The 56,607-nt window shown below is 68.6% G+C and carries 52 protein-coding genes, 2 tRNA genes and 2 rRNA genes (2 of these 56 only partly in view); 29 read left to right on the top strand and 27 right to left on the bottom strand.

Annotated features, from left to right (window positions below; translation table 11 throughout):
* The 5 genes from A3CE_RS0134335 to dnaE all read right to left on the bottom strand — a co-directional run.
* Positions 1-1,764, bottom strand: a 23S ribosomal RNA gene (locus tag A3CE_RS0134335) (it extends 1,363 nt beyond the left edge of the window).
* Between the two features lie 328 nt (positions 1,765-2,092).
* Positions 2,093-3,613: ribosomal RNA gene (locus tag A3CE_RS0134330) — 16S ribosomal RNA — on the bottom strand.
* The 16S and 23S rRNA genes sit together here, the layout of an rRNA operon.
* Before the next feature lie 319 nt (positions 3,614-3,932).
* The gene (locus A3CE_RS52075) at positions 3,933-5,144 is read right to left on the bottom strand and encodes a low temperature requirement protein A (RefSeq protein WP_020644629.1); all 1,212 of its coding nucleotides are present in this window, start codon (positions 5,142-5,144) and stop codon (positions 3,933-3,935) included.
* Between the two features lie 426 nt (positions 5,145-5,570).
* On the bottom strand, positions 5,571-7,046 hold the full coding sequence (locus A3CE_RS0134320) for an MFS transporter (protein WP_026469140.1): 1,476 nt from the start codon (positions 7,044-7,046) through the stop codon (positions 5,571-5,573).
* A 62-nt stretch (positions 7,047-7,108) separates the two neighbouring features.
* Complete coding sequence (gene dnaE / locus A3CE_RS0134315; protein ID WP_020644627.1) at positions 7,109-10,693, bottom strand: DNA polymerase III subunit alpha; 3,585 nt, start codon at positions 10,691-10,693, stop codon at positions 7,109-7,111.
* Between the two features lie 309 nt (positions 10,694-11,002).
* On the opposite strand from dnaE, the gene A3CE_RS0134310 reads away from it, so the two are divergent.
* The 5 genes from A3CE_RS0134310 to A3CE_RS0134290 are packed head-to-tail and all read left to right on the top strand — an operon-like array spanning position 11,003 to position 17,058.
* Complete coding sequence (locus A3CE_RS0134310; RefSeq protein WP_020644626.1) at positions 11,003-11,650, top strand: FadR/GntR family transcriptional regulator; 648 nt, start codon at positions 11,003-11,005, stop codon at positions 11,648-11,650.
* On the top strand, positions 11,647-13,068 hold the full coding sequence (locus A3CE_RS0134305; protein WP_020644625.1) for an amino acid permease: 1,422 nt from the start codon (positions 11,647-11,649) through the stop codon (positions 13,066-13,068). The genes A3CE_RS0134310 and A3CE_RS0134305 overlap by 4 nt, the downstream gene beginning before the upstream one ends.
* Positions 13,065-13,994, top strand: coding sequence for an asparaginase (locus A3CE_RS0134300; protein ID WP_020644624.1), 930 nt, complete (start codon positions 13,065-13,067; stop codon positions 13,992-13,994). Before A3CE_RS0134305 ends, A3CE_RS0134300 begins: the two co-directional genes overlap by 4 nt.
* Positions 13,991-15,382: an aspartate ammonia-lyase gene (aspA, locus tag A3CE_RS0134295; protein ID WP_020644623.1), complete on the top strand. Its 1,392-nt coding sequence runs from the start codon at positions 13,991-13,993 to the stop codon at positions 15,380-15,382. The genes A3CE_RS0134300 and aspA overlap by 4 nt, the downstream gene beginning before the upstream one ends.
* 50 nt (positions 15,383-15,432) lie before the next feature.
* The gene (locus A3CE_RS0134290) at positions 15,433-17,058 is read left to right on the top strand and encodes a CocE/NonD family hydrolase (RefSeq protein WP_020644622.1); all 1,626 of its coding nucleotides are present in this window, start codon (positions 15,433-15,435) and stop codon (positions 17,056-17,058) included.
* A gap of 45 nt (positions 17,059-17,103) precedes the next feature.
* Here A3CE_RS0134290 and A3CE_RS0134285 read toward each other — a convergent pair whose 3' ends face one another.
* Together A3CE_RS0134285 and A3CE_RS0134280 are read right to left on the bottom strand one after the other, a co-directional pair.
* Positions 17,104-17,862: a metallophosphoesterase gene (locus A3CE_RS0134285; RefSeq protein ID WP_020644621.1), complete on the bottom strand. Its 759-nt coding sequence runs from the start codon at positions 17,860-17,862 to the stop codon at positions 17,104-17,106.
* Positions 17,859-18,485: a GntR family transcriptional regulator gene (locus A3CE_RS0134280; RefSeq protein WP_020644620.1), complete on the bottom strand. Its 627-nt coding sequence runs from the start codon at positions 18,483-18,485 to the stop codon at positions 17,859-17,861. Before A3CE_RS0134280 ends, A3CE_RS0134285 begins: the two co-directional genes overlap by 4 nt.
* A 46-nt stretch (positions 18,486-18,531) precedes the next feature.
* Between A3CE_RS0134280 and A3CE_RS0134275 the strand changes: the two genes are divergently transcribed.
* Entirely contained in the window at positions 18,532-19,701 is a 1,170-nt protein-coding gene (locus tag A3CE_RS0134275; RefSeq protein WP_020644619.1) for an aminotransferase class V-fold PLP-dependent enzyme, read from the top strand.
* A 36-nt stretch (positions 19,702-19,737) separates the two neighbouring features.
* On the opposite strand, the gene A3CE_RS0134270 is transcribed toward A3CE_RS0134275, so the two are convergent.
* Positions 19,738-20,682 carry an SDR family NAD(P)-dependent oxidoreductase gene (locus tag A3CE_RS0134270; RefSeq protein ID WP_020644618.1) on the bottom strand — a complete coding sequence of 315 codons (945 nt, stop codon included), beginning with the start codon at positions 20,680-20,682 and terminating at the stop codon, positions 19,738-19,740.
* A gap of 40 nt (positions 20,683-20,722) precedes the next feature.
* On the bottom strand, positions 20,723-21,859 hold the full coding sequence (locus A3CE_RS0134265) for an acyl-CoA dehydrogenase family protein (protein WP_020644617.1): 1,137 nt from the start codon (positions 21,857-21,859) through the stop codon (positions 20,723-20,725).
* 61 nt (positions 21,860-21,920) lie between these two features.
* Here A3CE_RS0134265 and A3CE_RS0134260 point away from each other — a divergent pair, with 61 nt between their 5' ends.
* A complete protein-coding gene (locus tag A3CE_RS0134260; RefSeq protein ID WP_020644616.1) occupies positions 21,921-22,349 on the top strand; it encodes a cupin domain-containing protein in 429 nt (142 codons plus the stop codon).
* Here A3CE_RS0134260 and A3CE_RS0134255 read toward each other — a convergent pair.
* A complete protein-coding gene (locus tag A3CE_RS0134255) occupies positions 22,346-22,810 on the bottom strand; it encodes a MarR family winged helix-turn-helix transcriptional regulator (protein WP_020644615.1) in 465 nt (154 codons plus the stop codon). The two genes, A3CE_RS0134260 and A3CE_RS0134255, sit on opposite strands and share 4 nt — an antisense overlap.
* Before the next feature lie 125 nt (positions 22,811-22,935).
* Here A3CE_RS0134255 and A3CE_RS0134250 point away from each other — a divergent pair, with 125 nt between their 5' ends.
* A complete protein-coding gene (locus A3CE_RS0134250; protein WP_020644614.1) occupies positions 22,936-23,430 on the top strand; it encodes a carboxymuconolactone decarboxylase family protein in 495 nt (164 codons plus the stop codon).
* 6 nt (positions 23,431-23,436) lie between these two features.
* Here the strand turns inward: A3CE_RS0134250 and A3CE_RS0134245 are convergent, their stop codons facing one another.
* On the bottom strand, positions 23,437-24,018 hold the full coding sequence (locus A3CE_RS0134245; RefSeq protein WP_020644613.1) for a short chain dehydrogenase: 582 nt from the start codon (positions 24,016-24,018) through the stop codon (positions 23,437-23,439).
* A gap of 111 nt (positions 24,019-24,129) precedes the next feature.
* Here A3CE_RS0134245 and A3CE_RS0134240 point away from each other — a divergent pair, with 111 nt between their 5' ends.
* The 5 genes from A3CE_RS0134240 (at position 24,130) to A3CE_RS56845 (ending at position 28,057) form a co-directional block, all read left to right on the top strand.
* Positions 24,130-25,575 carry an MFS transporter gene (locus A3CE_RS0134240; RefSeq protein ID WP_020644612.1) on the top strand — a complete coding sequence of 482 codons (1,446 nt, stop codon included), beginning with the start codon at positions 24,130-24,132 and terminating at the stop codon, positions 25,573-25,575.
* A 134-nt stretch (positions 25,576-25,709) separates the two neighbouring features.
* The gene (locus A3CE_RS59965; protein ID WP_425387572.1) at positions 25,710-26,654 is read left to right on the top strand and encodes an Imm1 family immunity protein; all 945 of its coding nucleotides are present in this window, start codon (positions 25,710-25,712) and stop codon (positions 26,652-26,654) included.
* A gap of 189 nt (positions 26,655-26,843) precedes the next feature.
* Positions 26,844-27,293, top strand: coding sequence for a hypothetical protein (locus A3CE_RS0134225; protein WP_020644610.1), 450 nt, complete (start codon positions 26,844-26,846; stop codon positions 27,291-27,293).
* A gap of 58 nt (positions 27,294-27,351) precedes the next feature.
* Complete coding sequence (locus tag A3CE_RS56850) at positions 27,352-27,738, top strand: hypothetical protein (RefSeq protein ID WP_125592038.1); 387 nt, start codon at positions 27,352-27,354, stop codon at positions 27,736-27,738.
* 55 nt (positions 27,739-27,793) lie between these two features.
* Complete coding sequence (locus A3CE_RS56845; protein WP_125592040.1) at positions 27,794-28,057, top strand: hypothetical protein; 264 nt, start codon at positions 27,794-27,796, stop codon at positions 28,055-28,057.
* A 560-nt stretch (positions 28,058-28,617) separates the two neighbouring features.
* Here the strand turns inward: A3CE_RS56845 and A3CE_RS58100 are convergent.
* The 5 genes from A3CE_RS58100 to A3CE_RS58850 form a co-directional block, all read right to left on the bottom strand.
* Complete coding sequence (locus A3CE_RS58100; protein WP_051183806.1) at positions 28,618-29,115, bottom strand: restriction endonuclease; 498 nt, start codon at positions 29,113-29,115, stop codon at positions 28,618-28,620.
* 28 nt (positions 29,116-29,143) lie between these two features.
* Positions 29,144-29,539 carry a hypothetical protein gene (locus tag A3CE_RS58095; protein ID WP_211231865.1) on the bottom strand — a complete coding sequence of 132 codons (396 nt, stop codon included), beginning with the start codon at positions 29,537-29,539 and terminating at the stop codon, positions 29,144-29,146.
* 86 nt (positions 29,540-29,625) lie between these two features.
* Positions 29,626-29,991, bottom strand: a complete 366-nt coding sequence (locus A3CE_RS56840; protein WP_125592042.1) for a DUF2510 domain-containing protein — start codon at positions 29,989-29,991, stop codon at positions 29,626-29,628.
* A 167-nt stretch (positions 29,992-30,158) separates the two neighbouring features.
* Positions 30,159-30,713, bottom strand: a complete 555-nt coding sequence (locus tag A3CE_RS0134215; protein WP_020644609.1) for a GNAT family N-acetyltransferase — start codon at positions 30,711-30,713, stop codon at positions 30,159-30,161.
* Entirely contained in the window at positions 30,710-31,975 is a 1,266-nt protein-coding gene (locus A3CE_RS58850) for a helix-turn-helix domain-containing protein (RefSeq protein ID WP_020644608.1), read from the bottom strand. Before A3CE_RS58850 ends, A3CE_RS0134215 begins: the two co-directional genes overlap by 4 nt.
* A gap of 272 nt (positions 31,976-32,247) precedes the next feature.
* Here A3CE_RS58850 and A3CE_RS52055 point away from each other — a divergent pair, with 272 nt between their 5' ends.
* The 5 genes from A3CE_RS52055 to A3CE_RS52050 all read left to right on the top strand — a co-directional run bounded on the left by A3CE_RS52055 (position 32,248) and on the right by A3CE_RS52050 (position 35,071).
* Complete coding sequence (locus A3CE_RS52055) at positions 32,248-32,667, top strand: hypothetical protein (RefSeq protein ID WP_020644607.1); 420 nt, start codon at positions 32,248-32,250, stop codon at positions 32,665-32,667.
* Positions 32,664-33,017, top strand: coding sequence for an ArsR/SmtB family transcription factor (locus A3CE_RS0134200; RefSeq protein WP_020644606.1), 354 nt, complete (start codon positions 32,664-32,666; stop codon positions 33,015-33,017). The genes A3CE_RS52055 and A3CE_RS0134200 overlap by 4 nt, the downstream gene beginning before the upstream one ends.
* The gene (locus tag A3CE_RS0134195; protein WP_020644605.1) at positions 33,014-33,430 is read left to right on the top strand and encodes a hypothetical protein; all 417 of its coding nucleotides are present in this window, start codon (positions 33,014-33,016) and stop codon (positions 33,428-33,430) included. The genes A3CE_RS0134200 and A3CE_RS0134195 overlap by 4 nt, the downstream gene beginning before the upstream one ends.
* 499 nt (positions 33,431-33,929) lie before the next feature.
* Positions 33,930-34,682: a DddA-like double-stranded DNA deaminase toxin gene (locus A3CE_RS0134190; protein WP_020644604.1), complete on the top strand. Its 753-nt coding sequence runs from the start codon at positions 33,930-33,932 to the stop codon at positions 34,680-34,682.
* Positions 34,676-35,071, top strand: coding sequence for an Imm1 family immunity protein (locus tag A3CE_RS52050; RefSeq protein ID WP_020644603.1), 396 nt, complete (start codon positions 34,676-34,678; stop codon positions 35,069-35,071). Before A3CE_RS0134190 ends, A3CE_RS52050 begins: the two co-directional genes overlap by 7 nt.
* A gap of 216 nt (positions 35,072-35,287) precedes the next feature.
* Here A3CE_RS52050 and A3CE_RS0134180 read toward each other — a convergent pair.
* Positions 35,288-35,361 (bottom strand) — tRNA-Ser (locus A3CE_RS0134180).
* A 262-nt stretch (positions 35,362-35,623) separates the two neighbouring features.
* Here A3CE_RS0134180 and A3CE_RS55520 point away from each other — a divergent pair.
* On the top strand, positions 35,624-36,754 hold the full coding sequence (locus A3CE_RS55520; protein ID WP_084642157.1) for a recombinase zinc beta ribbon domain-containing protein: 1,131 nt from the start codon (positions 35,624-35,626) through the stop codon (positions 36,752-36,754).
* On the opposite strand, the gene A3CE_RS0134170 is transcribed toward A3CE_RS55520, so the two are convergent.
* From A3CE_RS0134170 to A3CE_RS0134160, 3 genes are all read right to left on the bottom strand, one after another.
* Positions 36,711-36,785, bottom strand: a tRNA-Val gene (locus tag A3CE_RS0134170). The genes A3CE_RS55520 and A3CE_RS0134170 overlap by 44 nt on opposite strands.
* Before the next feature lie 47 nt (positions 36,786-36,832).
* Positions 36,833-37,294, bottom strand: coding sequence for a peroxiredoxin (locus tag A3CE_RS0134165; protein ID WP_020644602.1), 462 nt, complete (start codon positions 37,292-37,294; stop codon positions 36,833-36,835).
* A gap of 68 nt (positions 37,295-37,362) precedes the next feature.
* On the bottom strand, positions 37,363-37,794 hold the full coding sequence (locus tag A3CE_RS0134160) for a DUF3052 domain-containing protein (protein ID WP_020644601.1): 432 nt from the start codon (positions 37,792-37,794) through the stop codon (positions 37,363-37,365).
* Positions 37,795-38,211: 417 nt separating this feature from the next.
* Here A3CE_RS0134160 and aceE point away from each other — a divergent pair, with 417 nt between their 5' ends.
* Positions 38,212-41,007: a pyruvate dehydrogenase (acetyl-transferring), homodimeric type gene (aceE, locus tag A3CE_RS0134155; protein ID WP_020644600.1), complete on the top strand. Its 2,796-nt coding sequence runs from the start codon at positions 38,212-38,214 to the stop codon at positions 41,005-41,007.
* Between the two features lie 88 nt (positions 41,008-41,095).
* Positions 41,096-42,307 (top strand): alpha-hydroxy acid oxidase, encoded by a 1,212-nt coding sequence (locus tag A3CE_RS0134150; protein ID WP_026469137.1) that lies wholly within the window; start codon positions 41,096-41,098, stop codon positions 42,305-42,307.
* Positions 42,308-42,324: 17 nt separating this feature from the next.
* Here A3CE_RS0134150 and A3CE_RS0134145 read toward each other — a convergent pair whose 3' ends face one another.
* From A3CE_RS0134145 to A3CE_RS0134130, 4 genes are all read right to left on the bottom strand, one after another.
* Entirely contained in the window at positions 42,325-42,960 is a 636-nt protein-coding gene (locus tag A3CE_RS0134145; RefSeq protein WP_020644598.1) for a nicotinamide mononucleotide transporter family protein, read from the bottom strand.
* Between the two features lie 140 nt (positions 42,961-43,100).
* Entirely contained in the window at positions 43,101-43,871 is a 771-nt protein-coding gene (locus A3CE_RS0134140; protein WP_020644597.1) for a mechanosensitive ion channel family protein, read from the bottom strand.
* A 218-nt stretch (positions 43,872-44,089) separates the two neighbouring features.
* The gene (locus A3CE_RS0134135; protein WP_026469136.1) at positions 44,090-45,283 is read right to left on the bottom strand and encodes an ABC transporter permease; all 1,194 of its coding nucleotides are present in this window, start codon (positions 45,281-45,283) and stop codon (positions 44,090-44,092) included.
* Positions 45,284-45,306: 23 nt separating this feature from the next.
* The gene (locus tag A3CE_RS0134130; RefSeq protein ID WP_020644595.1) at positions 45,307-46,212 is read right to left on the bottom strand and encodes an ABC transporter ATP-binding protein; all 906 of its coding nucleotides are present in this window, start codon (positions 46,210-46,212) and stop codon (positions 45,307-45,309) included.
* A gap of 117 nt (positions 46,213-46,329) precedes the next feature.
* Here A3CE_RS0134130 and A3CE_RS0134125 point away from each other — a divergent pair, with 117 nt between their 5' ends.
* The 7 genes from A3CE_RS0134125 to A3CE_RS0134095 all read left to right on the top strand — a co-directional run bounded on the left by A3CE_RS0134125 (position 46,330) and on the right by A3CE_RS0134095 (position 52,236).
* On the top strand, positions 46,330-47,544 hold the full coding sequence (locus A3CE_RS0134125) for a PucR family transcriptional regulator (protein ID WP_020644594.1): 1,215 nt from the start codon (positions 46,330-46,332) through the stop codon (positions 47,542-47,544).
* A gap of 81 nt (positions 47,545-47,625) precedes the next feature.
* Positions 47,626-48,066, top strand: coding sequence for a VOC family protein (locus tag A3CE_RS0134120; protein WP_020644593.1), 441 nt, complete (start codon positions 47,626-47,628; stop codon positions 48,064-48,066).
* Between the two features lie 31 nt (positions 48,067-48,097).
* On the top strand, positions 48,098-48,601 hold the full coding sequence (locus A3CE_RS52045; RefSeq protein ID WP_020644592.1) for a nitroreductase family deazaflavin-dependent oxidoreductase: 504 nt from the start codon (positions 48,098-48,100) through the stop codon (positions 48,599-48,601).
* Between the two features lie 134 nt (positions 48,602-48,735).
* A complete protein-coding gene (locus A3CE_RS0134110) occupies positions 48,736-49,659 on the top strand; it encodes an ACP S-malonyltransferase (protein ID WP_185839832.1) in 924 nt (307 codons plus the stop codon).
* The gene (locus A3CE_RS0134105; protein WP_020644590.1) at positions 49,656-50,639 is read left to right on the top strand and encodes a beta-ketoacyl-ACP synthase III; all 984 of its coding nucleotides are present in this window, start codon (positions 49,656-49,658) and stop codon (positions 50,637-50,639) included. The genes A3CE_RS0134110 and A3CE_RS0134105 overlap by 4 nt, the downstream gene beginning before the upstream one ends.
* A gap of 75 nt (positions 50,640-50,714) precedes the next feature.
* Positions 50,715-50,960 (top strand): acyl carrier protein, encoded by a 246-nt coding sequence (locus A3CE_RS0134100; protein WP_004559006.1) that lies wholly within the window; start codon positions 50,715-50,717, stop codon positions 50,958-50,960.
* A 28-nt stretch (positions 50,961-50,988) separates the two neighbouring features.
* Complete coding sequence (locus tag A3CE_RS0134095; protein ID WP_020644589.1) at positions 50,989-52,236, top strand: beta-ketoacyl-[acyl-carrier-protein] synthase family protein; 1,248 nt, start codon at positions 50,989-50,991, stop codon at positions 52,234-52,236.
* 41 nt (positions 52,237-52,277) lie between these two features.
* Here the strand turns inward: A3CE_RS0134095 and A3CE_RS0134090 are convergent, their stop codons facing one another.
* Positions 52,278-52,871 (bottom strand): hypothetical protein, encoded by a 594-nt coding sequence (locus A3CE_RS0134090; RefSeq protein ID WP_026469135.1) that lies wholly within the window; start codon positions 52,869-52,871, stop codon positions 52,278-52,280.
* 31 nt (positions 52,872-52,902) lie between these two features.
* Positions 52,903-53,406 (bottom strand): DUF3145 domain-containing protein, encoded by a 504-nt coding sequence (locus A3CE_RS0134085; protein ID WP_026469134.1) that lies wholly within the window; start codon positions 53,404-53,406, stop codon positions 52,903-52,905.
* A gap of 273 nt (positions 53,407-53,679) precedes the next feature.
* On the opposite strand from A3CE_RS0134085, the gene A3CE_RS0134080 reads away from it, so the two are divergent.
* Positions 53,680-55,530 (top strand): hypothetical protein, encoded by a 1,851-nt coding sequence (locus A3CE_RS0134080; RefSeq protein ID WP_020644586.1) that lies wholly within the window; start codon positions 53,680-53,682, stop codon positions 55,528-55,530.
* A gap of 1 nt (position 55,531) precedes the next feature.
* Here the strand turns inward: A3CE_RS0134080 and A3CE_RS0134075 are convergent, their stop codons facing one another.
* Positions 55,532-56,607, bottom strand: partial view of a dihydrolipoyl dehydrogenase family protein gene (locus A3CE_RS0134075; protein ID WP_043791233.1) — the 3' portion only. The gene runs 319 nt beyond the window's last position; the window shows 1,076 of its 1,395 coding nt (coding positions 320-1,395); its start codon lies off the right edge, out of view — the gene reads right to left on this strand; the stop codon is at positions 55,532-55,534.

The following is a 56,607-nucleotide window of genomic DNA, read 5'->3' as shown; positions in this document are numbered from 1 at the left end:
CCTCAAACGGCTACGCATCACGTCTCAGCCTCATGAAACACGGATTTGCCTATGTTCCGGCCTACACGCTTACACCAGGACAACCATCGCCTGGCGGAGCTACCTTCCTGCGTCACCCCATCGCTTGACTACTACGAAATCAGATCCCACGCTCCACACACAAACCTCCATCCGAAGACTTCAGCTCATGGCTTTGGGTGGTTAGTATCAAACGCCTCGTCATGGGCGCACATGCTCGGGTACGGGAATATCAACCCGTTGTCCATCGACTACGCCTGTCGGCCTCGCCTTAGGTCCCGACTTACCCTGGGCGGATTAGCCTGGCCCAGGAACCCTTGGTCATCCGGCGGCAGAGTTTCTCACTCTGCATTCGCTACTCATGCCTGCATTCTCACTCCCACACCCTCCACGACTGGCTTCCGCCGCCGCTTCCCCGGATGCAGGACGCTCCCCTACCCATCCACACCACTAGACAAGGACTTCAAGAGTCCAAGCCGATGTATTGCATGAATGACACAGCTTCGGCGGTGTGCTTAAGCCCCGCTACATTGTCGGCGCAGGACCACTTGACCAGTGAGCTATTACGCACTCTTTCAAGGGTGGCTGCTTCTAAGCCAACCTCCTGGTTGTCTGGGCAATCCCACATCCTTTCCCACTGAGCACACACTTAGGGGCCTTAGCTGGTGTTCTGGGCTGTTTCCCTCTCGACGACGAAGCTTATCCCCCGCCGTCTCACTGCCGTACTCTAACACCACGGTATTCGGAGTTTGGTTGATTTCGGTAACCCGGTAAGGCCCCTAGACCATCCAGTAGCTCTACCCCCGTGGAGAAACATACGACGCTGCACCTAAATGCATTTCGGGGAGAACCAGCTATCACGGAGTTTGATTGGCCTTTCACCCCTACCCACAGCTCATCCCCTCAGTTTTCAACCTAAGTGGGTTCGGGCCTCCACGACGTCTTACCGTCGCTTCACCCTGGCCATGGGTAGATCACTCCGCTTCGGGTCTAGACCACGCGACTACAGACGCCCTATTCAGACTCGCTTTCGCTACGGCTACCCCACACGGGTTAACCTCGCCACGCAGCACTAACTCGCAGGCTCATTCTTCAAAAGGCACGCCATCACCCAACAAAGCAGGCTCTGACGGCTTGTAGGCACACGGTTTCAGGTACTCTTTCACTCCCCTCCCGGGGTACTTTTCATCTTTCCCTCACGGTACTAGTCCGCTATCGGTCTTCAGGAAGTATTTAGGCTTACCGGGTGGTCCCGGCAGATTCACAGCAAATTCCACGAGCTCGCTGCTACTCGGGAACACCACCAAGGTCCTTGAAACTGGTTTTCGCGTACGGGGCTCTCACCCACTCCGGCCCGCCATCCCAAGCGGTTCCACTAACCAGCACAACAACCCGAAGAGATGTCAGTCTCCTCAAGGCGGGTCCCACAACACCGACCACACAACCCCTGACAGGTATCACATGCAATCGGTTTAGCCTCTTCCGCTTTCGCTCGCCACTACTCACGGAATCACGGTTGTTTTCTCTTCCTGCGGGTACTGAGATGTTTCACTTCCCCGCGTTCCCTCCACACACCCTATATATTCAGGTGCGGGTAACACCACATCACTGGTGCTGGGTTTCCCCATTCGGAAATCCTCGGATCACAGCTCGGTTGACAGCTCCCCGAGGCTTATCGCAGCCTCCTACGTCCTTCATCGGCTCCTGAAGCCAAGACATCCACCATGTGCCCTTAACAACTTGACCACAAAGATGCTCGCATCCACTCTACAGTTCTCAAACACCACACCAGAAACAAACTACGTTTCAGGGCTGTGTAAGCCCTGAGGCGTGTTGCCTCAGGACCCAACAGTGTGCACAGCGAACAACCCACCACCCAGCTCCACGACCGGGGTTCCACGCGAAGCAAGCTCCGCAGTACTAGCCGGCGGTATCACAACCGCGGTGAGCCATAACCAGTAGTTCCACGATTCCTTGAGCAACCGGAACAAGCACACATTCGGCACTTGAGTCCCAGCCACCCCACCAGGTTGATCCGGGTATCCCGGCCTGATGGATGTGTTGTGCTCCTTAGAAAGGAGGTGATCCAGCCGCACCTTCCGGTACGGCTACCTTGTTACGACTTCGTCCCAATCGCCAGTCCCACCTTCGACCACTCCCTCCCCTTACGAGGTTGGGCCATGGGCTTCGGGTGTTACCGACTTTCATGACGTGACGGGCGGTGTGTACAAGGCCCGGGAACGTATTCACCGCAGCGTTGCTGATCTGCGATTACTAGCGACTCCGACTTCACGCAGTCGAGTTGCAGACTGCGATCCGAACTGAGACCGGCTTTAAGGGATTCGCTCCACCTCGCGGTATCGCAGCCCTCTGTACCAGCCATTGTAGCATGTGTGAAGCCCTGGACATAAGGGGCATGATGACTTGACGTCATCCCCACCTTCCTCCGAGTTGACCCCGGCAGTCTCCCACGAGTCCCCGCCATAACGCGCTGGCAACGTAGGATAAGGGTTGCGCTCGTTGCGGGACTTAACCCAACATCTCACGACACGAGCTGACGACAGCCATGCACCACCTGTACACCAACCACAAGGGAAGCCCCATCTCTGAGGATGTCTGGCGCATGTCAAGCCCAGGTAAGGTTCTTCGCGTTGCATCGAATTAATCCACATGCTCCGCCGCTTGTGCGGGCCCCCGTCAATTCCTTTGAGTTTTAGCCTTGCGGCCGTACTCCCCAGGCGGGGTGCTTAATGCGTTAGCTACGGCACGGACAACGTGGATGTCGCCCACACCTAGCACCCACCGTTTACAGCGTGGACTACCAGGGTATCTAATCCTGTTCGCTCCCCACGCTTTCGCTCCTCAGCGTCAGTATCGGCCCAGAGACCCGCCTTCGCCACCGGTGTTCCTCCTGATATCTGCGCATTTCACCGCTACACCAGGAATTCCAGTCTCCCCTACCGAACTCAAGTCTGCCCGTATCGACCGCACGCTCCACGTTAAGCGTGGAGATTTCACGGCCGACGCGACAAACCGCCTACGAGCTCTTTACGCCCAATAAATCCGGACAACGCTCGCACCCTACGTATTACCGCGGCTGCTGGCACGTAGTTAGCCGGTGCTTCTTATCCAGGTACCGTCACTTGCGCTTCGTCCCTGGCGAAAGAGGTTTACAACCCGAAGGCCGTCATCCCTCACGCGGCGTCGCTGCATCAGGCTTTCGCCCATTGTGCAATATTCCCCACTGCTGCCTCCCGTAGGAGTCTGGGCCGTGTCTCAGTCCCAGTGTGGCCGGTCACCCTCTCAGGCCGGCTACCCGTCGTCGCCTTGGTAGGCCACTACCCCACCAACAAGCTGATAGGCCGCGGGTTCATCCTGCACCGCCAGAACTTTCAACAACCCCCCATGCGAGAAGTTGTGATATCCGGTATTAGACCCCGTTTCCAAGGCTTATCCCAGAGTGCAGGGCAGATTACCCACGTGTTACTCACCCGTTCGCCACTCATCACCACCCGAAAGCGGATCAGCGTTCGACTTGCATGTGTTAAGCACGCCGCCAGCGTTCGTCCTGAGCCAGGATCAAACTCTCCAACAATGAACAGTTTAATCGAGGCAAATTAATGCTCTCAAAGGAACCTCATACGAGGTTTCAAAACATAAGCTCTACTGGCTTAGTTCACTAGCACACTGTTGAGTTCTCAAGCAACACACTTCGGACCGCCGCGCCGCAAAGCGCCTTGGTCTTCGGCTATTGTTTCAAGCTTTGTTCCAGGGATACCACCCTGGTTCGGGATCACCCACTCTACCACGAGATCGTGGGAGCTTGGTTCGTGTTCCCGGCGGCCACCCGGTTTCCCTGGCGACTTGGAGAACTTTACATGCCCCCGAAACCCCCTTGCACAGGGGGGTACCTTTTATCGCGCCAGGCCCCTGACCTGCACCGATCCCCCGGCTGGCGCCCCGTGGGTCGCGACCACCGTCAGTGCGACGAGCGCCGCCGCGAGCCCGGCGGCGACGTGGATCGGCGCCGGCGTGAACGACGCGGTTACGACGAGCACCGCGGTCACCGGGAAGCCGATGGCGATCGGGCGGCATTCGTTGGTCGGGCCGATGTGCAGCAGCCACACGCTCAGCAGGAAGACCGCGACCGGGACCGTGGTCGCCAGCGCCGCGGCGACACCGCCGATGCCGTGGAGCGTGCCCGTGTCGTACCCGACCGCCATCTCGAGCCCCGCGCCGACGGCCGCCGCGGACGCGAAGATCAGGTAGTGGCCGTAGCCCCAGCTCATCGACGTGAACATGCTCGGGCGGCGGACGAGCCGCGCGTGGCCCGGCTGGTCGAAGTACAGCCACCACATGGCGAACACGAGCACCAGGCCGGCCGCCGCGAGGCCGACGAGGCTCCCGACGTGCTCCCCGCCGGACACGCCCTCCTTGATCGCGTTGGTCGCGCTCAGGATCGTCTCGCCGAGCACGATCAGCGTGAACAGGCCGTACCGCTCGGCGATGTGGTGCGGGTGCCACGTCGTCCGCGCGCTGCGCTCGGCGACCACCGGCACCGCGAGCTCGCAGAGCACCACGGCCACGAACGTCACGACGGCGGTCGACGCCGGCAGGAACAGCCGGGCGATCCAGAGCACCTCGCAGAACGCGATCCCGGCGGCGAACCGCAGCGCGGCGGGCCTGGCCTCGGGCGCGGAGCGCGCCGCCCGCAGCCACTGCCCGACCAGCGACAGCCGCATCAGGACGTAGCCGGCGACGATCACGCGGAAGTCGCCCTCGAACGCGCTGCTCACCCCGGCCGCGATGGTCAGCCCGCCGGCGATCTGCACGAGCGTGGCCAGCCGGTAGGGGACGTCGTCGGTGTCGAAGGCCGAGGCGAACCAGCTGAAGTTCAGCCAGCCCCACCAGATCGCGAAGAACACCATCGCGAACGACGACACGCCGTGCGCGGCGTGCCCCTCGGCCAGCGCGTGGTGCAGCGACGCGGCGGCCTGGCCGACGGCGACCACGAAACACAAGTCGAAGAGCAGCTCGAGCGGCGTCGCGACGCGGTGTCCCTCACCCCGGTCGCGGGAGCGCATCGGCCGGTACCAAACCCGCGCGCGCAACGGCTGCTCGGTCATCGGGACTCCCCGCGTCGGCCTCGGACGGACGCCGACCATCCCAGCATGATCAGGGCGGGAGCGGCAGGCGTGACACGAAGTAAGACGGGCAGGCCCGGTTCCCCCTCACCCGGGCCCACCCGCTGCCGTCACGCGCCGGCGGTCACCGATGGGCAACCCTTCCGTGAGCGCCGGGCGGTCCCCCGCGGACGCCGACACTCACTGGATGGAAGGTGACCGAGTGTGTCCATTCCCTCGAACTCCGGACGCTTCGATCGCTCAAGCCGGTCACCCCATCCCCGGGTGGCCGACCGATTTGCCACTGTCGGTAGCTAAAGCCGCGCAGTGAAGGCTCCATAAGATCTACCCGGTCGCTCTGCGTAGCACCAGTGCCTTTCCGTGCTCGTCACCCGTTTGGAGCATCGCGAATTTGCCCAAAGTAGTGTCTCAGCCCCGGTGGACGTCCGCCGCCGATGTCTCGGCCGCCCGCTCTTCGCGGTCCGCTTCGGAAGCCCGGTGGCGCCGCGCGCGGAGCTCGGCGATCGCCAGGGCCAGCGCCCCGCACGTCAGGACGGCCGCGCAGCTGAGCGCGATGGTGAGCGCCGGGGCGAAGCCGAGCCCGGCGCCGACGACCGCGCCGTACACCGAGGCGAGCAGGGCGGTGCCGATCGCCGTGCCGAGCCGCTGCCCGGTCTGCAGCGCGCCGCCGGCGACACCGGCCAGCCGGATCGGCACGCACTCCAGCGTCAACGTCGTGTTCGGCGAGATCATCATCCCGCCGCCCACCCCCGCGAACAGCAGCGGCAGCGCGAAAGCCCACCCGGACGCCGACGGCGGGACCAGCCGGGCGAGCAGCGCGACGACCAGCAACCCCACCACGACCATGCCCAGCCCGGTGACGGTGAGCCGCCTGCCGAAGCGGGGCACCAGCCGCCCGGCGATGGCCGCGGACACCGCCGAGCCGAGCGCGAACGGCGTCACGGACAGGCCGGACTGCAGTGGCGAATAGCCGAGGCCCTGCTGGAAGTACATCGCGAAGACCAGCCAGATCCCGGCGAACCCGCAGAAGTAGAGCGCGCCGATCGCCGCGCCGGTGGCGTACCCCGGCGTGCCGGTGAACAGCCGGGTGTCCAGCAGCGGCGACCGGCCGCGCCGGACGACCGAGTGCTCCCAGCGCACGAACGCGGCCCCGAAGACGAGCGCGACGACGAACAGCCACCACAGCCGCGTGATGCCGCCGGAGTCGGATTCGACCACCGGAAGCAGCACGCCGAGGACGGCGACCGCGAGCAGCGCGATCCCGGCGAAGTCGATCTCCGAGGAGATCTTGAGCTGCTTCTTCTCGCTGCGCGGCAGCATCCGCAGCGCCAGGACGAACGCGAGGACGCCGATCGGGACGTTGACGTAGAACACCCAGCGCCAGCCGTCCTGCGCCCCGAAGACGGCGATGATGAAGCCGCCGAGGATCGGGCCGACCGCCGTCGAGATCCCGACTACCGCGCCGAACATCCCGAACGCGCGGCCGCGCTCGGCGCCGCGGAAGAGGTCCTGGATCAGGCCGGTGTTCTGCGGGGTGAGCATGCCGGCCGCCAGGCCCTGGGCGAGGCGGGCGAGCACCAGCGTCGTCTCGTTCGGGGCCGCGCCGGCCAGCGCGCTGGTGACGACGAACGCGGCGAGGGCGCCGAGGAACATGTTCCGGCGGCCGAACGCGTCGCCGAGGCGGCCGCCGGTGACCAGGACCAGGCCGAACGCCAGCGCGTAGCCGGAGACGACCCAGCGGATCCCGCCGCTGCTCGCGTGCAGCCCGGACTGCATCGACGGGAGGGCGACGTTGACGATGCTGACGTCGAGCAGGCCCATGAACCCGGCGGTGAGGGAGACGGCAAGCGCTTTCCAGCGGCGGGGATCGGGTTCGTACGTCATCGTGTCCAGCAAAACACAAAGGGCGGGATCCGCGCGCGTTGTCCCGCGCGCGGATCTCCCCATCAGGTGCTGGCGGTGATGCCGCGGATGCCCTTCAGCTCCCCGATCAGCATCGAGCTGACCTTCACCGGGTAGTCGTGGAGGGCGAACACCGTCTGGTTCCGCCCCACCAGCTTGAGGTGGACCATCGTTTCGCCCTTGTGCGCCAGCAGCGTGGACCGCAGCTCGCTCACCACCGACTGGTCGATCTTCTCCGCCGCCGCGAGCAGCACCAGCGGCGGCTCGTCGTCGCCGTTGCCGGTGCCGACCTCCGACAGGTCGAGCGTGGCCAGGCCACCGCCGAAGATCGACATCTTGTCTTCGCGCCAGTTGACCCGGCCCTTGACCAGGACCGCGTTGTCCTCGATCAGCTCACCCGAGAAAAGCGCGTACGACTTGGGGAAGAACAGCACCTCGAGCGAAGCGTCCATGTCCTCGACCGTGCAGATCGCCCAGGGCTCACCCTTCTTGTTGACCCGCCGCTCGAGCGAGGTGATCAGCCCGGAGATCACCAGCTCACCTTCCTTCGGCGGATCGTTGAGGATGCTCGCGATCGGCTTCGGGGCGTGCTTGCGCAGGATCCGCTCGGCGCCGTCCAGCGGGTGCGCCGAGACGTACAGGCCGAGCATCTCGCGCTCGTAGGCCAGCAGCTGCTTGCGCGGGTACTCCTCCTCACCGAACTTCAGGTGGGCGAGCGGTGACGAGGCCACCGCGTCCTCGTCGTCCCCGCCGAAGCCGAACAGGTCAAACTGGCCCATCGCCTCCTGGCGCTTGAGCGGGACGACGGCTTCGACCGCGTCCTCGTGAACCTGGATCATCGACAGCCGCGTGTGGCCGAGGGAGTCGAACCCGCCCGCCTTGATCAGCGACTCGATGACCCGCTTGTTGCAGGCCACGAGCTCGGACTTGTCGAGGAAGTCGACGAAGGAGGCGTACTTGCCCTTCTCCTCGCGGGTCTTGATGATCGACTCGACGACGTTCGCGCCGACGTTGCGGACCGCACCCAGGCCGAAGCGGATGTCCTCCCCCACGGCCGCGAAGCGCAGGGCCGATTCGTTGACGTCCGGCGGCAGCACCTTGATGCCGAGCCGGCGGCACTCGGACAGGTAGACCGCCGACTTGTCCTTGTTGTCGCCGACCGACGTGAGCAGGGCGGCCATGTACTCGGCCCGGAAGTTCGCCTTGAGGTAGGCGGTCCAGTACGAGATCAGGCCGTACGCGGCCGCGTGGCTCTTGTTGAACGCGTACCCGGCGAACGGGAGGATCGTGTCCCAGAGCGCCTTGATAGCCTCGGGCGAGAAGCCGCCGGGCCGCAGGTCACTGGCCCGCATGCCGGCCTCGAAGCCCTCGTACTCCTTGTCGAGGACTTCCTTCTTCTTCTTGCCCATCGCGCGGCGAAGCACGTCCGCGCGCCCCATCGTGTACCCGGCCACCTTCTGGCCGATGTGCATGATCTGCTCTTGGTACACGATCAGGCCGTAGGTGTCGGCCAGGATCTCCCGCAGCGGCTCGTCGAGCTCCGGGTGGATCGGCTTGACCTTCTGCCGGTTGTTCTTGCGGTCGGCGTAGTCGTTGTGCGCGTTCATGCCCATCGGGCCGGGGCGGTACAGCGCGCCGACCGCGACGATGTCGTCGAACACCGTGGGCTCCATGCGCCGCAGCAGGTCGCGCATGGGGCCGCCGTCCAGCTGGAACACGCCGAGCGTGTCGCCGCGGGCCAGCAGCTTGTACGTCTCCGGGTCGTCCATGCCGAGCCGGTCGAGGTCGATGTCGACCCCGCGGTTGGTCTTGATGTTGTCGATCGCGTCACCGATGACGGTGAGGTTGCGCAGGCCGAGGAAGTCCATCTTCAGCAGGCCGATGGCCTCGCACGACGGGTAGTCCCAGCCGGTGATGATCGAGCCGTCGTCGCGCTGCCACAGCGGGATCGCGTCGGTCAGCGGGTCGCAGGACATGATGACCGCGCAGGCGTGGACGCCGGCGTTGCGGATCAGGCCCTCGAGGCCGCGGGCGGTCTCGAAGATCGTCTTGCACTCTTCGTCGGTCTCGACGAGCGCGCGGACCTCGGCGGCCTCGCCGTAGCGCTCGTGCTTCGAGTCGACGATGCCCGAGAGCGGGATGTCCTTCGCCATGATCGGCGGCGGCAGCGCCTTGGAGATCTTGTCCGCGATCGCGTACCCCGGCTGGCCGAAGTGGACCCGCGCGCTGTCCTTGATCGCCGCCTTGGTCTTGATCGTGCCGAAGGTGATGACCTGGGCGACCTTGTCCGCGCCGTACTTGTCGGTCGCGTACCGGATCATCTCGCCGCGACGGCGGTCGTCGAAGTCGATGTCGATGTCGGGCATCGAGACGCGCTCGGGGTTCAGGAACCGCTCGAACAGCAGCTTCTGCGGGATCGGGTCCAGGTTGGTGATACCGAGGACGTACGCGACCAGCGAACCGGCGGCCGAACCACGGCCGGGGCCGACCCGGATGCCGACCTTGCGGGCGTAGCTGATGAGGTCGGCGACGATCAGGAAGTAGGCCGGGAAGCCCTTCCCGATGATGACGTCGAGCTCGATCTCGATGCGCTCGTTGTAGTACTCGTCCGGCACGCCGTCCGGGAAGCGCCACTTGAGGCCGCGCTGGACCTCTTCGCGCAGCCAGCCGCCCTGGTCGTAGCCCTCCGGCACCTCGAAGAACGGCAGCCGGTCCTTGTGCGAGTAGACGTCTTCGTAGGACTCGACGCGCTCGGCGATCAGCAGCGTGTTGTCGGACGCGCCCGGGACCTCCTTGTCCCAGTACTCGCGCATGTCGGCGGCGGACTTGAGGTAGTAGCCGTTGCCGTCGAACTTGAACCGGGTCGGGTCGTTGAGCGTCTTGCCCGACTGGACGGCCAGCAGCGCGCTGTGCGTGTCGGCCTGCTCCTTGACGACGTAGTGCGAGTCGTTGGTCGCGATCGGCTTGAGGTCGAGCAGGCGGCCGACCTCCAGCAGGCCCTCGCGGACCGACCGCTCGATCGGCAGGCCGTGGTCCATCAGCTCGAGGAAGAAGTTGTCCGCGCCGAAGATGTCCTTGTAGTCGGACGCGGCCTGGATCGCCGCTTCCTTCTGGCCCAGCCGCAGCCGGGTCTGCACCTCGCCCGACGGGCAGCCGGTGGTGGCGATGATGCCGGTGCTGTTCTCCGAGATGAGCTCACGGTCCATCCGGGGCTTGCGGTAGTAGCCCTGCATGCTGGCCAGCGAGGACAGCTTGAAGAGGTTCCGCAGCCCGGTGGCGTTCTGCGCGAGCATCGTCATGTGGGTGTAGGCACCGGCGCCCGAGACGTCGCCGCCCTCGCCCAGCTCGTCGGAGCCGCGCTGGTTCGACTGGCCCCAGAAGACCGGCTTCTTGTGGAACCGGCTCTCCGGGGCGATGTAGGCCTCGATGCCGATGATCGGCTTGAGGCCGTGCTTCTTCGACTGCTGGTAGAACTCGTCGCCGCCGTACATGTTGCCGTGGTCGGTCATGCCGACCGCGGGCATGCCGAGGCGCGCCGCCTCCGCGAAGAGGGGACCGATCTTCGCCGCACCGTCGAGCATCGAGTACTCGGTGTGGACGTGCAGGTGGACGAAGGAATCGTTCGACACCAGCGAAAACCTCCCCTAGGTCAGGCGGACCGGCGCGCCCGGGTCTCCCACCTTATCCCGCACTCGCCGGGCTCGATTGTGCGCCTCCGGAGCCCGCACCGGCGGGCACGACTCGCCCCCTCTTCGGCGGAAACGATCACGACACGCGCCGCTGCCGGGCGGTCACGCGGGGACGCCGGCGGAGGGTGAGCTGAGCCACAGACGCCGCTTCTCGCGTTGACACCGGGAGCACCGGGACCGAGCATTCCCGCCATGAACCTGTCTGACAGCCAGACAGCCGGACAAGGTGGTCCTCGCCGGGTGAGCGCCATGGAAGCCGTGCTGGCCCACCTGCGTGCCTCGATCGAGCGCGGCGAGTACGCCGTCGGCGAGAAGCTTCCCTCCGAAGCGGCCCTGAGCAGGGAGTTCGAGGTCAGCCGGTCGGTGCTCCGGGAGGCCCTCCGCGGTCTGCAGGCGCTCGGCATGACCGAGTCGAAGACCGGCAAGGGCACCTTCGTCACCGCGACCGGCCCGGCCGAGAACCCCACCTTCGGGCCCTACTCGGCCCGCGATCTCATCGAGGTGCGGCGGCACGTCGAGATCCCCGTCGCCGGGTACGCGGCCGTCCGCCGCAGCCAGGACGACCTCGACCTGCTCGCCCACCTCCTCGACCGGATGGACGCCGAGACCGACAACACGGCCTGGGTCGCGCTCGACTCGCTCTTCCACATCACCATCGCCCAGGCCTCGGGCAACCCGGTGTTCGGGAAGGTGATCGAGGAGATCCGGGACGCGCTCGCCCGCCAGTCCGCCTTCCTCAACCAGCTCGGCGACCGGCGCCGCCAGTCGAACATCGAGCACCGGGAGATCGTGACCGCGATCGCCGACGGCTCGGAGACCGCCGCCGTCGAAGCCATGACGGCGCACCTCACGCACGTCGAAACCACTCTGACCAGCATCGTGAACGGGGACCAGTGACCGAACAGACCATCACGGCCACCACCGCGGATGCGGGCGACGCCGGCTACCACAAGGCCCTCAAGTCCCGGCACGTGAACATGATCGCCATCGGCGGGGCGATCGGCACCGGTCTCTTCCTCGGCGCGGGCGGGCGGCTCGCCCAGGCCGGGCCGGCGCTGGCGATCGTCTACGGCGTCTGCGGGCTCTTCGCCTTCTTCGTCGTCCGCGCGCTCGGCGAACTGATCCTGCACCGGCCCTCCAGTGGAGCCTTCGTCTCCTACGCCCGCGAGTTCATGGGCGAGAAGGGCGCGTACGTCGCCGGCTGGATGCACTTCCTGAACTGGTCGACCACCGGCATCGCCGACATCACGGCGATCGCGCTGTACGCGCACTTCTGGTCGTTCTTCTCGCCGATCCCGCAGTGGGTGCTCGCGCTGATCGCGCTCGCCGTCGTCCTGACGCTGAACATGGTGTCGGTGAAGCTGTTCGGCGAGATGGAGTTCTGGTTCGCGATCATCAAGGTCGCCGCGCTCGTGCTGTTCATGGTGATCGGCATCTTCCTGCTGGTGACGCAGACGCCGATCGACGGCGTCGCGGGTGGCCCGCAGCTGATCGCCGACCACGGCGGGATCTTCCCGTCCGGGCTGCTGCCGATGGTGCTGATCGTGCAGGGCGTGGTGTTCGCCTACGCCTCGGTCGAGCTGGTCGGCGTCGCCGCGGGCGAGACCGAGAACCCGGAGAAGATCATGCCGAAGGCGATCAACTCCATCATGTGGCGCATCCTGGTCTTCTACGTCGGCTCGGTCGTGCTGCTGGCGATGCTGCTGCCGTGGAGCTCCTACACCAAGGACCAGAGCCCGTTCGTCACCGTGCTCTCGTACCTGGGCGTGCCCGCGGCGGACAGCGTGATGAACCTGGTGGTGCTCACCGCGGCGCTGTCCAGCCTGAACTCCGGCCTGTACTCGACCGGGCGCATCCTGCGGTCGATGGCGGTGGCGGGCTCGGCGCCGAAGTTCACCGGCGTGATGAACCGCAACCACGTGCCCTACGGCGGGATCCTGCTCACCGCGGCCGTCTGCGTGCTCGGCGTCGGGCTCAACTACCTGGTGCCGAAGGAGGCCTTCGACATCGTGCTGAACTTCGCCGCGATCGGCATCCTCGCCACCTGGGCCATCATCGTGCTCTGCCACCTGCTGTTCGTGCGCCGGGCGAAGCGCGACGGCCTCGAGCGGCCGGCGTTCCGGCTGCCGTTCTCGCCCTACACGGAGATCGCGACGCTGGTGTTCCTCGCCGCCGTCGTCGTCCTGATGGGCTTCGACGAGACCGGCCGGATCACCCTGCTGGCGCTGCCCGCCATCGTCGTCGCCCTGGTCGCCGGCTGGTTCGCGGTGCGCAAGCGGATCGACATGCGCGAGTTCGACGAGGCCGGGCTGTGAGCCACGAACCCCTGGCCGAACTGGTCCGCGACGGCATGGTCGAGGGCGTCCACCACGGCTCGGCCGTGGTGCTCGCCCCCGACGGCACCACGCTGTTCGCGGCAGGCGACGTCGACGCCGCGATGTACCCGCGGTCGACGGCGAAGCCGCTGCAGGCGACGGCGATGGCGCGGCTCGGCCTGCGCCTGTCCCCCGCCGGGTTCGCGATCGCCGCGGCCAGCCACTCGGGCGAACCGATGCACCTCGACGCCGCTCTCGAAGTCCTCGACGGCCGGTCCCCCGACCGTCTGGGCAACCCCGTGGACTTCCCGTTCGACCCGGTCGAGCGCGACCGCTGGATCGCGACCGGCCGCGCCCCGGGCCGCCTGGCGCACAACTGTTCCGGCAAGCACGCGGCGATGCTCGCGACCTGCGAGCTGAACGGCTGGGCCACCGAGGGCTACCTCGACCCGGCCCACCCGCTGCAGCGCGCGATCGCGGCCACCGTCGAGGACCTGACCGGCCGCGGTATCGCGCGGGTCGCCGTCGACGGCTGTGGCGCGCCGCTCTTCGCGACGACGCTGCGCGGGCTCGCGACGGCCGTGTCGAAGATCGCGACGGCCGCGCCGGGCACGCCGGATGCCCTGGTCGCCGACGGGATCCGGCGGCACCCGGAACTGGTCGGCGGCAGCCGCCGCGACGTCACCGCCGTCATGCGCGCGGTGCCCGGGCTGATCGCGAAGGACGGCTTCGAAGCCGTCCAGGTCGCCGCGCTGCCGGACGGCACGGCGATCGCGTTCAAGATCGCCGACGGCGGGGACCGGGCCCGGGTGCCCGTGCTCGCCGCGGCGCTGAAGCTGTGCGGGGTGGACGCGATGGAAAGCCCGGAAAACCTTCGTGTGACCGGAAAACTGGCTGAAGCACTGACCGTGGGGAGCCTGCGATGACCACCCGCCGCGAACACGACCTGCTGGGCGACAGGGACGTCCCCGCCGACGCGTACTGGGGCGTGCACACCGCCCGCGCCCGGGACAACTTCCCGATCACGGGCACCACGATCGCCGCGTACCCGCACCTGGTCGAGGCACTGGCCTCGGTCAAGGAGGCCGCGGCCCGCGCCAACGCCGAACTGGGCCTGCTCGAACCCCGGATCGCGGACGCGATCACCGCGGCCTGCCGGGAAATCCGCGAAGGCGCGCTGCACGGCGAGTTCGTCGTCGACGTCATCCAGGGCGGCGCCGGGACGTCGACCAACATGAACGCCAACGAGGTCATCGCGAACCGCGCGCTCGAGCTGCTCGGGCACGCCAAGGGCGACTACCACGTCGTGCACCCCAACGAGCACGTCAACCTCTCGCAGTCGACGAACGACGCGTACCCGACGGCGGTGAACGTCGCGACGATCATCGCCGTGCGCCAGCTGTCCGAAGCGATGATCGTGCTGGAGAAGGCGTTCGCGGCCAAGGCCGTCGAGTTCCACGACGTGCTGAAGATGGGCCGGACGCAGCTGCAGGACGCCGTGCCGATGACCCTCGGCCAGGAGTTCGGCACCTACGCGGTGATGCTCGGCGAGGACCGGCAGCGGCTGCACGAAGCCGTCGCCCTGCTGCACGAGATCAACCTCGGCGCGACCGCCATCGGCACCGGCCTCAACGCCGCGCCGGGCTACGCCGAAGCCGCGTGCCGTCACCTGCGCGAGATCACCGGGCTGCCGGTCGTCACCGCGGCGGATCTTGTGGAAGCCACCCAGGACTGCGGCGCGTTCGTGCACCTTTCCGGTGTCCTCAAGCGGATCGCGGTCAAACTCTCCAAGAGCTGCAACGACCTGCGGCTGCTGTCCTCGGGCCCGCGCGCCGGGCTGAACGAGATCAACCTGCCGCCGGTGCAGGCCGGGTCGTCGATCATGCCCGGCAAGATCAACCCGGTGATCCCCGAGGTGGTCAACCAGGTCGCGTTCGAGGTGATCGGCAACGACGTCACCGTGACGATGGCGGCCGAAGCCGGCCAGCTGCAGCTCAACGCGTTCGAGCCGATCATCCTGCACGCGCTTTCGGAGAGCATCACGCACCTGGGCGCGGCCTGCCGGACACTCGCTTCGAAGTGTGTCGAAGGGATCACCGCGAACATCGACGTCATGCGCGCCTACGTCGAGAACTCGATCGGCCTGGTGACGGCGCTGAACCCGAGCATCGGCTACGCGGCGGCGACGGAGATCGCGAAGGAGGCGCTGGCCACCGGACGGGGCGTCGCCGAACTCGTCGTCGAAAAGGGCCTGATCCCGGCCGAGGAGCTGGCGAAGCTGCTGCGTCCGGAAACCCTCGCCCGGGCGAACTGAGGTACCGTCGGATCCGGAAGGACCTACTCCACTTCGGAAGGCGGGCGCCCGTGCTGGACCGACTTGTCGACAAGCTGCTCGGACTCCCGCCCGCCGAAGGCCCGAAACCGGTCGTGACGCGCGACCTCGCCGTGCCGATGCCGGACGGCGTCACGCTGCTGGCCGACCGGTACGCCCCGGCCGGGACGACGTCGGCGCCGGTGGTGCTGATCCGCACGCCGTACGGGCGGAAGGGGCTGCTGTCGAAGCTGTTCGGCGACACGTTCGCCCGGCACGGCCTGCAGACGGTCATCCAGAGCACCCGCGGCTCGTTCGGCTCCGGCGGCGAGTTCCGGCCCTTTCACCTCGAGCGCGAGGACGGCGTCGCCACCGCCGAGTGGCTGCGGGCCCAGCCGTGGTGCGACGGCAGCCTCGGCATGGCGGGCGCCAGCTACCTCGGGCACACGCAGTGGGCGATCGGGCCGTACCTCGACCCGCCACTGGCCGCGATGTGCCTCGGTGTGACGGCCTCGGAGTTCGTCTCGACGTTCTACCCGGGCGGCGTGCTCGCGGCGGACAACATGGTGTCGTGGTCGGCGATGATCGGCCGGCAGGAAGAGCGGTTCGCCGCCCTGCCGAACCCGGTGCAGAAGCGCAAGACGCGGCGCGCGATGGCGCACCTGCCGATCAGCGGCGCCGACGTCGCCGCGATCGGGCGGCCGGTGCAGTTCCTCCAGGACATCACCGGGCACTTCGTGCCCGACGACGACTACTGGGCGATGTCCGACCACAGCGCTGAAGTCGCGAAGCTCGACGTGCCGGTGTCGATGGTCACGGGCTGGTACGACCTGTTCATCCGCGGGCAGCTGCGCGACTTCCGGACGCTGGCCGAGGCGGGCAAGGCGCCGCGGATCACCATCGGGCCGTGGGCGCACGGCGAGCCCGCGAGCATGAAGCCGATGATCTCCGACCAGCTCGGCTTCCTGCGCGCGCACCTGCTCGGCGACCGCACGTTCCTGCAGCGGGCGCCGGTCCGGCTGTTCCTCCAGGGCGCCGGCACGTGGCTGGACTTCGAGTCGTGGCCGCCACCGTCGACCGCGACGGCGGCGCACCTGCGGCCGATCGGCGGCCTCGGCGAGACCGTCGGCCAGGAGGCGCGCCCGACGGCGTTCACCTTCGACCCGGCCGACCCGACCCCGGCAGTCGGCGGGCCGCTGCTGACGGGTGAGTGGAAGCAGCGCGACAACCAGGAGGTCGAGGCGCGGCCGGACGTGCTGGTGTTCACCGGCGAGCCGCTGCCGTCGGACCTCGACGTCATCGGCGAAGTGACGGCGACGGTGCACGTGCGCACCGAGCTGGGGCACGCGGACGTCTACGTCCGGCTCTGCGACGTCGATTCCGGCGGTGTCTCCCGCAACGTGACCGACGGGATCCTGCGGCTGCGCCCGGGCTTCCCCGCGGCCGGCGAGGACGGCGTGGTCACGGCGGAGGTGACGCTCGACCCGACGGCGTACCGCTTCCGCCGCGGCCACCGGCTGCGCGTCCAGGTGGCGGGCGGCGCGTTCCCCCGCTTCGCGCGCAACCACAGCACGGGCGAACCGGTCACGTCGGCGGTGGACGGGAAGCCGAACCGCTTCGAGGTGTTCCACGACGCGACCCGGCCGTCCCGGATCACGCTGCCGGTCTTCAGCAGCTGACACCCGGAGGGCGCCACTTTCACGTGAAAGTGGCGCCCTCCGGGTTCAGAGCGGAACCGTGCGGTGGTGGCTGGTCACCCGGCCGTCGTCGTGCAGGACGTGGAGCAGCAGAGCCGGCGGGCGGTCGAACTCCAGCGGGCCGCCGTCGGCCCAGCCGCGGTCCGCGCCCGGTTCGACCGGGAGCAGTGAGCCCGACACCACGCCGGGCGCGATGCGCAGCGGCACCCCGGCGAACGTCGTCGACGCGCCGGTGTGCACGTGCCCGGCCAGCAGCGCCTTCACCCGCGGGCGCCGCTTCAGCACCGAAGCCAGCCGGTCCTCGCCGGACTGGCGGATCGCGTCCACCAGCGGGACGCCGACCTCGACCGGCGGGTGGTGGAACGCGACGATCGCCGGGCCGTCGCCGCCGGAAAGCACGCCGTCGAGCCAATCGAGCGTTTCGTCGGCCAGGAATCCCGCGCCGCGGCCCGGGATCGTCGAGTCGCACAGCGCGAACAGCACACCGCCGACCTCCTGAGCGAGGTCGATGGGTGCGTCGGACGCCGGCAGGTCGAGCAGGCCCGTGCGGAAGGGAGCGCGGACGTCGTGGTTGCCCGGGCACACCAGCACCGGCGCCGGGTACTTCAGCAGCGCGGCGGCGCGCGCGTACTCCCCGGCCGTGCCGTGGTCGGCGATGTCGCCGGTGACGACGACGGCGTCGACCGGTGCCGCGAACCCGCTCAGGTAGCCCATCACGGCGGCGACGCGGTCTTCCGCCCGCGAACCGCCGTCGAGGTGCAGGTCGCTCAGGTGCGCGATGATCATTTCCCGTCCGTCCCCAGGTACGCCAGCGCCTTGACCCAGTTGGCGACGAGCACCGCGGACGCGGTGGCCAGGTCGCCGTCCCGCAGCGCCGCGGCGATCCGGCGGTGCTCGCCGATGCTCTCCGCGGCGTGACCGTCGCCGGCGAAGTAGGCCGACTCGTACCGCTTGAGCAGCGGCTTGGTCTGCTCGATCAGCCGCAGCAGGTGTGGGTTCGGGCAGCGGGACAGCAGCAGCGCGTGCCACCGGTCGTCCAATGTGGACAGATCACCGCCGTCCGCGAGCACCATTTCGGCGGCGACGGCGTCAAGCGCGTCCGGCAGCCCGGCGAGCTCCAGCGGCGACGTCCAGCGCAGGGCGAGGGCCTCGAGCTCGGCCACCAGCGGGTAGAGCCGGCGCGCCTCGTCCGGGTCGAACGGCGGCACCAGGAACCCGCGGCCGGGCGCGGAGACCAGCAGGCCGCGGTCGGCCAGCCCGATCAGCGCCTCCCGCAGCGGCGTCCGGCTGACGCCCAGCTCGCGAGCCAGGTGCACCTCGTTGACGCGGGCGCCGGCGGCGAGCCGCCGGTCGAGCACGCGGGCGGTGATCTGCTCGAGGAGATCGCTGCGCAGCGGGGTCCGGGCCATGCCCGGCAGTATTGCATACAGAAGAGAGCTACTGTATTCAGTTGCTATGAGCTTCGACGTCGAACGCGCACGCCGTGAGACCCCCGGCTGCGCCGAGGTGACCCACTTCAACAACGCCGGCGCCGCGCTGCCTCCCGCTGTCGTGACCGACACCGTCGTCTCCTACCTGCGGCGCGAGGCGCTGATCGGCGGGTACGAAGCGGCCGCGGAAGCGGCGGACCGCCTGGACGCGGTGTACGCGTCCGTGGCCCGGCTGCTCGGCGCCGAACCGGACGACATCGCGCTCACCGATAACGCCACGCGATCGTGGCAAGCGGTGTTCTACGCGCTGCCGTTCGCCGCGGGAGACCGGATCCTCACCTCGCGCGCGGAGTACGCCAGCAACGCCATCGCGTTCCTGCAGGTCGCCCGGCGCACCGGCGCGGTCGTCGAGGTGGTCGGCGACGACGAATCGGGGCAGCTGGACGTCGAAGAGCTGCGGCGGCGGGTCGACGGCGACGTCAAGCTGATCGCCGTCAGCCACGTGCCCACCCAGGGCGGGCTGGTCAACCCGGCCGAGGAGATCGGCGCGGTCGCCGAAGCGGCGGGCATCCCGTTCCTGCTCGACGCGTGCCAGTCGGCGGGCCAGCTCGACCTCGACGTCACGCGCCTCAAGTGCGACGCGCTGTCCGGGACCGGCCGCAAGTACGTGCGCGGGCCGCGCGGCACCGGGTTCCTCTACGTGCACCCGCGGCTGCGCGAACGGCTGGAGCCGGCGATGCTCGACCTGCACTCGGCGAGCTGGGAGGCGCCGACGGAGTACGTCGTCGACCCGACCGCCAAGCGCTTCGAGGTGTGGGAGCGCGACTTCGCGAACGTGCTGGGCCTCGGCGCCGCCATCGACTACGCGCTCGAGTGGGGCCTGCCGTCCATCGAAGCGCGCGTGGCGTCCTTGGCCGCGACGCTGCGGAGCCGGCTCGCCGAAGCCGGTGCGCGCGTGCACGACGTCGGCGCCCGCAAGTGCGGCCTCGTCACCTTCAGCATCGACGGCACCCCGGCCGCGGAGATCAAGGCACGGCTCGCCGAGGCGAACATCAACACGTCGGTGTCGTACCGGACTTCGGCCCAGTACGACTTCACCGCGCGCGCCCTGCCGGACATGGTCCGGGCGTCGGTGCACTACTACAACACCGAGGACGAGATCGACCTGCTGATGCGGCAGATCGAGAAGCTGTGACATCCGGGGCTCCGCCACCCGGAACCCCCGAAAGCATTAGAAGGCGTTCACGCCGGCCAGCTCGGCGGACACCGTCCAGAGGCGTTCGGCGAGCACGGGGTCGACCGCGTAGTCCTTCACACCGGTGCGCGTGCCGTCGGCGGGAGCGGGCTCGGCGACGTCGCAGTCCTCGAGGTAGACGCCGCCGAGGCCGTCGAGCTGCGGTGAAACCGCGGCCCAGACCTGCGTCGCGGCGCCCTGCTCCGGCGTCTTCGCGCCGCCGGTGACCTGACCGGAATCGTCGACCATGCCGGCGTCGATCAGCTCCTGACGGTCCAGATGGCGCACGAGGTCGGTGAGGATCCGGCCCGGGTGCAGGGCGAACGCGCGGACGCGGTCGCGGGCCAGCTTGTCGAGCTGCACCGCGAAGAGGACGTTCGCCGTCTTCGCCTGGCCGTACGCGAGCCACTTGTCATACCCACGCTCGAAGTTCAGGTCGTCGAAGCGGACGGGACCGTAGTGGTGGCCGCGCGAGGACACCGAAAGGACACGCGCGCCGGGGTTGATGGCCGGCCAGAGCCGGTTCACCAGGGCGAAGTGCCCGAGGTGGTTGGTCGCGAACTGCGCCTCCCAGCCCGGCCCGACGCGGGTCTCCGGCAACGCCATGATCCCGGCGCTGCCGATGAAGATGTCGATCCCCCGCCCCGAAGCGAGAAATCGTTCGGCGAAGGCGCGGACGCTGCCGAGATCGGCGAGATCCAGCTCGTCGATCTCGACGTTTTCGAAGCTCTGCAACGCTTCTTCCGCCGTGACGCGACGGCGGGCCGGGACGACGACGTGCGCACCCGCGCCCGCCAGGGCCCGCGTGGTCTCCAGGCCGATGCCCGAATAGCCGCCGGTGACGATGGCGAGCTTGCCCGTCAGGTCGATCCCCGCCACGACCTCGGCCGCGGTGGTCCCGGCCCCGAACCCGGAGCCGATCTTGTGCTGTGCGGTGGTCATGCTCCGACGTTAGGACCTGGAGCGCGCTCCAGCGCAAGGATCAGTCCTTGAGCAGCTGCCGCGCGATCACGAGCTTCTGGATCTCGCTGGTGCCTTCGTAAATCCGGAACAGCCGCGCGTCGCGGTAGATCCGCTCGACCGTCACCCCGCGGATGTAGCCCATGCCGCCGTGGACCTGCACCGCGCGGTCGGCGACGCGGCCGAGCATCTCGGTGCAGAACAGTTTCGCCGACGACGGCCCGAGCTTGCGGTCCTCGCCCGAGTCGTACTTCGCGGCGGCGTCGTGCACCATCGCGCGGCCGGCCGCGAGCTCGGCGTGCGACTCCGCGAGCAACGCCTGCACCAGCTGGTACTCGCCGATCACCCGGCCGCCCTGGCGAGCCGTCCGCGCGTACTCGACGGCTTCGGCCAGCGCCCGTTCGGCCATGCCGACGCACAGTGCCGCGATGTGCAGCCTGCCGCGGGCGAGCGAGGCCATCGCGATGCCGAACCCCTGGCCCTCCTCGCCGACGAGCGCGCCGGCGGACAGCTCGACGTCGTCGAAGACCACCTCCGACGTCCACGCGCCGGCCTGGCCCATCTTGGCGTCGTGCGGGCCGACGGTGACGCCGTCCGCGCCCGCGGGCACCAGGAACGCCGAAATGCCGCGGCTGCCGGTGCTTTCCGGGTCGGTGCGCGCGAAGGTGACGAACACTTCGGCGAGCGGCGCGTTGGTGATGAACCGCTTGGTGCCCGAAAGGCGGTAGCGGTCGCCGTCGCGGACCGCGCGGCTGGTGAGACCGCCCGGGTCCGAGCCCGCCTCGGCCTCGGTGAGCGCGAACGACGCGATCGCCTGCCCCGCGGCCAGCCGCGGCAGCCAGCGGGTGCGCTGGTCCGGCGTCCCGTAGTGCACGATCGCCTGGCCGGCGATGCCGTTGTTGGTGCCGAACAACGACCGGAACGCGGGCGTGGTGTGGCCGAGCTCGACAGCCAGCCGGACGTCTTCGGCCATGCCGAGGCCCAGCCCGCCGTACTCCTCCGGCAGCGCCCAGCCGAACAACCCGAGTTCGGCGGCCTTTTCCCGGATTCCGGCGGGGATCTCGTCACGCTCGTCGATCTCCGCCTCGCGCGGCACGACCTCCTTGCGCACGAACTCCCGCACCGCGCCGAGCACCTGCCCGAAAAGCTCCGCGTCCATGGGCGCACGCTACCCGGAACACTGCCCCCAAGGGCACGCCCGGACGCGGTAGCTTGGGCCGATGCGCAAGCCGATCACCGTCGTCATGGCCGCCCTCGCCGCGGTCCTGGTGCTGCCCTCGACCGCGTCCGCCACGCCCGGCAGCGGCGTCACCGGCACGATCCTGGCCCAGAAGACCGTCGGGCACACCGACTACACGCTGCGGGAGGTCACCATCCAGCCCGGCGGCTACACCGGCTGGCACTTCCACGACGGCACGCTCTACGCGTACGTGAAGGCCGGAACGCTGACGCACAACCTGGCCGATTGCAGCATCGACGGCATCTTCGGCACCGGACGGGCGTTCACCGAGAAAGCCGATCAGGTGCACATCGGCCGCAACCTCGGGTCGACGCCGCTGGTGCTCGAAGTCCTTTACGTGCTCCCGGCGGGGAGCCCGCTGTCGGAGGACGCCCCGGACCCCGGCTGTGGTTTCCAGGTCGGTTTCTAGCTCGATAACCAGCCCGCGGCGTCCAGCCGGTACGCCGCGGGGCCGACGACCGTGCGCAGGTCGGCCTCGAGCGCGCTGATCCGCTCGGCGCCGACCGCGCGTACCCACTCCGCGCGCAGGTCGTCGAAGATGTCCGCCGACTTCCTGAGCGCGTCGACGCCGTGCGCGGTGAGCCGCACGATCTTGCGGCGCGCGTCGGCGGGGTCGTCGGCGCGCTCGGCGTACCCGAGCGCCTCCAGCCGTTCGACGGTCTTGCCCGCCGCCTGCTTGGAGACGCCGAGGCGGCGCCCGATCTCCGACGCCGTAGCGCCGTGGACGCCGACCGCCTGCATGGCGAAGCCGTACGACGGCCGGACGTCCGGGTGTCCGCGGCGCGCGAGCTCGGCGTGGAGGCGGTCGATGAGCGTGCGGAAGCCGCCGAAGAGCAGGAAGGGCAGCTCGTACCCAGGCGTGTCGGTCATGACCCCTTGCCAAATTCGACAACCAGGTTTACGGTTTCGACAACCACGTTGTCGATCCTACCTGAGGAGTCACCTTGTTCGCCGATCACACCCCGGAGTCTGCACCCCCGGCCGCGCGCCCCGCGATGACGGCCACCGCGAAGAAGTTCGGCCGCGTGCCGTCCGCCGTCGCCCGGCTGGCGACCTCACCGGAACTGCTCAACGGCTTCCTCAAGCTCAGCGCGATCTTCGAAGCCACGACCCTGACGGCGCTGGAACGCGAAGTGCTGATCATGACCGTGGCCGCGCGCAACGAGTGCCACCTCTGCGTGGCGATGCACACGGCCACGCTGACCCGCCTGTCCGCCTCCCCGGAACTGGTGGCGGCGCTGCGGGCGGAGTCCCCGCTCCCGGAGCCGCGGCTGGAGGCGCTGCGCGTCTTCGTCCACGCGGTCATGGACACCAGGGGCGAGGTCCCGGCCGAGCAGCTGGCGGCGTTCACCGGCGCCGGCTACACCGAACGGAACGCCTTGGAGGTGGTGCTGGGGATCGGGACGTACACGCTGTCGACGTTCGCGAACCGGCTCACCCGCGCGCCGCTCGACGAGGTCTTCGCCGAGCACGCCTGGCACGCGGCGTGAGTCCGGTCACCGGGGGACGACGGTCCGGCCGTTCGCGTCACCTTCGACGAGGGCCCGGTAGGCCTCGGCGACGACCGCGACCGGCGTCCCGCGGCCGCCGTCCTCCCCCATCGCCTCGAGGGTTTCACTGATCCAGCCAGGGCTGACGACGTTGATCCGCAAGCCGCGCGGCAGCTCCACGGCGGCCGACCGGACGAACCCTTCGAGCCCGGCGTTGACGAGCGCGCCGAGCCCGCTGCCGGCGATCGGCTCGGTAAAGGTCCCGCCGGTGAGCGTGATCGAGCCGCCGCCGGTCAGGTGCTCCGCGGCCCGCCGGGCGAGGGCGACCTGGCCGAGCAGCTTGCCACGCAGGTCTTCGAGCGCCTGCTCGCCGGTCAACGCGGCGAGGGGCCGCAGCGGCACGTTGGCGGCGCAGCACACGACGGCGTCGGCCGGGTCGTCGAACAGCGCGTCGAACGACGCGGGATCCGTCAGGTCGGCCCGGATCGCGGAGGTCCGCGAGACGGGCACGACCGCGTGGCGTGGTTCGAGGGCGGCGACGACGGCTCGTCCGACCAAGCCGGTGGCGCCCAGCACGATGATCTTCACGGCTTCGACGCTAGTGATCCCGGCAACCCGAAAAAAAATTCCGGCCCCGTGTCCGGTCCTCCCCCGCGGCTCCGACCTCCTCGTGAACGAACCCACGATGAAGGAGTCGAAATGGACATGCCGGCCGGACGGCGGGAGTGGCTGGGGCTGACGGTGCTCGTCCTGCCCACCCTGCTCGTCGCGATGGACATGACCTCGCTGTTCCTCGCCCTGCCGCAGCTGAGCGCGGATCTCGGCGCGAGCGGCACCGAGCAGCTGTGGATCACCGACAGCTACGGCTTCGTCGTCGCCGGCTTCGTGATCACCATGGGCACGCTCGGCGACCGGATCGGGCGACGGCGGCTGCTGCTCGTCGGCGGGGGCGCCTTCGGGGCCCTCTCCGTGGTGGCCGCGTTCTCGACCAGCCCGGAGATGCTCATCGTCGTCCGCGGGGCGCTCGGCGTCGCGGGGGCAACGCTGATGCCGTCGACGCTCGCCCTGATTACGAACATGTTCCGCGACGCGAAGCAGCGCGGGAAGGCCATCTCGATCTGGGCGACCTGCCAGTTCGCGGGCGGCGCGGCGGGCCCGGTGTTCGCCGGCTTCCTGCTGCAGCACTTCCGGTGGGGCTCGGTGTTCCTGGTCGCCGTCCCGGCCGTGGTCGTCCTGCTCGCCGCCGGCCCGTTCCTGCTGCCGGAGTTCCGCGCGCCGTCGTCCGGACGGCTCGACTTCGCCGGCGTCGCGCTGTCGCTGGCCGCCGTGCTGCTGATCGTGTTCGGCCTCAAGCAGCTGACTACTGGCTCGCTGACGCTGCCGCTCGCGGCGATCGCAGCCGGGACGCTGCTGGGAGTGGTCTTCGTCCGCCGCCAGCTGACGACGGCCTCGCCGCTGCTGGACCTGCGGCTGTTCCGCAACCGGCCGTTCACCGCCGTGCTGGTGGCGCTGGTGTTCGCCGGCGTGGCGATGGCGGGCGTCGGCCTGATGGTCACGCAGTACCTGCAGAGCGTCCTCGGCTACTCGCCGCTGGTCTCGGCCGTGCTGTTCGCGCCGATGGGCCTCGGCGTGGCGGTGGGGACGATGACGGCACCGGCGCTGACCCGGTTCATGGCACCGGCCACGGCGATCGCGGGTGGGCTGGCGCTCTCCGCGGCCGGCAGCCTGCTGCTGGTCTTCACCAGCGGCCCCGCGCTGGTCATGGTGGCCATCGCGGTGCTGACGCTGGGCACGGGCCCGCTGTTCGCGCTGGGCATCGGCCTGGTCATGGGCTCGGTGCCGCCGGAGCGGGCCGGTTCGGCGGCATCGATGGCGGACACGGGCAACTACCTCGGCGGATCCCTGGGCCTGGCCCTGATCGGCCTGACCGCGGCGGCGGTCTACCGCGGGGTCTTCCCGGCGGGCACCACCCTGGCCGCCGACGTCACCCACCCGGCGGTGGCGGACCAGGCGAAGGAGGCGTTCACGAGCGCGCTGAACGTCACGGGCGTGATCGCGGCGGTGCTGTTCGCGGGGCTGGCCGTGCTGGTGACGACGATGCGCCGCACGGAGGCCGTCGCACCCGAACCGGCGATGGCGGCCTGAAAGCGAAACGAACACGCCGGCGACCAGGAAGCGGCGTCCGACGGGCTACCACCTTCAAAGACAGCCGGCGGGCGCTTCCAGGTGGAACGTGACACCAGCCCGCTGAACAGCCAAGATTGGGGTCGGGGGCGATCATGGCGGGTGTCGAGGAGCTGGCGGCAGCCGTTCGCACGGCGCTCGGCAAGCTGTCCACCGCCAAGCTCACCGAAGCCGCCGGCCTGCTCGGCGAGGCCATGCAGGCCCTCGCGCAGACTGGCTCACGGCAGCACGAGATACAGAACGCCATCTCGGGGCTCAACGCTGCCGAGCAGGGGCTTGGCGACGCGACGAACGTGGTCGGAAAGGTCAACGCCACGCTTACCGGCTACCTCGAGCGGATCGGAGCGACAACATCGCCCGAGGACACCGTCAGCCCAGCCAGTTCGCCGGCGCGGCTGCTCCGTGAGAAGGGCCTCCCGCAACGTGGGGACGTCACCACCACGGCCGACGTCGAACAAAAGATCGCCGCCCGGATGGTGCGCGAAGGACGCAAACACGTGGACCTCGTCCTGAACAACGACCCTGCCGCGGCGTGTTCGGGTGTGACACCCTCCTGCCGGTTATCCTCCCCAAGGGGTACTCACTCACCGTGCACGCCCCGAACTACCGCAAGACGTTCACCGGAGGCAAGTAACGTGGTCACGCTGGAAGTCTGGTACGACCAGGAGCCGGAGAACGACTACTCCGAGGGCGACCCGGCCATCCTGGTGAGCACCGCTGACGAACTGGACGCGCTCATCCAGCGTATGCAGGCCGACAGCAAGGACCAGCCAGTACCGCCGATGGCCGAGTGCTCGGTATCCGGCGATCCGAGCTGTGGGGTGTTCTACCTGGGCGTCGGGCAGGAGAAGGGCCTTGTCGTCTTCGTGACACCCGTGGCCGCGCAGACCGTGGGCGATCCGAGCCTTACCGGTGAAGTCATCTACGACTACATGGCGCATGTGCGGGAGATCCCGGCCCAGTACGAGGTGCCCATGGAACAGGTGCGAGCTGCGGCGCTGGCGTTCTTGGAGCGAGAAGAGCTGCCGTCAGGGGTGTAGGGCAAGCTGTTGCCCTTGCCGGCTCTCAGCTAGCGAGTAGACCCTGTCCGAAGCGCTCGACAGCCCGCGCGGTGCGGGCAACGTCTTCCAGACGGCGTTCGACGACGTCAGGGGCGGTCTGGGCGGCGAAACAACAAAACCCGATCCGGTGAGGAAGTCACCGGATCGGGTTGGAACAAGCGTGGTTTGGTGGGCGCAGTTGAGGAGTTTGCCCACCCATCGCACCAGGTTCAACGACTGCTGAAATTGGCCGCGAGCTGGCCGGAGCCGCAGGCGTCTGCGGACGAGCCTGTCAGACACTTGACGCACCGGCAGCTGCGAACAGCCCGTCAGCTTCGCCCGGAAGAGGTCGACCGGCTCATCGAAGAGTTCCGCACCGGAGCCTCGATTCGCGAACTGGCCCATACATACCGCGTGTACCGAACGACGATCGGGCAACACCTTCGCGCTCGCGGCATCGACACCCGACCGTTCACCTTCCTGCCCGAGGACGTCGAAGACGCCTCCCAGCTCTACCGGGACGGATGGACACTCGATCAGGTCGCGCTCAAATACCAGGTCGGCAACGAGACGATTCGCGCCCGACTGGTCGCGAATGGGGTCACGATGCGGCCACGAGGACGACACTCAAGGCGATAGCGCATGCGCTATCGAGCGCTTGCCGCGCCGCAGCTGATGGCTATGCGATAATTGCACGATGAAGGACGAGCTCTTACGCGAGGTGTTGAAGTTTTACGGATCGTCTCCGGACTTCAATGGTCTCTACCTCACCGGCGAGGATCGGGCGAGGAAGAGTGCCGCGGTAGAGCTGGTACGCGAGAGCATGGTCCAGGTGGTCTCCCAGGAGGACTACCTAAATCCGCACATTCGACCTTGGCCGTCCGAGCGCAGTATCGAGCAGCAGGTTGCTTCGATCGATTCTCTGACTTCTGATGGCTATGGGCTATGCCTATACCCCACCCCCGTCGCCCTCAAGAAGCATCGGCCAACAAGGCGTCACACTGGCCAGCCTTTCCGGCAGGCGATGGCCAAAGGTCGTGGAACTCTGGAACTCGCCTACTTCAGGTTCGACGTACGTACTTGAACAGTACCGCAATGACCCTCGGTTCTCATTCGACTTCTATGACTTCGGAGCTCGAGTGTCGACAAGCGATGAAGTCTACCTCGACAGCAGCGAGCCAGAACACGACAAGACGGGTATGCAGCATATTGGATTCGCCTACGACATTTCAAAGTATGACGCCGCCGACCCGGACTCGCCGATAATTCGTCGCGTCTGTGCATTCTATGGCGATCTTGCCAAGTTGACCCCAATACATCAGCAGCGTTGGAAAACGTATCAGGTTCCGGAGGAAGGTCTCCAGCCTCACCCGGCGTGGTGGCGGCAGCAGATGGGAGGCTGACCGGACGGTATCGGGCCATTTGCGCGAATCTTCTTCGAGCTTCGGAACCTTAACGAGCTTCATCAACGCGCGTTCGGCAAGCCCCTGCTGAAGACGACTGAGCGGCCGGGTGACTTCGGCTGGATTCTGCGCCCGTCTCAGGCAGAGTGGGACAACTTCGTTCATCAGCTCGACAAGCTCTTATCCGAGAACCTTCGTCATGACGGCCTAGACTTGCCAGAGGTTCCACGCACTGACGAACACGGCGCGAACATGGGTACTCTCAGCAGACTTGGCATATTGCTGACGACACGCGATGTTCCTGAAGACGCCGTACGCCGAGTATTGAAGCCTTTCCGCGAGGTGCGACAGGCACGCCAAAGGCCAGCTCACACACTCCGCAAGAACATCACCGATCAGACTTTTGTACACAAGCAGATCGATTTGCTCCGACAGGTTGGCAACAGCCTCCAATCACTACGAGAGTTCTGGCAATCTCACCCTGATAACGAAGACTGGCAACCCGAGCATGAGCCACCCGAGAAGCTCTATCGCATGTGAGCCCGTCGGCACCGAGTTCGCTATTCGCTAAGTATCTGAGTGGCGCGCAGGAAGACGTCACCGTTTTGGGCCGCATGCTGGCGCTTGCGTTTCAGCAGCTCGGGAAATGCGATCCGTCCATCAAGAGCCATCATCAGGTCCGAGCCGTCCATCAGCAGCAAGGCAGGCCGCTGACCGTCGGTCGCGAGCTCTATGGCGCTGGGCTGAAACCCCATCATTGAGACGAACAAGCCTAGCGTATTGTCGAGCTTACGATTGACCTTTCCGGAGAAGACGTCCAGGTCTGCGAGTGGCGTCAAATCTTTGTGCCACTTTGCTTCCAACAAGTACTCAACACCTTGAAACGTGAAGGCGCCGTCGATCTGTTCTCCATAAACACGAAATGAACCCTTCGCGTCGATGTCATACAGAGCAAATAGCTCATTTAGGAACTTCTCAAGCGAGTAACCTCGACGCTGCGCCTCTTGACCTGTGATCGTTATGAAATCTTGGCGAAGCTCCACGAGCTTATCTGCCATAGCGCGTGCATTCTCGTCTTTTGCTCGTTCAGCCTCCCGGCGCCGAGCAGCTTCGTCCTGGTCGTTCCTGAACTTCCGATAGGGGCTCGACTTGCTTACGGAGGACGGCAAGAGCCTCGACCGCGTCGCTATACTTCTTTACGCCATCTTCAAGGGTCTTGAGGTGCCGGGGGTCGTCAACTTCCGCAACCGCGAGGAGCAAGTTCAGCAGCAGATCGAAGTACTTGTGCTGGTCGGCCGCAAGGAGGTCAACGAGTTGCGCGACGATCTCGCGCTTATACGCCGTCCAGTCCAGCCGCGCGACCAACACGCGATCGCCAAGGCAGGCATTAAGAAAGGCGCGGAGATCGTTCTTGTACCAAAACGTTAGGCGCAGCGCCTCTTTGAGAGGATGCAGCACCGCTGGGTTGATACGTTTCGTCATAGTCGGATTATACTACGCGCGCCTATCAGGTGCTCCGGATCATATATGGGAATTCGAGATTGTCTCGCAGCTTGCAGGTAAGGAGTTTACCCGGCAATCCACAGTTCTTCTGCCCACTGTTGGCCATCCCATCTGACTATCCGCTTTGGGTTGGCAGGATCGTGGTACCACCCTGGTGGAGGTGCTGCCATTGGTTGTGCTGCCGCAGCAGCGCTCGTCGCCCGCGCCTCGGCTTGTTGCCTGCGCTTCTCTCGTCGTGCTGTAAATTCAAGGTTGATTTGATGCATAGTATCACTCATCGAGTTTATGTGGGCCACCAGGGAAGGGTAATCGGTCCAGTCAATTGGCATTTCTTGTTTTTCTTTAATCTTCTTGTTGAGGAGAGGTTCAATACTTCTCAGAATCTGGTTTAGCTCGGACTCTGAATGATATTGATATGGGCGGTCGTTCACGAGAACCACCTCCGCCGTATCGGTTGCCTTCGCCCGCTGGTCTTGCCGAGTAGTCGCAGCTAGACAGCGGCGTGTTTCACCCGCCACGGGGTGACGACTCAGGGAAGGGTGGCGTGAACAACTACCTACGGCCGTACATGGTCGCGCGCAACTGGTGAGCTGGTTGGCTAAGCCCTATCGAGCTCAATCATCAGCGAGTCATACACCGGCGCATCGTTAAACGGCTGCAACCGCCCGAAGCGCTGCCACCCCCACGACAAGTAGGCGGTGCGGGCCGGGACGTTGTCGGGCTTGACGAGCAAGGTGGCTCGTTCCTCGGGGCGGTCGGCTAGGAGCGCGTCGTGGAGCTGCCCGGCGTAGCCGCGTCGCTGGTGAACGGGGAGCACCATCAGCTGCGTGACGGCGAAGGTGCGCTTGCCATCCTCTTCGAGCGCGCCGGGCGGGACGTCGCCCTGGAAGCCGCGCCACCAGGCGGAACCCTTCGGCAGGGTGTAGCCCAGCGTGTAACCAATGAGGTCATCGCCGAGCCAGCCCGTGACCAGGGCGAAGCCCGGCCACTTGGCATAGCTCTCCAGCCGCTGCCAGTAGCGCTCGGGCGAGAAGAACGGGTCCGACAGCAGATCGGCGTAGACCTCCGTATAAACCGCGATAAGCAGATCGCGCAGCTCATGCATCCCGGCAGCGTCGTGATGGCGCAGGGTGAGCGGCGGCGCAGCGATCATACCGCGATCATAGTGGCGTAGCGCTCCTGAAGCGCCTGAACGCCGGGCGCGCCAGGGTACGCCTCCAGCGAGTCCATGACCCGGCCCAGCTCCAAGCTGACGCGCCAGCTGTCGAGCCCATCTGCGATGGTGTCGAGCACATCTTCGGCGGCTTCGGTTGCCCCGTCGATGGCTCCGGCCAGCACACGAGCGGCGGCCAACCGGACCCGGTAGAGCGCGATGTTGCGGGCGAAGCCGTCGCCGTATCCGGCAATAGCCTGCTCTAGGAGCTGCTCAGCGCGAGCCGACTTGCCGACTTCCACCGCGCAGGTGGCCTCCACCGCGTCGATCTCCATCGGGCTCATGAAAGCCGCCCACGGGGCGGCCTCCTCACCGCGGTCGGCATCAAGGGCTTTGCGGGCACGGGAGATAGCGGCTTGAGCGTCGCTGTAGTCGTCGCTGCGGGCGTTGGCGACGGCCAGGTGCAGCAGCGGGACGGCAGTCATGCGCGAGGACGGCCCCAACCGACGGACGGCGTCCTCGGCAGCCCCGGAGAAGCGCAGGCCTTCGCGGGGACGGCCGACGAGATTGCTGTGGAAGCCCAGCCCGGCGAGCGCGCGGGTTTCAATCTCGGGATCGCCGGCCTGGCGGGAGATGGTCAAGGCTTCAGTGAAGCTTGTACGAGCGACATCGTGCCGTCCGGCGTCACAAGCCAGCCAGCCGGTGCGGATGTGCAGGTTGCCGGTGGCGGCGAGCAGCGCGTGCCCGACGCCGGTGGTGTAACGACCCTGCTCCAGCATCACCGCGGCTTCCTGGGCGGTAGCGGCTCCGGCCCGCCAGAGCGTCTCGCCGCCGTGCCGGTGATCGAGGTTGCAGAGCCGGTCCGTGGTGCGTTCCAAGCGCCGCACGTCGGCCATGCCAATCTGGCCGAAGGCTTCAACCCCGAGGCCTGAGGCGGCGGTAGTGGCGACACCCCACTTCATGAGCGTCCGTCGCTTCATAGGGTCGGACGCTACCTCCGCCTCCATGAGTTCGCCGTCTTGCTCGGTGTCGGCAGACGGCGCAGGTGGGGTCTGCCCTTCGGCCAGCAGTACTTCCAGCTGCTCGCGGCTGACCCCCAGCAGTTTCGCCAGCTTCGGGCGCTTGAACGGGAGCGGCTCAGACCGGCCACGCTCCCAGTGCCCGACAGTGGCGGGGTCGACGTTCAAGGCGTACGCCAGTGACTCTTGGGTGTAGTAGGCCGCCTTACGTGCCCGGATGAGCCGGGTTCGTCGGCCGCCCATGATCGTCTCCTGTCGTTACGCCGTGCGGTCGACACATTACCGCAGGTCAGACGGCCGAACGCAAGATCTGCGCCGCATCCGGGTCAGATCGTCGCCCTGGTGGGTCCGGTGGCGGCCCGGAAAAGTCGGTTCCGGTATCCCGGCGGCCGGTTGACCACCTCTTCTGTGCCTCCGAGGTCACGGGCGAACTCCCGCACGCACTACCCGTTCCCCCGCGAAGTCCTGGCCGCCGGAATACCACCCACGACCGGCAACAACCCAGGACGAGACCCATGACGACCTCAGCGCTCCTGCAGCTTCCCGAGACGGCGGAGCCGGCCCCGGCGGCCCGGCTGGCTTACGGCTACATGCGGGTTCCGGCCCATGTCCCGGACCACAAGGTGCGGCACCTCGAGCAGACTGTGATCCGGTTTGCGCAAAGCCACGGGCTGACCTTCGCGGGGTTCTTCTTCGAGTTCCACTGTGGCTCGCGGGAGGCGTTCGACGAGCTGGCGGCCGAACTGGTGCACACGGGCGCGAGGCACGTAGTGGTGCCGAGTCTGCGGCACCTGGCACTCCACGCGCAGCTGCAAGCGGCGATGTGCGCATATCTGGAGGAGTTTGCGGGAGCGGAAGTGCTGGCGCTGCGACACCCGGGAGCCCGACGGACGGAGCAGCGTCGCCTGCCGGCCGGGGCGGGGGCACCGGCATGAGCAGGACGTTTGCCGCCACCCATGACACGGTGCTGCCGGACCCCTTGCGGGTGCATCTGCTGTGTCTGCTGCGCGACGCGCAGTGGTGCCGGTTCACCTTCTTGTGCCAGGCCACGGGGGTGAGCCAGGACCGGCTTAAGCGCCAGTTCTTCGCGCTACGAACAGCCGGGTACGTCGATACGCGGCGCGGCGTCGGGCAAGAGGGCTGGGCGCGGCTGACGGAGCACGGCATTCGCCAGCGTGACGCCTACCTGGCGCGGCTCGCCGGCTTGGCCGAACGGGCGGCAGTCCAGATAGCCCAAGATCAGCACGAACAGCCGGACTGGTTCGCGCCGGTGAGCCCGGCATGACACCGGAGACGGCGGAACTCATAACCAGCCTCGGCAGCGTGCACCGGGCCGTGCCTACGGTCGTCCGGGAGCTGGCCACCGGGACCATGCCCCCAGAGCGACAGCGGCAATTCGCCGGGCTCCTGGCGGAGCTGGCCGATGTGGTGGCAGCCCACGCCGGAGAACCGGCGGCGAGCGAGACACCCATGGCCTTGGCTGACCGGCTGGCGTTGTCCGGTCGTCAGCTGATGGCGGTGGGTGCGCGGCTGCGAGCGGGGACGATGTCGCGGGACCGACTCCAGGAGGTCAGCGGGTGGCTGGCCGCGCTCGGTGACGTTGTGGGGTTGTACGCCGAGCAACTGCCCGCGTCGCCCGTCACGCCGAAGCAAGTCAACCAACCCGAGCCACCGCCGGACGCGCCGCCCGAAGCGTGAACGGCGGGGCACTGGCGGTGCTCGTGGTCGTGGCGGTACCCGTGGTGCTGGTCGCGGGGATCGTGTTGCACGATGCTCGGCACAACCGCCGGGTGCGGGCGGACCGGAGCCACACGGTGGCCGGGATTCGGGAACGCGTCGCTGCCGAGTGGGCCGAGGCCGAGGCGGCCAGCGCGCCCACAGAAGTACTGCCCCGGGTTCAGCCGGCCCCGGCGGACCTGCCCACAGCGCCCCTGCGGTCGGTACTGCCCCGGCGGCCCCGGCTGTACGTTCAGCGCGCCGAGCCACACCGCCAGCCGTCGCGCCCGCAACCACCGTCCCGGTTCACGGTGCCAGACCGCACCGCTATGCAGCGCGTCTTGGACGGCCTGCGCCAGCTGCCCGAGCGACCGCCACCACCGCCGAGCTGGCCGAGGCGCGACGCGGACTCGTCCTCGTCACCCCGCGCGGGCAGTGATAGCAAGCCGTTGAACAGCCAGTATGGACACTGGGGGCGATCATGGCGGGAGTGACGGAGCTAGTGGCAGCCGTACGCACGGCGCTGGGCAAGCTGTCCACCGCCAGCCTGACGCAAGCCGCCAGCCTGCTCGAAGAAGCCGCCCAAGCCTTGAGCCAGACCGGCTCACAGCAGCCGGAGATGACGCAGGCTGTTGGTGGCCTGAGCACCGCCGCGCAGGGCGCGAGCGAGATAGCCGGTCTGGTGGGTCGCGCCAGCGGAGCGCTGAGCGGCTATCTCGAACGCCTCGGAGCCACCAACCCGCCGGACGGAGGCGGCGACCCGGCTGGGACGCCGACACAGCCACCAGCTGCCGCCGCGCCGGCCTCGGCGGTGCCGGATGGCCAGCGGCTCACCCGGGAACAAGCCGAAGCCCTCCAAGCCGGGCTGCCGCCGCCGGTGGTCGCCAACTCGGGTGTCAAGACCCACGGGCAATGGGTTGACGAGCACGGCCAGGCGCACCCGATAGCCAGCGGGCGGGACGAGGACTCGGCGCGGGCATGGGCCATCTTGCAAGAGCGCGGCATTCCGGTACCAGCGGAGACGACGCGGGTATCGGACGTAGAGCAGAAGCTGGCCGCCCGCATGGTGCACGAAGGACGGAAGCACTTGGATGTGGCACTCAATAACCGGCCCTGTAAGGGTCCGTACGGGTGTGACACCTTGGTGCCGGTTATCCTGCCGGACGGCTATTCCATGACGGTACACGCACCGCGGTACCGCAAGACGTTTACCGGAGGAGCGAAGCCGTGGTGACGCTGGAAGTCTGGTACAACCAGGAGCCGGAAAACGACTACGCCGAAGGCGACCCGCCCATTCTGGTGAGCACGGCCGCCGAACTCGACGCCCTGATTGCCCGAGTGCAGGCCGACACGAAAGGGATGCCCGTCCCCTCGATGGTGGAGTGCTCCGTACAAGGCGACCCGCGACGCGGGGTGTTTGATATGGGGATTGGTCAGGAGACAGGCTTCGTTATGTTTATGACTCCGCGCTCGGCGCACACCGTGGGCGACGCCAGTCTGACGGGTAAGGTTGTCTATGACTACATGGGCAATGCCAGCGAGATACCGGCGAGCTACGAGGTGCCGCTAACTGAGGCGCGGCGGGTGGCGGTGGCTTTTTTGGAACGGGAGGAATTGCCGTAAATCAAGTGCTGGCAAGAGTGACTAACTGCATAGATGCACTCAAGCGAAAAGTCGCCCGACCTCCAGAGGAGGCCGAGCGTTGGGTTGATCCGGCCACAGATGCAGCCAGATTGTGTGGTAGGACTGATGTCAGTTAGCCTCCGCCTTCGACTTAGCAACACCTCCTTTTCAGGATTTTGGACACCAACCTGCGTGGGGGTGCACTGGTCAGGGTTGTAGCGGGGACAGGATTTGAACCTGCGACCTCTGGGAAGTCGTCCCAGCGAGCTACCGAGCTGCTCTACCCCGCGTCTGAAAATAATCATGACTGGAAGCCAAATGATTGATGCGCAGGCAGTGTAAAGAATCAATTTCAATAGTTCTTTACATCAGACCTCGAAAGACTGGCGGCAATGCCAACCGCGCGGCCGCATTATAAGCGATCACGAAAAGTTGTTCAAGTGCAACAAGGGCGAAAGTATCACCAGCGAAGCACTACCAATCCCAATCTATCCCGTAGCAGAGATCGGTGCGAACATGCCGCCAACTCTCGCTAATATGCCGTGAGCCGTCATGTTGACAGGCGACTTGGCGTCGATTTTCCCGGCTCAATGCGGAAAAATAATTCCGCTCACTGAATGTCCAGTATTCCTTAGGGACTTCATGGGCATTGTGTCGTACCAGGGCATTCACTACGAAGGCAAGCACACACCGCTCATCGAGCCGGAGACGTGGCTGGCGATCCAAGACATCTTGGCGGCGCACGCCCACCTCGGCGAGAAGGACCGCAAGCACACGCACTATCTGCGCAGCACGATCTACTGCGCCGACTGCGGGGGCCGGTTGGTCTACTCGATTTACGTCGGTAACGGCGGCGCTTACACGTACTACGTGTGCGTCAAGAAGAAGACCAAGACGAGCAACTGCCGCCGCCCAGCCGTGAGGCTGGAGCGTATCGAGGAGGGCATTGCCCGGTTCTACGAGCGGTTCGAGGTGAGCGCGGCTCACGTCGAACAGATCCGCGCCGGCGTGCGAGCGCTGCTGACTGCCGACCAGGAGGAGGCACGCCGCCACGCGACTCAGGCGGTCAAACGCAAAACAACAGGCGACGGACGAGCGACAGAAGCTGCTCCGCGCGCACTATGCGGGCACATCCCGGAGGACGTGCTCGGCTCGGAGATGAAGCGGCTGACGCGGACGCTCGCCGAGGCGGACGCACTGATTGCCGCAGCACAAACCTCCACGGCTGAGGTCGAGGGCACCCTCGAAGCGGCCTTGGCGGCGGCGGGGCGGTGTCACCGGGCCTATGCCACAGCACCGGAGCCTGTCCGGCGGCAAATCAATCAGGGCTTCTTCGTGAAGCTGTTCATTGGGCAAGACGGCTCGGTGGTGCGGGTTGAGCTGACGGAGCCGTTTGCCGCGCTCCTCGCCCAGGAGTTGTCGGTGCGGTTGGCGGACGCACGCGGCACTGGCGGACTGTCCCGCGCGGCCCAGACGGCCGGAGACGAGCCCGGAGATTCACCCGATGGGACGCATCCGGGCGAGCAGAGACGGGCGACGAGCGGCCGACGCGGCGCGCGCCGTGGCGATACGGAAAGTGATAATGACGTCACACCTAGCAACGTTTTTTCATTTGCTAACGGTGTGCAAGACGAGTACTTGGTGGGCGCAGCAGGGTTCGAACCTGCGACCGCTCGGGTGTAAACCGAGTGCTCTTCCGCTGAGCTATGCGCCCTCAGGCGGCGGCTCCCGCTCGGTGAGGGGAGCCGCCGCCCGGAGACATCAGGCCAGTTCGGCCACGGCCTTCTTCCAGCCCTGCTGGTCGCGGGCCTCGCCCGGCGCGTTGACCTCGGCGAACTTGACCACACCGGAGGTGTCGATCAGGAACGTGCCGCGCACCGCCAGGCCGGCCTGCTCGTTGAACACGCCGTACGCACGAGCCACCTCGCCGTGCGGCCAGAAGTCCGACAGCAGCGGGAACTGGTAGCCCTCCTTCTCGGCCCACGCCTTGAGCGAGAACGGCGTGTCGACCGAGACGCCCAGTACCTGGACGCCCTTGTTGTCGTAGTCCGCGAACTCGTCACGGAGCTGGCACAGCTCGCCGGTGCAGATGCCGCTGAACGCGAACGGGTAGAAGACCAGCAGAACCGGCTTGTCACCCCGGAACGACGACAGCTGGACCGGCTGCTTGTTGTAGTCGTTGAGCGTGAAGTCAGGGGCCTCAGAACCGACCTCGACGGTCATACCGCGTTTCCTCTCCCGAACGGACACGTGCCTGCGAGGACAACCCTATCGTGTCCGGCGAGGCCGGTTCAGCGCTGCTTCGACTTCGACTTCGGCGACACCAGCCTGGTGCCGATCCAGTTCGGGCCGACGCTCATGTTGGCGGTCTGGGCCAACCCGACGACAGGCACCGCTTCGGCGATCTCGCTCGGCTCGACGTGCCCGGGCTGTCCCGTCTTCGGGGTGAGCACCCAGATCACGCCGGTCTCCTCCAGGGGGCCCCGGGCGTCGATGAGCGCGTCGCCGAGGTCGCCGTCGTCCTGGCGCCACCACAGCAGCACCACGTCGATGACCTCGTCGGCTTCCTCGTCGAGGATGTCCCCGCCGATCTGCTCCTCGATCGCCGCGCGGAGGTCGTCGTCGACGTCCTCGTCCCAGCCGATCTCCTGGACCACCATCTCGGGCTTGATGCCGAGCCTTTCGGCGACGCTGCTCTGATCAGCGTCTCCCGCGGCGACCACTGCTTTCACTCCTCCAACTACGACGGAGCGTGGCGTCGCCCCTCTCGGAGAGGGTACGGCTTCGCCACACTCGGCTACCCGGTTGCCGATAGCGAACACTGGTGCGGCTCCGCGCGCAACCGTCCACACCGGATCTTTGACAAGTCGTGTCGCAGGATACGGCCCGCGGGGGACATCCCGCGACGGCGTTTCGGGTACCTCCGGGGACCGGTCTGCCACCCCGCCGGGACCCGTCCCCTAGGGTAGGGAGGAAGAAAACGCGCGCGCGATACACCGCGCGCCGGGAGTGGCTCGACCGGGTCGGCCCATGTTACCGCCAAGTAGCGGTGCGGAAGCCGGGACGGAAGACGACGATGGAGAGTCGTACACCCCACGCGTACGAGCACCACCGGCTACAACTTTTCGCAAGGAGACCCCTTGGCCCCGCAGAACGACGGCGCCTCCGGCAAGGAGACCCCGGCACGCGTACGCGTCATCCGTGACGGATTGGCGGCGCACCTGCCCGACATCGACCCGGAGGAGACCGCCGAGTGGCTGGACTCCTTCGACGAGGCTCTGGCGAGGGGCGGTCAGCAGCGGGCCCGTTACCTGATGCTGCGCATCCTCGAGCGGGCCCGGGAACGGAACGTCGGCGTCCCGGCCCTGACCTCGACGGACTACGTCAACACCATCCCCACCGAAAACGAGCCCTGGTTCCCCGGCGACGAGGAGATCGAGCGCCGCTACCGCGCCTACATCCGCTGGAACGCGGCGATCATGGTGCACCGGGCGCAGCGCCCGGGCGTCGGCGTCGGCGGGCACATCTCGACCTACGCGTCCTCGGCCGCGCTGTACGAGGTGGGTTTCAACCACTTCTTCCGCGGCAAGGACCACTCCGGCGGCGGCGACCAGATCTACATCCAGGGCCACGCCTCCCCCGGCATCTACGCCCGCGCGTTCCTCGAGGGCCGGCTCTCGGAGTCGCAGCTCGACGGCTTCCGCCAGGAGTTCAGCCACGCCGGCGAGGGCGGCGGCCTGCCGTCGTACCCGCACCCGCGGCTGATGCCGGAGTTCTGGGAGAACCCGACGGTGTCCATGGGCCTCGGCCCGATGAACGCCATCTACCAGGCGCGGTTCAACCGCTACCTGCGCGACCGCGGCATCAAGAACACCGACGACCAGCACATCTGGGCGTTCCTCGGCGACGGCGAGATGGACGAGGCCGAGTCGCGGGGGCTCATCCACGTCGCGGCCGGCGAGGGCCTCGACAATCTCACCTTCGTGATCAACTGCAACCTGCAGCGGCTCGACGGCCCGGTGCGCGGCAACGGCAAGATCATCCAGGAGCTGGAGTCGTACTTCCGCGGCGCCGGCTGGAACGTCATCAAGGTGATCTGGGGCCGCGAGTGGGACTCGCTGCTGCACGCCGACCGCGACGGCGCGCTGGTCAACCTGATGAACGTCACCCCGGACGGTGACTACCAGACGTACAAGGCCAACGACGGCGCCTTCGTCCGCGAGCACTTCTTCGGCCGCGACCCGCGGACGAAGGACCTGGTCAAGGACCTCTCCGACGCCGACATCTGGAACCTCAAGCGCGGCGGCCACGACTACCGCAAGGTGCACGCGGCCTACAAGGCGGCGCTGGAGCACCACGGCCAGCCGACGGTGATCCTGGCCCACACCATCAAGGGCTACGGCCTGGGCCCGGCGTTCGAGGGCCGCAACGCCACGCACCAGATGAAGAAGCTCACCCTCGACGACCTGAAGCTGTTCCGCGACTCGCAGCGGATCCCGATCAGCGACGAGGAGCTGGAGCGCAACCCGAAGCTGCCGCCGTACTACCACCCGGGCGCGAACTCGCCCGAGATCGAGTACATGATCGGCCGCCGCAAGGCGCTCGGCGGGTTCCTGCCGGAACGCCGCCCGAAGGCCGCGAAGGCGCTGGTCCTGCCCGGCGACAAGGTCTACGAGGGCATCCGGAAGGGCTCCGGCAAGCAGGAGGTCGCCACGACGATGGCGTTCGTCCGGCTGGTCCGCGAGCTGGCCAAGGACTCCGAGATCGGCAAGCGCGTCGTCCCGATCATCCCGGACGAGGCCCGCACCTTCGGCCTCGACTCGATGTTCCCGACGGCCAAGATCTACAACCCGCACGGCCAGACGTACACGTCGGTCGACGCGAGCCTGATGCTGGCCTACAAGGAGTCCGAGAAGGGCCAGCTGCTGCACGAGGGCATCAACGAGGCGGGCTCGACCGCGTCGTTCACCGCCGTCGGCACCTCGTACGCGACGCACGGCGAGCCGATGATCCCGATCTACATCTTCTACTCGATGTTCGGGTTCCAGCGGACCGGTGACGGCCTGTACGCCGCCGCCGACCAGATGGCCCGCGGGTTCGTCATCGGCGCCACCGCCGGCCGCACCACCCTGACGGGTGAGGGTCTGCAGCACGCGGACGGGCACTCGCTGCTGCTGGCGGCGACCAACCCGGCCGCGGTGGCCTACGACCCGGCGTGGTCGTTCGAGATCGCGCACATCGTGAGGGACGGCCTCCGCCGGATGTACGGCGAGACCGGCCCGGACGGCAACGGCGAGAACGTCTTCTACTACATGACGATCTACAACGAGCCGTACCAGCAGCCCGCCGAGCCGGAGAACCTCGACGTCGACGGCCTGCTCAAGGGCTTGTACAAGTACGCCGACGCGCCGTCGGGCGACGGCCCGGAGGTCCAGATCCTGGTCTCCGGCGTCACGATGCCGGACGCGCTGAAGGCCCAGAAGATGCTGGCCGAGGAGTGGGGCGTGCGGGCGGCCGTGTGGTCGGCCACGTCGTGGACGGAGCTGCGGCGCGAAGCCGTCGAGATCGACCACGACAACCTGCTCTACCCGGGCAGCGAGCCGCGCGTGCCGTACGTCACAGAGGCGCTTTCGGGCTCGAACGGCCCGGTCGTGGCGGTGTCGGACTGGATGCGCGCGGTGCCGGACCTGATCCGCCCATACGTGCCGACCGACATGCTGACGCTGGGCACCGACGGGTTCGGCTTCTCCGACACCCGGCCGGCGGCGCGGCGGAAGTTCCTGGTCGACGCCGAGTCGATCACCGTCGGCGCGCTGTCGATCCTCGCCAAGCGCGGCGAGGTCGACCAGGCGAAGGTGCTCGATGCGGCGACGAAGTACCGGCTCGACGACATCACGGCCGCCGGGCCGCAGACGTCGGATTCCGGGAACGCCTGACCTCGCGTCGGAGAAACAATGCTAGGTTCGGGACCCGGCAGACATCCGATGTCTGCCGGGTCCCGTTGCGTGTAGGGAGTTGATGAAGGTGACCAAGCGCCGACTGCCGAAGCCGGACGAGCTGAAGCAGATCCTGCGGCCGAAGCCGATCGTGCTGAACCCGACGGACCGGCGGCTGGCGAACGCGCACACCATCGCCGACCTGCGGATGATCGCGCGCAAGCGGACCCCGCGGGCGGCGTTCGACTACACCGACGGTGCGGCCGAGCTCGAGGACAGCCTGCTGCGCGCCCGCCAGGCGTACCGCCGCGTCGAGTTCCACCCGAACGTGCTGCGCGGGGTGTCCGATGTGGACACCTCACGGGAGATCCTCGGCAAGACCTCGGCACTGCCGTTCGCCTTCGCCCCCACCGGGTTCACCCGGATGATGCAGCACGAGGGCGAGAGCGCGGTCGCGCGCGTCGCCGAGCGCAACGGCATCCCGGTCGGGCTCTCGACGATGGCGACGACGTCGATCGAGGACCTGGCGGCGGCCGCGCCGGGCGCCCGCAAGTGGTTCCAGCTCTACGTCTGGCGCGACCACGGCGCCGGGGAAGATCTGATGAATCGTGCGTGGGAGCACGGCTACGACACGCTCATGCTGACCGTGGACACGCCGGTCGCGGGGGCCCGGCTGCGGGACGTCCGCAACGGGCTGACCATCCCGCCGGCGCTCACGCTCAAGACGTTCCTCGACGGCGCGACGCACCCGGCGTGGTGGTTCAACCTGCTCACCACCGAGCCCCTGACGTTCGCTTCGCTCAACCAGTTCGGCGGCACGGTGGCCGAGCTGCTGAACAAGCTGTTCGACCCGACGCTGAACTACGACGACCTCGACTGGGTGCGCCGCACCTGGCCGGGGAAGCTCGTGGTCAAGGGCGTCCAGAGCGTCGACGACGCGCGCGACGTCGTGAAGCACGGCGCCGACGCGGTCCTGCTGTCCAACCACGGCGGCCGCCAGCTGGACCGCGCGCCGACGCCCCTGGAACTGCTCCCGGCGGTGCTGGACGAGGTCCAGGGCGGCGCGGAGATCTGGATCGACACGGGCATCCTCTCGGGCGGCGACATCGTGGCGGCGATCGCCCGCGGCGCGAACGCGGTGCTGGTCGGCCGCGCGTTCCTGTACGGCCTGATGGCCGGCGGCGAGCGCGGCGTCCAGCGCAGCGTCGACATCCTGCGCACCGAACTGGTCCGCACGATGCAGCTGCTCGGCGTCCGCACCCTCGCCGACCTCACCCCGTCACACGCCACCCTCCGCTGAACGGCGGGGCTCAGGGCTCAGCTGGTCGCCGGCGTGACCTTGCGGGCTTCGAGGCGGTTGGCCGAGCGGTTCCAGCTCCACCAGCCGTGCACGACGAGCCCGGCGAAGACGATGTAGACCGCGGCGGAGAAGTACAGCCCGGACGAGATCTGCAGCGGCACGCCGATCGCGTCGACGACCAGCCAGACGAGCCAGAACTCGACGAGCCCCGCCCCTTGCGCGCCGAAGGCCACCAGCGTCCCGACGAAGATCGCGGCGTCCGGCCAGGGCGCCCATGACGCGTTCAGGGCGTCGAGGACCAGCGCCATCACGGTGGTGCCGGCGGCGAAGGCGCCGAGCATGGCCAGCCGTTCGGCGAGCCGCCCCTTCCGCACGACGACGCCGAACACCGGGTCCTTGCGGCGCGTCCAGGCCCACCAGCCGTAGAGGGAGATGGCGAGGATCGCGACCTGCCGTGCGGCGAGCCCGCCGAGGTGGGCCGAGACGTAGACGGCGAACAGCAGCACAGTGGCCCCGACCTGCACGGGCCACGTCCACAGGGTGCGACGCTGCGCGAGGAACACGACGGCCAGCGCGAACACCTGCCCGGCGAGCTCCGCGATCGAAATCCACTGGCCCAGCACGGTGATCCCGTGGTGCAGGAGGAAGTCCACGGCACGCCCCTTTCGTCCTACGGCTCCCAACATGCTCCGTGACGGACGCATTCCCCAGGGACTGTGAGCGGCGGAACATCCCGGAGTGTGGGACGGGCCCGGCGGCTTCCCCGTCCGCCGGGCCCGTCCTGGACGCCCGCTCAGATCTGGGGGCGCGGGGTCCCGACCGGCGGCGTCGGGGTGCTGTCGGCCATCGCGCGCGGGGCCGCCGGGCCCGCGCCCATCTCGCCCGTGCGCTGGGCCGGGGTCTCCAGCTGGTGCTCCATGTTCGCGATCCAGCCGCGCCAGCGGTCCTGGGCAGGCTTGATCAGGCCGCCGCCGAAGCCGACCACGATCACGCCGCCGATCGTCGCCAGGACCGCGATCAGCACCGGGCCGGTGATCGCCGTCGCGATGTTCACCTGGCCGAGCGCCGCGATGATGCCGAACGCCATGATCAGCCAGTAGGCCGCCAGCGAAAGCGGGCGCGCCGCCCCGCGGCCGGACAACGCGGACGCGACCACGTCCCGTGCCACCTTCGCGATCGCCGCCGCCACCACGACGAGCACCAGCGCCACCACGATCCGCGGCAGGAACGCGATGATGTCGTTGAGCAGCTGGCTCACCGGGTTGGTCGGCCCGAACACGCCGAACGCCAGCTGCAGCGCGATCAGCAGAATGAAGTAGTAGACCAATTTGACGAGGATCCCGGTCGCGTCGATCTTCTGCTGGCCGACCTTTCCGCTCAGCCCGGTCCGCTCGACCAGTTTCCCGAAACCGGCTTTCCCGAGCACGAGCGCCAGCCCTTTCGAGACGGCTTTCGCGATCAGCCAGCCGATCAGCAGGATGATCAGGAATCCCACGAGTTTCGGGACGAACGTGGCCACCATGGCCCACGCCTGCCCGAGCCCGTCCTTCAGTTGCTCGCCCATATCGGCTCCCTCCACGGATTTGCACCGGATCGTCGATCAAGTACCCAGGTGCGGCAACTCGTGCGCCCCACGATCGAGTGAGACGACTGGCGCGCGAAGATCACCCGTGGCCATACTGGTTCTACCGGTGGGGACCGGGGAGACGAGGCCGTCCGGCGCAGCGTAAACCGCAAGCGCCGGGCGGCCTCGAGCATTCTCGGCAGTAACGGCGGGAAACGTCAGGCGGCGCGCAGGGCGTCGCGGAGTTTCACCTTCGCGCCGGTGCGCATGACCGCATTCCGGTAGATCCGCGCGGCGAGCCAGATCAGCCCCGGAATCAGCAGCACCACCAGCCCCACGGACACCACCGCTTCCCAAACGGGCACTCCGCCCATCGCCAGCCGCATCGGCATCAGCGTCGGCGAAAACACCGGAATCACGGAAAGCACTTCGACGAACGTGTTGCCCGGATCCGACGGCAGCACGGAAATGCCGATCACGTAACCGGCGATCACGAACATCAGCGCGGGCATCACCGCGCCGCCGACGTCTTCCTGGCGCGAAACCAGCGCGCCGAGCGCGGCGAACACGATCGAGTACATGAAGAACCCGAGCAGGTACCACACGACCAGCCAGACGACGGTGCCCACGGCCGCCGAGACGGAAATGGTGAGCACATTCGTCGCCAGCCCGGCGACGACTCCGCCGATCCCGATCACGAGCATCTGGATCAGCCCGACCACGCCGATGCCGAGCACCTTCCCGGCCATCAGCTGCCACGGCTTGATCGTCGACAGCAGCAGCTCGACCACCCGCGACGTCTTCTCCTCGACCACGCCCTGCGCGACGGTCTGGCCGTTGATCATCAGCGAGAGGTAGATCAGGATGCCGGCGACGATGCCCAGCACCAGCTGCTGGCCGTTGTAGTCGTACGGCTGCTCCAGCGGCGGGTCTTCGACGAACTTCGCCGACGCGATCGCGGCCTGGAACTGCGCCGGGTTCCCGCCCAGCGCGGTGATCTGCTGGTTGAGCGCCACCTGCTGGGACAGCAGCTGCAGGACGTTCGCGAGCTTGCCGTCGAGGTCCTTCTTCACCTGGACGTGCACGCTCTTGCCGTCGCCGGTGAGCAGCGCGTCGAGCGAGCCGTCGGCCAGCTTCGCGCGCCCGGCGGCCTCGTCGGCGACCTGCACCGTCTCGATCTTCTCGTCGACCGCCTGGCCGCCGGCCTTCAGCGGCGCGGCCAGCGGAGCGGTCGCCGAGGTGTAGCCGACGGTCGCGTCGGCGCCGCCCCCGCCGGAGATCAGCTTGATCACGACGATGCCGACCACGATCAGCAGCAGCATGATCACCGTGCTGACGCGGAACGCCTTGGACTTCACGCGGGTGCTGATTTCGCGGGAGGCCACCAGCCCCACGGCGGCAGTGGGGCTCATCCGGACGTCCGGAACCGGGGCGCTCACGCGTGGACCTCCTCGGTGACGACGGAGCGGAACAGGTCGGCCAGCGACGGCTGCTCGCGCGCGAACTCGCGCACCGGCCCGGTGGCCAGCGCGGCCTTGAGCACGGCCTGGTCGTCGGCGCCCTCGCCCAGCTCGACCTCGGTCACCGGGCCGGTCCGGCCGAGCACCTTCACCCCGGGCAGGCCGTCGGCCCACCCGTCGGCGGCCTCGGGGACGTCGACCCGCAGCCGCACCGCTCCGCCCGCGCGCAGCTCGTCGACCGTGCCGACGGCCACCATCTGTCCACTGCGGACGATCCCGACCCGGTCGCAGAGCCGCTCCACCAAGTCGAGCTGGTGGCTGGAGAACACGACCGGCACGCCCTCGGCGGCCTTTTCCTTGAGCACCTGGCTCATCACGTCGACCGCGACCGGGTCGAGGCCGGAGAACGGCTCGTCGAGCACCAGGATCCGCGGCTCGTGCACCAGCGCCGCGGCCAGCTGGACGCGCTGCTGGTTGCCGAGGCTGAGCTTCTGCACCTCGTCGTCGCGGCGGCCGGCGACGCCGAGCCGTTCGGTCCAGGCGTCCGCCGACGACCGCGCGTCGGCGGCGGACATGCCGTGCAGCCGCGCGAGGTACGTCAGCTGCTCGGCCACCTTCATCTTCGGGTAAAGCCCGCGCTCTTCGGGCATGTACCCGATGTGGCGGCGCGTTTCGTGCGTCACCGGCACGCCGTCGTAGCGGACTTCGCCGGCGTCGGCGGAAAGCACGCCGAGCGCGATCCGCATGGTCGTGGTCTTGCCGGCGCCGTTGCTTCCGACGAATCCGAACAATTCGCCCGGCCGGACGTCGAATGTCATTTCGCGCAGGGCGACGACATCGCCGTAGCGTTTGGAGATCGCGTCGATCTCTAACCCGGTCATCCCGGTCCCCCGTTCCTGTGTGGCCCCGATCCTAGGCAGTCCGTACACGCACTGACTACTGTCGCGCGTTGCCGCGAGGGGCTACGAAAGTTGCGGGCACGTAGGATCGCGTCCGCCATGGATGGAACCACCGCCCCGCGCCGGGTGCCGAAGCACCACGGACTGTCCGCGAAGACGCTTCGGCAGCTCGAACGCGCCTCCGGCAGCCTGGCGAGCGCGAGCATCGCGGTGATGGAGCGGCGGCTGCCGTGGTTCGCCCGGCTGCCCGCCGACCAGCGCGCGAGCGTCCTGCTGATCACCCAGGCCGGGGCCGCCGGCTTCGTTTCCTGGCTGCGGGACTCCAAGGAAGCCCTGAAGCTCACGACCGAGGCCTTCCGCGACGCGCCGGCCGAGCTGTCCCGGTGGGTCAGCCTGCGCCAGGCGGTCGGCATGGTGCGGCTCGCCATCGAGGTGTTCGAAGAACAACTGCCCGAGTTCGCCGCGAACGAGGCGGAACGCGCGGCGCTGATCGAGGGAATCCTGCGCTACGGCCGGGAAATCGCGTTCGCGGCGGCGAACTCGTACGCCGCCGCGGCGGAGGCGCGCGGCGCGTGGGACGCCCGGCTCGAGGCGCTGGTCGTCGACGGCATCGTCCGCGGCGACGCCGAGGAGTCGGTGCTCTCGCGGGCCACGGCGCTGGGCTGGGAGCCCTCCGCGGCCGCCACGGTGCTGGTCGGCAACCCGCCGTCGGAGGACCCGCCGACGATCGTGTTCGAGGTCCGCAGCCGCGCCGCCCGCGTGGGCCGCCCGGTACTGCTGTCGGTGCAGGGCTCCCGGCTGGTGGTCGTGGTGGGCGGGCCGACCGACGGCGGTGTGAAGGAGCGGGAGATCCTGGCCCGGATGTCGGTGGCGTTCGCCGAAGGCCCGGTCGTCGCCGGTCCGACGGTGCCGACCCTGGCCGAGGCCCACCACAGCGCGACGGAGGCGCTCTCGGGGCTGCGGGCGGTGGTCGGCTGGCCGGGCGCGCCCCGGCCGGTCCGGTCGGCGGACCTGCTGCCCGAGCGCGCGCTGTCCGGGGACGCGGAGGCGGAACGCCTGCTGGTGGACACGATCGCGCGGCCGCTGGAAGAGGCAGGCCCGACCCTGCAGCGCACGGTCGAGGCGTACCTCGAGAGCGGCGGTGTGCTGGAGACGTGCGCCAAGACGCTGTTCGTCCACCCGAACACGGTCCGGTACCGGCTGCGGAAGGCGGCGGACCTGACGGGCTGCCAGCCGACCGACCCGCGCGACGCCCTGGTGCTGCGGATCGCGCTGACCGTCGGGCGGCTGGCGCGGGCCCGCGGACTTTGGTGACCGGAGGATGTCGAGAACGCGCCGCCGGCTCCGTCCCCGGAGCACGAGCGGCCGCCGGGGCCGCGTGACGCGGGAGAACACATGACGATCAAGCGGATGGACAACGTCGGCGTCGTCGTCGACGACCTCGCGGCGGTGACCGCGTTCTTCGTCGCTCTCGGCCTGGAGCTCGAGGGCGAAGCCACGGTCGGCGGACCGGAGGTGGACGTCCTCGTCGGTCTCGAGGGGGTGCGGTGCGACATGGCCGTGGTGCGGACGCCGGACGGCCACGGGCGCCTCGAGCTGATGAAGTTCCACGCGCCGGCGGCCCCCGCCGCCGCCGAGCGGGACGCGCCGGTCAACGCCTTCGGTCTCCGTCGCATCATGTTCGCCGTCGAGGACATCGAGGCCGTCCTCGCCCGGGTGCGCCCGCACGGCACCGAACCCGTGGGCGAACTGGTGCAGTACGGGGACAGCCACCGGCTCTGCTACCTCCGCGGCCCCGAAGGCATCATCGTCGCGCTGGCCGAGAAGCTCCGCTGAACCCCCGTCCCCGCTTCGAAAGGACGTCACCATGGCCGTCGCCGACGACCTCGACCGCGCCACCGACTCCACCGACTCGCAGTGGGCCTGGGTCGCCGAGCAGACCCGCACGTACCTGGACTCGGGTGGCACCGAGGGACACGAGTCGAACGGCGTGCACACCCTGATCCTTGCCACGACCGGCCGCCGGACCGGCGTGCCCCGGCGAACCTGCCTGATCTACGGCACGTCGGGGGACGACTTCGTTGTCGTCGCGTCCAAGGGCGGCGCCGACGAGGACCCGGCGTGGTTCCAGAACCTCCTGGCGGAGCCGAGCGTCGGCGTCCAGGCCGGCACCCGCCGGTTCACCGCCCGCGCCCGGGTCGCGTCGCCGGCCGAGCGCGAGTCCCTCTGGCCGAAAATGGTGGGCGTCTTCCCGCTCTACGCGGAGTACGAGCGGAAGACGGACCGCGTGATCCCGGTCGTCCTGCTCACCCCGCAGGACCGAACCTTGCCGAGACGGCCGTCACGTGATGGACTTAACAGCGAAAGGTGATTGAACCCGACAAGGCATCCGGGTTACGCGCGAGGTTATCCGGCGCGTCTTTGGAGGTTTCCGACAAAGACGCCGCACAGACACTGTGAGCGTCGGCATCCCGGAAAACACCCTCTCCCGTGTTGTCTAGGAGGGTGACAGCAGCAGTCCTCGCTCCCGGTCAGGGGTCCCAGGCCCCCGGCATGTTCACGCCCTGGCTCGACCTCGACGGCGCGCGCGAGCGCGTCGCCCAGTGGTCCGACCGCGCGGGGCTCGACCTGCTCCGCCTCGGCACCGAGGCGGACGCCGACGAGATCCAGGACACCGCGATCGCGCAGCCGCTGATCGTCGCCCTGTCGCTGCTCACCTTCGAGCACCTCCAGGCCACCGCGCCGGTGCCCGCGGACGCCCCGGTCGCCGGTCACTCCGTCGGCGAGCTCGCCGCGGCCGCGATCGCCGGGGTGCTGAAGCCGGAAGACGCCGTCGCGCTCGCCGCCGTCCGCGGCGCCGAGATGGCGAAGGCGTGCGCGCTGGAACCGACGTCGATGGCCGCGGTCATGCTCGGGGACCCCGAGCAGGTCGTCGCGTGGCTCGAAGAGCAGGGCCTGACCGCCGCGAACCGCAACGGCGCCGGGCAGATCGTCGCCTCCGGCGCCGCCGACGCGATCGCGAAGATCGTCGCCGAGCCCCTGGAAGGCACGAAGATCCGCGCCCTCAAGGTGGCCGGTGCGTTCCACACGCAGTACATGGCGCCCGCCGAAGAGGCGTTGCGCGCCCATGCCGCCGAACTGACTCCGGCAGACCCGGCCCGCCCGCTGCTGTCGAACGCGGACGGCGCCGTCGTCACCAGCGGGGCCGAGTACCTCCGGCGGCTGGTTTCGCAGGTCACCCGGTCGGTCCGCTGGGACCTGACGATGGACGGCCTGGTCTCCCTCGGCGTCACCCGCACCGTTGAACTCGCGCCCGCGGGCACCCTGACCGGCCTGGTCAAGCGGCAGCTCAAGGGCGTCGTCACCACTACCACCGCGCTGAAGACGCCTGCCGAGCTGGCGGCGCTGCGCCAGGAGGACGCCTCGTGACCGACCGACCCACCCTGAGCCTCACCACCGGCTCCCGCGGCAGCCGCGTGCTGGGCATCGGCAGCTACCAGCCCGCGAAGATCGTCACGAACGACGACCTGTCGCAGGTCATGGAAACCAACGACGAGTGGATCCAGTCCCGGGTCGGGATCGTCGAGCGCCGGTTCGCCGAGAAGGACGAGCTGCTCACCGACATGGCTGTCGCCGCCGGCACCGCCGCGCTGGCGGACGCCGGGGTCGACCCGTCCGAAGTGGACACGGTGATCCTGCCGAACTGCACGATGCCGACGCTCATCCCGAACGCCGCCGCGCAGGTCGCCGCCCGGATCGGCATCCCGAGCCCCGGCGCGTTCGACCTCAACGCCGCCTGCGCCGGGTTCTGCTACGGCCTCGGCGTCGCCTCGGACCTGATCCGGGCCGGTTCGGCGAAGAAGGTCCTGGTCATCGGCGCCGAGAAGCTCACCGACTCGGTCGACCCGATCGACCGGGCCAACGCGATCATCTTCGCCGACGGCGCGGGCGCCGCGGTGGTCGGCGCGTCCGACGAGCCGGAGATCGGCCCGGTGTCCTGGGGCAGCGCGGGCGACCTGGTCGATCTGATCTACATGCGCGACGAGAAGTACATCTACCAGGAGGGCCAGTCGGTCTTCCGGTGGGCGACGACGCAGATCGCGCCGATCGCGCTGGGCGCGCTGGAGGCCGCCGGGCTCAAGCCGTCCGATGTGGACGTGCTGATCCCGCACCAGGCGAACCTGCGCATCGTCGAGGCGATCGCGAAGAAGCTGCGGGCCAACGGCGCCCGCGACGACATGGTCGTCGCCGACGACATCAAGTACTCCGGCAACACGTCGTCGGCGTCCATCCCCCTCGCGCTGGACCACATGCGCAAGGCCGGGACGGCGAAGGCCGGTGACCTGGTGCTCGCGGTCGGGTTCGGCGCGGGCCTGTCCTACGCCGGGCAGGCGTTCGTCTGCCCCTGATCACCGTTACGCTCCCCGCGGGCACTCGCCCACGGGAAACCAGACCCCAGAAAGACCGAGAAGGGAACAACCCCCATGGCTGACAACGCTGAGATCCTCGCCGGCCTCGCCGAGATCGTCGAAGAGGTCGCCGGTGTGGCTCAGGACGACGTCACCGCCGAGAAGTCGTTCGTGGACGACCTGGACATCGACTCGCTGTCGATGGTCGAGATCGCCGTGCAGGCCGAGGACAAGTTCGGCGTCAAGATCCCGGACGACGAGCTCGCCAACCTGAAGACCGTGGGCGACGCGGTGAACTACGTGTCGGCCAACTCGAAGTAAGTCCTCTTCCCTCCTTGAGGAGACTCCCATGAGCAACATCGACGTCGTGATCACCGGTCTCGGCGCCACCACACCGCTCGGCGGGGACGTGACGTCCACCTGGGACGGTCTGCTGGCCGGGCGGAGCGGGGTTCGCGCGATCGAGGCCGACTGGGTCGAGGAGCTGCAGCTACCGGTCAAGATCGGCGGTCAGCTGGCCGTCGATCCCTCGGAAGTCCTCCCGCGGGTGCAGGCCCGCCGGCTGGACCGCTGCGAGCAGGTCGCGCTGATCGCCGCCCGGCAGGCGTGGGCCGACGCCGGATACACCGAGCCGACCGACGAGCACACCGACGTCGACCCCGACCGCCTCGGCGTGTCGATCGGCACCGGCATCGGCGGCCCGGTCACCCTGCTCACCCAGAACGACCTGTTGCACCAGCAGGGTCTCCGCAAGGTGTCGCCGCTGACCGTGCCGATGCTGATGCCGAACGGCCCGGCCGCGCACGTGGGCATCGACCTCAAGGCGCGGGCCGGGGTGCACTCCCCGGCCTCGGCCTGTGCCTCGGGTGCCGAGGGCATCGCGAGCGGGGTGGAGATGATCCGCTCCGGGCGCGCCGACGTCGTGATCGCGGGGGGCGCCGAAGCGTGCATCCACCCGATCACGCTGGCCGGGTTCGCCCAGGCCCGCACGGTGTCCACGCGCAACGACGACCCGGCGAGCGCGTCGCGGCCGTTCGACTCCAGCCGCGACGGCTTCGTCCTCGGCGAGGGCTCCGGCGTGGTCATCCTGGAGCGCGCGGACCTGGCGAAGGCCCGCGGGGCGCGCATCTACGCCACGGTCGCCGGGCACGGCATCACCTCGGACGCCTACCACATCACCGGCAACCACCCCGAGGGCATCGGCCAGATCGCGGCGATGCGCGCGGCCATGAAGATGGCCGGCGTGACGCCCGCGGACGTCGGGCACGTGAACGCCCACGCGACGTCCACTGTGGTCGGTGACATCGGCGAGGCGGCGGCGATCCGCAACGCGGTCGGCGACCACGCGATCGTGACGGCGCCGAAGGGCTCGCTCGGCCACCTCGTCGGCGGGGCCGGCGCGGTCGAGGGGATCATCACGGTCCTGTCGCTCTACCACGGTCTCGTGCCGGCCACCCGGAACCTGACCGACCTGGACCCGCGGGTGCAGCTGGACGTCGTCGCGGGCGAACCCCGCAAGGTCGAGCTGACCGCGGCGATCAGCAACTCGTTCGGCTTCGGCGGTCACAACACCGCGCTGCTGTTCACCGTGGCCTGATGGCGTGAAAAAGGGGGGCCCGGCTTCGGCCGGGCCCCCCTTCAGCATTTTTCGTGCTCGGGCGGGGGTCCGCCGTCGACGGTGTCGATCCTCAAGGCGGACTTTTCGACGATCATCGGCATCACGAGCCGCCACTTGATACAGGGCTCCCGGAAGAACGGCGGGCCGTCCTCAGCCTTCTGCTCGCTGGTGAACCCGACGAGGACCCGCAGCGACGTGCCCGAGCCTCGCTCGATCCGGTAGACCAGTGCGTCACTGTCCTTCGTGGAGCGAATGCCGGCCAGCCAGTCGTCGGGCGGCTGCTGGGCCACCCGGTCCGCGGTGACCACGGCCCTCCACTGCTGGTACTTCTTGAAGTTGATGGCGTCGAAGTACGTCTGCAGGACTTGGCGGACGGCTTCGGCCTGCGGGTGCGCCCGCGCGTCGTCGGTCATCTTGACCACGTTCGCGGCGCCCTGTTCGCCGTTGCCCGCCGAGGACGGCGTCGACGCGGCCGAGGAGGTGTCGTCGGCGGGCTGGTCCGGACGGCGGTAGAGCTCGCGCGCGAGCAGGCCGCCACCGACGGTCACGGACAGCACCACGACCACGACGGGCACCAGCCAGCGCTGGCGAGAGCTGGGGGCGGGGGTGGTCACGCCCGAAAGCGTACCGGCCCCCGTCCCGCCGCTAGCCGACCTGGTGCAGCCAGGTCACCGGCGCGCCGTCGCCGGCGTGCCGGAAGGGCTCGAGCGCCTCGTCCCAGCTCGCGGCCAGGAGTTCGTCGAGCTTGTGTGCGAGGGACTCACCCCCGCGAGTCATGCTGACGAGGGCGCGCAGCTGGTCTTCGCCCACCACGATGTCGCCGTTGGCGCTGGTCCGGCCGTGCCACAGGCCGAGCCCGGGCGCGAAGCAGAACCGCTCGCCGTCGACGCCCGCGCTGGGCTCTTCGGTGACCTCGAACCGAATCATCGGCCACGCCTTGAGCGCGGCCGCCAGTTTGGCGCCGGTGCCCGCGGGCGCGCGCCAACCGCATTCGGCGCGAAGCTGACCCGGACTGGCCGGCTGCGCCGTCCACTTCAGGTCAACGCGGGCACCCAGGGTGCCCGAAATGGCCCACTCGACGTGCGGACATACCGCAGACGGCGACGAGTGGACGTACACCACACCTCGGGTGCTGCCACGGGTGCTCACTGCTACCTCCGCTTGTTGCTCGACGAGGGACGTCTTCCCCTACGCCCTACTTCGAGCTGCAGCGCGGCCTCAGTGCGGCTCCCGAATGCCGCCTCCGATGCGTTGTAGCACATTCTGCACCCCAACCGTGCTGTTTGGCCACACGAACACCACAAGTCACCCGGCGCCCCACTTTCGGAGGGCACGCGGCCGAGTCGTCCCCGTGTCGCACGGTGGATACGGCCGCGGGCGCTAGCGTGATGACCCGGAACGACGAGCGGAAAGGGGTTTTCGGTGCGACTGGTGCGCCTGGAGCGGCAGCAGTCCCGGGTCGCCGACGACGTCCGGGCGGCACTGGCGTCCCTGGGCCGCGGCAGCACCGTCATCGGCGGGATCGCTCTGGTGGGCGTCGGCTCGGTGACGGAGCGCCCGATCGAGGCGGTGGTCCTGCTGCCCCACGGCGTGATCATCGTGATCGGCGTCGACCTGCCGGATCCGGCGCTGCGGCTGGAAGCACCGCTGGGCGCGGAGTGGAAGGCGGACGGCTGGCCGTTGGTCGCCGACGACGACGCGGTCAACCCCGCCACCGAAGCCCTGGACATCTCCCAGGCGTGCGAGCGGCGCATCGCCGCCCTGGTCCCGGGGACGGCCCCGGTGGGGACGATCATCGCGGTGGGGCCGTACGTGGAGACGGTGGACCAGCCGGCGGGCGACCTGGCAGGCCCGGTCCGCGTACTGCACCCGACCCCGACGACGATGCTGGCGGCAACGGTCTCGCTGGCGACGGCCCACCGGCCGCGATCGGTGGACCAGGTCAGGGCCCTGATCCGCGGGCTGGCGCCGTCGGCACCGGAGTTTTCGGACGAGGTGCTGATCGGCGAGGGCTTCAGCCGGTTGACGGACGACTCGCCACCGGAGTCCCTTTGGGACAGTCCACCCCCGGCCCAGCCTGCGCCGGTCGGTTCGGCAGCGAGTTCGGCGGCGGCTTCGGCCAGTTCCAGTGCGGCTGCGGCAGCCTCAACCGCAACTGACCCGGCGGCCGCCCCAGCCCCGGCGGATTCCAGCGGAACAGCGGCGGCATCGGTCGGCCCATCCGCACCCGACTCGGCCACTGCCACTGCCACATCCGCGGCTACCGCATCGACCACCACCGACCCCGCTGCCCAGTTCGCGACGACCGCGACTTCGGCGGCCGCGGAGTCGGCCGTGGTGAGCGAGACCGAACCCCCGGTCCCCGCCGAACCGCCGACCGCGCCCCCGGAGCCCGCCGCCGAACCGGAGCCGGACCTCCCCTCTGCCGCCGGCGAGGAAGCACTCGCCGAGTCCGCACGCACCGAAGTCCTTCCCGCCCAAGGCGAGCCCCGTCGCCCTGCCGAAACCCCGGCGCGGTCCGTGTTCCCCAGCGCCGAAACCCCGCCACCGCTCTTCCCGGGCACAGCCCGGCCCGCTGACGAAGACACCGAGCGAACCGAAACCCTGGGCTCCCCCACTGAGCCCCCGCTGCCCTTCCCCAAACCGAGACCGCAACCGGAACCCGCCGCCGCGGCCTCGCGGACCGTCCGCTGGCTGCCGCTCGGGGCGATCGGGTTGCTCGTCGTCCTGGTCGTCGCCGCGATCGCCGTGGCCACCACCGGGGACGGGACCGCCGCCGCTCCGCCGCCCGGTCCGGTCAGCCGGCCGCCGTCCACCGTCTCCAGCAGCGCCGCTCCCGTCAAGAGCCTGCAGTTCGCCCTGCGCGCCGCCGGCGGGGACCAGCGCTGCGCGTCGCACGCCTTCGGGGACGCCCAGGCCAGCCTGCAGCAGACCAGCTGCTCGGGCGTGCGGCGGGCGAGCTACGCCGCGACCGTCGACGGCCACGCCGCCGCCGTCACCATCGGGATCGTCGAATTCCCCGACGCCGGTCACGCTGCCGCCTTCAAGGCCATCGCCGACACCCCGGGCGGCGGCGGGATCCTCGATCTCGCCGCCGAGACCGGCAAGTGGGGCGCCACCGCACCGCGCTTCGAGAACGCCGCCTACGCCAGCAAGCTCGACGGCACCTCGGTGCGGCTGGTGCTGGCGGTGTGGGCGCCGGGACCGTCCACTCCGGACGATCCCGGCCTGGTCCGGGCCGCGAAGGCGGCCCTGGACCTGCCCGCGCAGTGACTCAGAGCCCGTAGGCCTCGAGCAGCCGCAGCCACACCTCGCTGATCGTCGGGAACGACGGCACCGCGTGCCACAGCCGGTCCAGGGGCACCTCGCCGACGATCGCGACCGTCGCCGAGTGCACCAGCTCCGCGACGTCCTGGCCGACGAACGTCACGCCGAGCAGCACGTTCCGCTCGGTGTCGACGACCATCCGGGCCTTGCCGGTGTAGCCGTCCGCGTGCAGTGACGAGCCCGCCACCGCGATGTCGATGTCGACGACGCGGTCCGCCGACCCCGGCCGCGCGTCCGCCAGGCCGACCGCCGCGACCTCCGGGTCGGTGAACACCACCTGCGGCACCGCGTGGTGGTCGGCCGTCGCGGTGAAGGGGCTCCACGGCGCTGTCGACACCGGCGTACCGGCGGCCAGCGCGGCCACCGTGTCGCCCGCCGCGCGGGCGCCGTACTTGCCCTGGTGGGTCAGCGGGGCGCGGCCCGTGACGTCGCCGGCCGCGAACAGCCAGTCACCGTCCACTGCGGACACCCGGCCGGTGTCGTCGACCTCCAGCGCCCGGCCGGGCTCGATCCCGAGGGTCTCCAGGCCGAGCCCGGCGGTCGCCGGACGGCGGCCGGTCGCCACCAGGAACTCGTCGACGACGAGCGTCGAACCGTCCTTCAGCGTCAGCTCCGTCCCGGCAGCACCCGCGGCGACCCGCGAAACGCCCGACTCCGCGTGCACCTGGACACCGGCTTCGCGCAGCCCCGCCAGCACCAGGTCACCGGCGAATTCGGCGTTGCGCGGCAGCGGCCGCGGACCGGTGATCACCAGGTGGACCTCCGACCCGAGCGAAGCGAACGCCTGCGCCATCTCGACGCCGACCACGCCGCCGCCGAGGACGCCGAGCCGGGCCGGCACCGCCGACGCCGACGTCGCTTCCCGCGAACCCCACGGCCGGATCGTGTCGAGCCCGTCGATCGGCGGCGTGCTCGGCACGCTGCCGGTGCAGACGATCACCGCGTGCCGCGCGGTCAGCACGCGGTCGCCGCCGACGGTCACTTCCCGCTCACCGGTGATTTCCCCGTGCCCGCGAACCGGTT

This window comes from Amycolatopsis balhimycina FH 1894 (assembly GCF_000384295.1).
In the GTDB taxonomy this organism is placed as follows: Bacteria; Actinomycetota; Actinomycetes; order Mycobacteriales; family Pseudonocardiaceae; genus Amycolatopsis; species Amycolatopsis balhimycina.
The sequence above is the reverse complement of the archived record's forward strand: the minus strand, read 5'-3'. Positions and strand labels throughout refer to the sequence as shown.

Excerpts from the sequence above, each read along its gene's own strand:
- A3CE_RS52075 (WP_020644629.1), bottom strand. The coding sequence starts at position 5,144 with ATGACCGAGCAGCCGTTGCGCGCGCGGGTTTGGTACCGGCCGATGCGC.
- A3CE_RS0134320 (WP_026469140.1), bottom strand. The coding sequence starts at position 7,046 with ATGACGTACGAACCCGATCCCCGCCGCTGGAAAGCGCTTGCCGTCTCC.
- A3CE_RS0134310 (WP_020644626.1), top strand. The coding sequence starts at position 11,003 with ATGGAAGCCGTGCTGGCCCACCTGCGTGCCTCGATCGAGCGCGGCGAG.
- aspA (WP_020644623.1), top strand. The coding sequence starts at position 13,991 with ATGACCACCCGCCGCGAACACGACCTGCTGGGCGACAGGGACGTCCCC.
- A3CE_RS0134285 (WP_020644621.1), bottom strand. The coding sequence starts at position 17,862 with ATGATCATCGCGCACCTGAGCGACCTGCACCTCGACGGCGGTTCGCGG.
- A3CE_RS0134280 (WP_020644620.1), bottom strand. The coding sequence starts at position 18,485 with ATGGCCCGGACCCCGCTGCGCAGCGATCTCCTCGAGCAGATCACCGCC.
- A3CE_RS0134275 (WP_020644619.1), top strand. The coding sequence starts at position 18,532 with ATGAGCTTCGACGTCGAACGCGCACGCCGTGAGACCCCCGGCTGCGCC.
- A3CE_RS0134270 (WP_020644618.1), bottom strand. The coding sequence starts at position 20,682 with ATGACCACCGCACAGCACAAGATCGGCTCCGGGTTCGGGGCCGGGACC.
- A3CE_RS0134265 (WP_020644617.1), bottom strand. The coding sequence starts at position 21,859 with ATGGACGCGGAGCTTTTCGGGCAGGTGCTCGGCGCGGTGCGGGAGTTC.
- A3CE_RS0134260 (WP_020644616.1), top strand. The coding sequence starts at position 21,921 with ATGCGCAAGCCGATCACCGTCGTCATGGCCGCCCTCGCCGCGGTCCTG.
- A3CE_RS0134255 (WP_020644615.1), bottom strand. The coding sequence starts at position 22,810 with ATGACCGACACGCCTGGGTACGAGCTGCCCTTCCTGCTCTTCGGCGGC.
- A3CE_RS0134250 (WP_020644614.1), top strand. The coding sequence starts at position 22,936 with ATGACGGCCACCGCGAAGAAGTTCGGCCGCGTGCCGTCCGCCGTCGCC.
- A3CE_RS0134240 (WP_020644612.1), top strand. The coding sequence starts at position 24,130 with ATGGACATGCCGGCCGGACGGCGGGAGTGGCTGGGGCTGACGGTGCTC.
- A3CE_RS59965 (WP_425387572.1), top strand. The coding sequence starts at position 25,710 with ATGGCGGGTGTCGAGGAGCTGGCGGCAGCCGTTCGCACGGCGCTCGGC.
- A3CE_RS56850 (WP_125592038.1), top strand. The coding sequence starts at position 27,352 with ATGAAGGACGAGCTCTTACGCGAGGTGTTGAAGTTTTACGGATCGTCT.
- A3CE_RS58100 (WP_051183806.1), bottom strand. The coding sequence starts at position 29,115 with ATGGCAGATAAGCTCGTGGAGCTTCGCCAAGATTTCATAACGATCACA.
- A3CE_RS58095 (WP_211231865.1), bottom strand. The coding sequence starts at position 29,539 with ATGACGAAACGTATCAACCCAGCGGTGCTGCATCCTCTCAAAGAGGCG.
- A3CE_RS0134215 (WP_020644609.1), bottom strand. The coding sequence starts at position 30,713 with ATGATCGCTGCGCCGCCGCTCACCCTGCGCCATCACGACGCTGCCGGG.
- A3CE_RS58850 (WP_020644608.1), bottom strand. The coding sequence starts at position 31,975 with ATGGGCGGCCGACGAACCCGGCTCATCCGGGCACGTAAGGCGGCCTAC.
- A3CE_RS52055 (WP_020644607.1), top strand. The coding sequence starts at position 32,248 with ATGACGACCTCAGCGCTCCTGCAGCTTCCCGAGACGGCGGAGCCGGCC.
- A3CE_RS0134200 (WP_020644606.1), top strand. The coding sequence starts at position 32,664 with ATGAGCAGGACGTTTGCCGCCACCCATGACACGGTGCTGCCGGACCCC.
- A3CE_RS0134195 (WP_020644605.1), top strand. The coding sequence starts at position 33,014 with ATGACACCGGAGACGGCGGAACTCATAACCAGCCTCGGCAGCGTGCAC.
- A3CE_RS0134190 (WP_020644604.1), top strand. The coding sequence starts at position 33,930 with ATGGCGGGAGTGACGGAGCTAGTGGCAGCCGTACGCACGGCGCTGGGC.
- A3CE_RS55520 (WP_084642157.1), top strand. The coding sequence starts at position 35,624 with ATGTTGACAGGCGACTTGGCGTCGATTTTCCCGGCTCAATGCGGAAAA.
- A3CE_RS0134165 (WP_020644602.1), bottom strand. The coding sequence starts at position 37,294 with ATGACCGTCGAGGTCGGTTCTGAGGCCCCTGACTTCACGCTCAACGAC.
- A3CE_RS0134140 (WP_020644597.1), bottom strand. The coding sequence starts at position 43,871 with ATGGGCGAGCAACTGAAGGACGGGCTCGGGCAGGCGTGGGCCATGGTG.
- A3CE_RS0134135 (WP_026469136.1), bottom strand. The coding sequence starts at position 45,283 with ATGAGCCCCACTGCCGCCGTGGGGCTGGTGGCCTCCCGCGAAATCAGC.
- A3CE_RS0134130 (WP_020644595.1), bottom strand. The coding sequence starts at position 46,212 with ATGACCGGGTTAGAGATCGACGCGATCTCCAAACGCTACGGCGATGTC.
- A3CE_RS0134125 (WP_020644594.1), top strand. The coding sequence starts at position 46,330 with ATGGATGGAACCACCGCCCCGCGCCGGGTGCCGAAGCACCACGGACTG.
- A3CE_RS0134120 (WP_020644593.1), top strand. The coding sequence starts at position 47,626 with ATGACGATCAAGCGGATGGACAACGTCGGCGTCGTCGTCGACGACCTC.
- A3CE_RS52045 (WP_020644592.1), top strand. The coding sequence starts at position 48,098 with ATGGCCGTCGCCGACGACCTCGACCGCGCCACCGACTCCACCGACTCG.
- A3CE_RS0134100 (WP_004559006.1), top strand. The coding sequence starts at position 50,715 with ATGGCTGACAACGCTGAGATCCTCGCCGGCCTCGCCGAGATCGTCGAA.
- A3CE_RS0134095 (WP_020644589.1), top strand. The coding sequence starts at position 50,989 with ATGAGCAACATCGACGTCGTGATCACCGGTCTCGGCGCCACCACACCG.